At 73.3% G+C, this 57,671-nt stretch carries 43 protein-coding genes and 1 pseudogene; 30 read left to right on the top strand and 14 right to left on the bottom strand.

Annotated elements, in window-relative coordinates:
- The first annotated feature begins 157 nt into the window (after positions 1-157).
- The 4 genes from AC27LF_RS13950 (at position 158) to AC27LF_RS13935 (ending at position 3,198) form a co-directional block, all read left to right on the top strand.
- Positions 158-904: an SDR family oxidoreductase gene (locus AC27LF_RS13950; protein ID WP_479660800.1), complete on the top strand. Its 747-nt coding sequence runs from the start codon at positions 158-160 to the stop codon at positions 902-904.
- 248 nt (positions 905-1,152) lie between these two features.
- Positions 1,153-2,292: an inorganic phosphate transporter gene (locus AC27LF_RS13945; RefSeq protein WP_479660801.1), complete on the top strand. Its 1,140-nt coding sequence runs from the start codon at positions 1,153-1,155 to the stop codon at positions 2,290-2,292.
- 45 nt (positions 2,293-2,337) lie between these two features.
- The gene (locus AC27LF_RS13940; protein WP_479660802.1) at positions 2,338-2,571 is read left to right on the top strand and encodes a hypothetical protein; all 234 of its coding nucleotides are present in this window, start codon (positions 2,338-2,340) and stop codon (positions 2,569-2,571) included.
- Positions 2,572-2,580: 9 nt separating this feature from the next.
- On the top strand, positions 2,581-3,198 hold the full coding sequence (locus AC27LF_RS13935; protein ID WP_479660803.1) for an NAD(P)-dependent oxidoreductase: 618 nt from the start codon (positions 2,581-2,583) through the stop codon (positions 3,196-3,198).
- A gap of 101 nt (positions 3,199-3,299) precedes the next feature.
- Here the strand turns inward: AC27LF_RS13935 and AC27LF_RS13930 are convergent, their stop codons facing one another.
- A complete protein-coding gene (locus AC27LF_RS13930; protein WP_479660804.1) occupies positions 3,300-7,808 on the bottom strand; it encodes a caspase, EACC1-associated type in 4,509 nt (1,502 codons plus the stop codon).
- A complete protein-coding gene (locus AC27LF_RS13925; protein ID WP_479660805.1) occupies positions 7,805-8,215 on the bottom strand; it encodes an effector-associated constant component EACC1 in 411 nt (136 codons plus the stop codon). Before AC27LF_RS13925 ends, AC27LF_RS13930 begins: the two co-directional genes overlap by 4 nt.
- 620 nt (positions 8,216-8,835) lie before the next feature.
- Here AC27LF_RS13925 and AC27LF_RS13920 point away from each other — a divergent pair.
- From AC27LF_RS13920 to AC27LF_RS13910, 3 genes are all read left to right on the top strand, one after another.
- Positions 8,836-10,278 (top strand): family 43 glycosylhydrolase, encoded by a 1,443-nt coding sequence (locus AC27LF_RS13920; protein WP_479660806.1) that lies wholly within the window; start codon positions 8,836-8,838, stop codon positions 10,276-10,278.
- 136 nt (positions 10,279-10,414) lie between these two features.
- A complete protein-coding gene (locus AC27LF_RS13915) occupies positions 10,415-11,824 on the top strand; it encodes a M28 family metallopeptidase (RefSeq protein WP_479660807.1) in 1,410 nt (469 codons plus the stop codon).
- 163 nt (positions 11,825-11,987) lie between these two features.
- Positions 11,988-13,811, top strand: a complete 1,824-nt coding sequence (locus AC27LF_RS13910) for a helix-turn-helix domain-containing protein (RefSeq protein ID WP_479660808.1) — start codon at positions 11,988-11,990, stop codon at positions 13,809-13,811.
- Positions 13,812-13,961: 150 nt separating this feature from the next.
- Here the strand turns inward: AC27LF_RS13910 and AC27LF_RS13905 are convergent, their stop codons facing one another.
- Positions 13,962-17,447, bottom strand: a complete 3,486-nt coding sequence (locus AC27LF_RS13905; protein ID WP_479660809.1) for a phosphodiester glycosidase family protein — start codon at positions 17,445-17,447, stop codon at positions 13,962-13,964.
- 309 nt (positions 17,448-17,756) lie between these two features.
- Between AC27LF_RS13905 and AC27LF_RS13900 the strand changes: the two genes are divergently transcribed.
- Positions 17,757-18,695, top strand: a complete 939-nt coding sequence (locus AC27LF_RS13900; RefSeq protein WP_479660810.1) for an AEC family transporter — start codon at positions 17,757-17,759, stop codon at positions 18,693-18,695.
- 63 nt (positions 18,696-18,758) lie between these two features.
- Here AC27LF_RS13900 and AC27LF_RS13895 read toward each other — a convergent pair whose 3' ends face one another.
- Together AC27LF_RS13895 and AC27LF_RS13890 are read right to left on the bottom strand one after the other, a co-directional pair.
- Positions 18,759-19,178, bottom strand: a complete 420-nt coding sequence (locus AC27LF_RS13895) for a YunG family protein (RefSeq protein ID WP_479660811.1) — start codon at positions 19,176-19,178, stop codon at positions 18,759-18,761.
- A 235-nt stretch (positions 19,179-19,413) separates the two neighbouring features.
- Complete coding sequence (locus AC27LF_RS13890; protein WP_479660812.1) at positions 19,414-19,935, bottom strand: GNAT family N-acetyltransferase; 522 nt, start codon at positions 19,933-19,935, stop codon at positions 19,414-19,416.
- 91 nt (positions 19,936-20,026) lie between these two features.
- Here AC27LF_RS13890 and AC27LF_RS13885 point away from each other — a divergent pair, with 91 nt between their 5' ends.
- Entirely contained in the window at positions 20,027-20,659 is a 633-nt protein-coding gene (locus tag AC27LF_RS13885; protein ID WP_479660813.1) for a hypothetical protein, read from the top strand.
- Positions 20,660-20,785: 126 nt separating this feature from the next.
- Here the strand turns inward: AC27LF_RS13885 and AC27LF_RS13880 are convergent, their stop codons facing one another.
- Complete coding sequence (locus tag AC27LF_RS13880; protein WP_479660814.1) at positions 20,786-21,319, bottom strand: hypothetical protein; 534 nt, start codon at positions 21,317-21,319, stop codon at positions 20,786-20,788.
- Positions 21,320-21,733: 414 nt separating this feature from the next.
- Here AC27LF_RS13880 and AC27LF_RS13875 point away from each other — a divergent pair, with 414 nt between their 5' ends.
- Positions 21,734-22,642 carry a metallophosphoesterase family protein gene (locus tag AC27LF_RS13875; protein ID WP_479660815.1) on the top strand — a complete coding sequence of 303 codons (909 nt, stop codon included), beginning with the start codon at positions 21,734-21,736 and terminating at the stop codon, positions 22,640-22,642.
- The gene (locus AC27LF_RS13870) at positions 22,590-23,273 is read left to right on the top strand and encodes a 4'-phosphopantetheinyl transferase family protein (protein ID WP_479660816.1); all 684 of its coding nucleotides are present in this window, start codon (positions 22,590-22,592) and stop codon (positions 23,271-23,273) included. The genes AC27LF_RS13875 and AC27LF_RS13870 overlap by 53 nt, the downstream gene beginning before the upstream one ends.
- A 618-nt stretch (positions 23,274-23,891) precedes the next feature.
- On the opposite strand, the gene AC27LF_RS13865 is transcribed toward AC27LF_RS13870, so the two are convergent.
- A complete protein-coding gene (locus AC27LF_RS13865) occupies positions 23,892-25,127 on the bottom strand; it encodes an MFS transporter (protein ID WP_479660817.1) in 1,236 nt (411 codons plus the stop codon).
- 784 nt (positions 25,128-25,911) lie between these two features.
- Complete coding sequence (locus AC27LF_RS13860) at positions 25,912-27,729, bottom strand: coagulation factor 5/8 type domain-containing protein (protein ID WP_479660818.1); 1,818 nt, start codon at positions 27,727-27,729, stop codon at positions 25,912-25,914.
- Between the two features lie 351 nt (positions 27,730-28,080).
- On the opposite strand from AC27LF_RS13860, the gene AC27LF_RS13855 reads away from it, so the two are divergent.
- From AC27LF_RS13855 to AC27LF_RS13805, 11 genes are all read left to right on the top strand, one after another.
- Entirely contained in the window at positions 28,081-29,154 is a 1,074-nt protein-coding gene (locus AC27LF_RS13855) for a DUF1996 domain-containing protein (protein WP_479660819.1), read from the top strand.
- A gap of 59 nt (positions 29,155-29,213) precedes the next feature.
- Positions 29,214-30,968 carry a discoidin domain-containing protein gene (locus tag AC27LF_RS13850; RefSeq protein ID WP_479660820.1) on the top strand — a complete coding sequence of 585 codons (1,755 nt, stop codon included), beginning with the start codon at positions 29,214-29,216 and terminating at the stop codon, positions 30,966-30,968.
- Between the two features lie 72 nt (positions 30,969-31,040).
- Complete coding sequence (locus tag AC27LF_RS13845; protein WP_479660821.1) at positions 31,041-32,081, top strand: LacI family DNA-binding transcriptional regulator; 1,041 nt, start codon at positions 31,041-31,043, stop codon at positions 32,079-32,081.
- 871 nt (positions 32,082-32,952) lie between these two features.
- On the top strand, positions 32,953-34,266 hold the full coding sequence (locus tag AC27LF_RS13840) for an ABC transporter substrate-binding protein (protein WP_479660822.1): 1,314 nt from the start codon (positions 32,953-32,955) through the stop codon (positions 34,264-34,266).
- A gap of 5 nt (positions 34,267-34,271) precedes the next feature.
- A complete protein-coding gene (locus AC27LF_RS13835) occupies positions 34,272-35,267 on the top strand; it encodes a carbohydrate ABC transporter permease (protein WP_479660823.1) in 996 nt (331 codons plus the stop codon).
- Positions 35,260-36,120: a carbohydrate ABC transporter permease gene (locus AC27LF_RS13830; protein WP_479660824.1), complete on the top strand. Its 861-nt coding sequence runs from the start codon at positions 35,260-35,262 to the stop codon at positions 36,118-36,120. Before AC27LF_RS13835 ends, AC27LF_RS13830 begins: the two co-directional genes overlap by 8 nt.
- Positions 36,121-36,164: 44 nt before the next feature.
- Positions 36,165-37,529 (top strand): GH1 family beta-glucosidase, encoded by a 1,365-nt coding sequence (locus AC27LF_RS13825; protein WP_479664644.1) that lies wholly within the window; start codon positions 36,165-36,167, stop codon positions 37,527-37,529.
- 67 nt (positions 37,530-37,596) lie between these two features.
- A complete protein-coding gene (locus tag AC27LF_RS13820) occupies positions 37,597-38,133 on the top strand; it encodes a GNAT family N-acetyltransferase (protein ID WP_479660826.1) in 537 nt (178 codons plus the stop codon).
- Positions 38,134-38,136: 3 nt separating this feature from the next.
- Complete coding sequence (locus tag AC27LF_RS13815; RefSeq protein WP_479660827.1) at positions 38,137-39,648, top strand: ABC transporter substrate-binding protein; 1,512 nt, start codon at positions 38,137-38,139, stop codon at positions 39,646-39,648.
- A gap of 3 nt (positions 39,649-39,651) precedes the next feature.
- Complete coding sequence (locus AC27LF_RS13810) at positions 39,652-41,406, top strand: ABC transporter permease subunit (protein WP_479664645.1); 1,755 nt, start codon at positions 39,652-39,654, stop codon at positions 41,404-41,406.
- Positions 41,403-42,701, top strand: a complete 1,299-nt coding sequence (locus AC27LF_RS13805; protein WP_479662289.1) for an MFS transporter — start codon at positions 41,403-41,405, stop codon at positions 42,699-42,701. The genes AC27LF_RS13810 and AC27LF_RS13805 overlap by 4 nt, the downstream gene beginning before the upstream one ends.
- A gap of 476 nt (positions 42,702-43,177) precedes the next feature.
- Here AC27LF_RS13805 and AC27LF_RS13800 read toward each other — a convergent pair whose 3' ends face one another.
- Entirely contained in the window at positions 43,178-43,942 is a 765-nt protein-coding gene (locus AC27LF_RS13800; protein ID WP_479662290.1) for a CDP-alcohol phosphatidyltransferase family protein, read from the bottom strand.
- Positions 43,943-44,049: 107 nt separating this feature from the next.
- On the opposite strand from AC27LF_RS13800, the gene AC27LF_RS13795 reads away from it, so the two are divergent.
- The 5 genes and pseudogenes from AC27LF_RS13795 to AC27LF_RS13775 all read left to right on the top strand — a co-directional run.
- A complete protein-coding gene (locus tag AC27LF_RS13795; RefSeq protein ID WP_479662291.1) occupies positions 44,050-45,024 on the top strand; it encodes a zinc-dependent alcohol dehydrogenase in 975 nt (324 codons plus the stop codon).
- A 116-nt stretch (positions 45,025-45,140) separates the two neighbouring features.
- Positions 45,141-45,539, top strand: a complete 399-nt coding sequence (locus AC27LF_RS13790; protein WP_479662292.1) for a 6-pyruvoyl trahydropterin synthase family protein — start codon at positions 45,141-45,143, stop codon at positions 45,537-45,539.
- A complete protein-coding gene (locus AC27LF_RS13785; protein WP_479662293.1) occupies positions 45,536-46,720 on the top strand; it encodes a glycosyltransferase family 4 protein in 1,185 nt (394 codons plus the stop codon). The genes AC27LF_RS13790 and AC27LF_RS13785 overlap by 4 nt, the downstream gene beginning before the upstream one ends.
- Positions 46,717-47,766, top strand: coding sequence for a class I SAM-dependent methyltransferase (locus AC27LF_RS13780; RefSeq protein WP_479662294.1), 1,050 nt, complete (start codon positions 46,717-46,719; stop codon positions 47,764-47,766). The genes AC27LF_RS13785 and AC27LF_RS13780 overlap by 4 nt, the downstream gene beginning before the upstream one ends.
- Positions 47,763-48,854: pseudogene (locus AC27LF_RS13775) on the top strand (lysylphosphatidylglycerol synthase transmembrane domain-containing protein); the annotation flags it as partial. The gene AC27LF_RS13780 and the pseudogene AC27LF_RS13775, both read left to right, overlap by 4 nt.
- Positions 48,855-48,961: 107 nt before the next feature.
- Here AC27LF_RS13775 and AC27LF_RS13770 read toward each other — a convergent pair.
- The gene (locus AC27LF_RS13770) at positions 48,962-49,777 is read right to left on the bottom strand and encodes a creatininase family protein (RefSeq protein WP_479662295.1); all 816 of its coding nucleotides are present in this window, start codon (positions 49,775-49,777) and stop codon (positions 48,962-48,964) included.
- A 38-nt stretch (positions 49,778-49,815) separates the two neighbouring features.
- On the opposite strand from AC27LF_RS13770, the gene ribA reads away from it, so the two are divergent.
- Positions 49,816-50,475 (top strand): GTP cyclohydrolase II, encoded by a 660-nt coding sequence (gene ribA, locus AC27LF_RS13765; protein ID WP_479662297.1) that lies wholly within the window; start codon positions 49,816-49,818, stop codon positions 50,473-50,475.
- Positions 50,476-50,503: 28 nt separating this feature from the next.
- Here ribA and AC27LF_RS13760 read toward each other — a convergent pair whose 3' ends face one another.
- Together AC27LF_RS13760 and AC27LF_RS13755 are read right to left on the bottom strand one after the other, a co-directional pair.
- Positions 50,504-51,727 (bottom strand): serine hydrolase domain-containing protein, encoded by a 1,224-nt coding sequence (locus AC27LF_RS13760; RefSeq protein ID WP_479662298.1) that lies wholly within the window; start codon positions 51,725-51,727, stop codon positions 50,504-50,506.
- Between the two features lie 500 nt (positions 51,728-52,227).
- Positions 52,228-53,106 (bottom strand): NAD(P)-dependent oxidoreductase, encoded by an 879-nt coding sequence (locus AC27LF_RS13755; RefSeq protein WP_479662299.1) that lies wholly within the window; start codon positions 53,104-53,106, stop codon positions 52,228-52,230.
- Between the two features lie 114 nt (positions 53,107-53,220).
- On the opposite strand from AC27LF_RS13755, the gene AC27LF_RS13750 reads away from it, so the two are divergent.
- Both AC27LF_RS13750 and AC27LF_RS13745 read left to right on the top strand, forming a co-directional pair.
- On the top strand, positions 53,221-53,817 hold the full coding sequence (locus AC27LF_RS13750; protein ID WP_479662300.1) for a TetR/AcrR family transcriptional regulator: 597 nt from the start codon (positions 53,221-53,223) through the stop codon (positions 53,815-53,817).
- Between the two features lie 387 nt (positions 53,818-54,204).
- A complete protein-coding gene (locus AC27LF_RS13745; RefSeq protein ID WP_479662301.1) occupies positions 54,205-56,130 on the top strand; it encodes an ArnT family glycosyltransferase in 1,926 nt (641 codons plus the stop codon).
- Positions 56,131-56,143: 13 nt separating this feature from the next.
- Here AC27LF_RS13745 and AC27LF_RS13740 read toward each other — a convergent pair whose 3' ends face one another.
- Both AC27LF_RS13740 and gnd read right to left on the bottom strand, forming a co-directional pair.
- A complete protein-coding gene (locus tag AC27LF_RS13740) occupies positions 56,144-56,737 on the bottom strand; it encodes a histidine phosphatase family protein (protein ID WP_479662302.1) in 594 nt (197 codons plus the stop codon).
- A gap of 6 nt (positions 56,738-56,743) precedes the next feature.
- Complete coding sequence (gnd, locus tag AC27LF_RS13735; protein WP_479662303.1) at positions 56,744-57,625, bottom strand: phosphogluconate dehydrogenase (NAD(+)-dependent, decarboxylating); 882 nt, start codon at positions 57,623-57,625, stop codon at positions 56,744-56,746.
- Between the last annotated feature and the right edge of the window lie 46 nt (positions 57,626-57,671).

Genomic DNA, 57,671 nt, shown 5'->3' with positions numbered 1-57,671 from the left:
CGCCGCCCGCTGCCCGCCGCCCGCCGTGCCGAGCGCCGGCAGAACGGCCTCGCGGTGACCTGGGGCACCGGGTGGGATGTCACAGAACGCGGGGTGTCGTTGTCGTTCTCTCGTACGGCAGGGCGGCAAGGCGGCAGGGAGAGGGACGGGAGTGCTCATGAAGATCGCGGTTGCCGGTGGGACCGGTGTGGCCGGGCGGCGTGTGGTGGAGGCGCTGCGGGCCCGTGGGCACACGCCGGAGGCGCTGTCGCGCGGGCAGGGCGTCGACCTGCTCACCGGGTCCGGGCTGGACGCGGCGCTGGCCGGGGCCGAGGCGGTCATCGACGTCAGCAATGTGATCACGACCCGCGCGTCGGTGTCGGTGGACTTCTTCGACCGGGCGGGACGCCACCTCGTCGCGGCGGCCGAGCGGGCCGGGGTACGGCACCTGGTGACCCTGTCCATCGTGGGGATCGACCGGGTGCGCAACCCCTACTACACCGGCAAGCTGCGGCAGGAGGAGATCGTCCGCGGCGGGGCGGTGCCGTGGACGATCCTGCGGGCGACGCAGTTCCACGAGTTCCCGGGGCAGCTGCTGAACGGCGTGCCCGGGCCGGTCGCGGTGGTACCGACGGCGCGGGTCCAGCCCATCGCCGTACGCGAGGTGGCCGAAGCCCTCGCCGACCTCGCCCCCGAGCCGCCGCTGGCGATGGCACCCGAGCTGGCCGGGCCGCGGGTCGAGTCGCTGGTCGACATGGCGCGGCGCCTCACCGCCGCGGGCGGCGCCCGCAGGCGCCCGGTCCTGCCGCTGCGCGTACCCGGCGGGATGAGCAGCGGCGGGCTGCTTCCGACCGGCGCCGGCCCCCGCGGCACCCAGACGTTCGCCGACTGGCTCAGCGAGAAGACCTCCGCCACGCCGGCCTGACGGTGCGCGGGGCCCGCACGGGCACGCCGGTCAGCAGCCGACCCGGCGCTCGGGTTGCGCGTCCGGGCGGCCTCGTCAGGATGGATAGCGAGACGGACACGGTCACATGCCGGCGCGCGGGCCCCTCCCGTGCGGACTCCTCCGGGGCCGACACGTCGTGTCACGGGCGGCCTCGGCCGGACGCCGGCGTGGGACGGGGAAGGACGTCCGGCTACTCGTACGACGCACCGAGTGAGAGGCCGTCGGCGGTGGAAAGCTTTTCCTTCCTGCTCATCGCGGTCATTGTCACCGCGTTGGCCTTCGATTTCACCAACGGCTTCCACGACACCGCCAACTCCATGGCGACCTCCATCGCGACGGGGGCCCTGCAACCCCGGGTGGCGGTCGCGGTGGCGGGCGTGCTGAACCTCGCCGGTGCGTTCCTGTCCACCGAGGTGGCTTCGACGATCTCGAACGGGCTCGTCAACGACTCCAGGGTCTCGCTGGTCATGATCTTCGCCGGGCTGGTCGGCGCGATCCTGTGGAACCTGACGACCTGGCTGTTCGGACTGCCGTCCAGTTCGTCGCACGCGTTGTTCGGCGGACTGATCGGTGCGGTGTGGGTCGGAGCGGGCGGATCGGCCATCCACTTCACCCAGGTGGTGGAGAAGATCGTGATTCCGGCGATCGCCTCGCCGATCCTCGCGTGTGCGGTGGCCCTCGTCGCGACCTATCTGGCCTACAAGATCACCCAGCGCACCGCGGAACACAAGGTCAACAAGGGTTTCCGGGCGGGCCAGGTCGGATCGGCCTCCCTGGTGGCCCTGGCCCACGGCACCAACGACGCACAGAAGACCATGGGCGTCATCACCCTCGCGCTGATCGCCACCGGTTTCCTCCCGCACGGCTCGCAGCCGCCGTGGTGGGTGGTGCTCACCGCCGGCCTCGCCATCTCCCTGGGCACCTACGTCGGCGGCTGGCGGATCATCCGGACCATGGGCAGGGGCCTGACCGACATCCAGGCCCCGCAGGGCTTCGCCGCCGAGACGACGGCGACGGCGGTCATCCTGTCCTCCTCCCACCTCGGGTTCGCGCTGTCCACCACACAGGTCTGCACCGGCGGCATCCTCGGCTCGGGGCTCGGCCGCAGGCTGGCCAGGGTGCGGTGGGGCATCGCCGGGCGGATCGCGGTGTCCTGGGTGCTGACGCTGCCGGCCGCGGCGGCGGTCGGCGGGGTCTCGGCCTGGGTGGCCGACCAGGGCGACCTGGGGGTGGCCGTCGTGGCGGGCGTGACCGTGGCCGCGGCCACCGGCTTCTACGTGCTGTCCCGGCGCCGGCCGGTCAACCCGGACAACGTCAACGACGTACCGCCGAGGGAACGCGAACTCACCGGCTCGTCCGCCGTGTGAGCGGCACCGCCCCCATGGTTTTCGCGGTCGCGGAAGGAGCGCGCGATGGACATCAAGTGGGACAACCTCGGAGAGGTGTCCCTGGCCAGCTTCGGCGTCACGATCGCGGTGGTCGTGCTGTTCTCACTCGCCATCGCGGCCTGGAACCGGGCCGGCGGCCTGCGCGCCGGCACGGCGGACGGCGGACCCGCGCGGGCCGCGGCGGGCGCCGCGGTGCTGTGCTTCGCCGCGTGCCTGGCGGTGGCCGCGTACGGCATCGACCTCATCGTGCCCGGCTGAGCCGCCCCCGTGCCGCACCAAGCCGTCGCCGCGCCGATCCGCCGTCTGCCCCAGGGGCAGTCGGCCGTCCGGGACGGGCGGTGGGCGGGGGAGATCGCCTACGACGCGCCGAAGCCGACCGAACTCCGGGCGGGCATCGTCGGCATGGGACGCATCGGCCGGATCGTCGCCGCCTCGTGGGCCGCGCTCGGTGCCCGGGTCCACGCGTACGACCCCTTCGCACGGTTCTCCGAGGTCCCCGCCGCACCGCTGGCACAGGTCCTCGAAGAGTCCGACGTCGTCTCCCTCCATCTCCCGCTCACCGAGCGGACGCGCCATCTGGTGTCCGCCGCGGTGCTGCGACGCATGCGCCGCGGAGCCGTCGTCGTCAACGTCTCGCGCGGCGGACTCGTCGACGAGCGGGCACTCGCCGAGGCGCTGCGCTCGGGACACATCGCGGGCGCCGCGCTCGACGTCTTCGCGCAGGAGCCGCTGCCCGCGGACCACGCCCTGCGGGACGCGCCCAACGCGATCCTCACGCCGCACATCGCCTGGCGGTCGACCCGGTCGCTCGGGGCGCTGCAGGACGGCGCCGTCGCCAGGGCACGCCGGGCCCTCACGGGCGAACCGCTCATCGACCTCGTCTGACACCGAGCCGGCCGCAGCCGCGGACCCGAGCAGGAGGACATGGGGGCGCGCGGTCGGGGGTCGGGCCTGTCGGCCCGGGCGGTGGGCGGTGGGCGGTGGCGTCAAGGGCAGGTCTGGTGGAAGGCGATGCCCGGTGCGTAGTCGTTCCACTGTTCGTGGGTCAGTCCGCCGCTCGCCACGTCACAGGCCGTCCGGATCGGGTCGGCGCTGATCGCGGGCAGGTCGCCGAGGTCCCACACCAGCGCGGTGCGGTCGGCGCTCACGGTGACCAGGCGCCGGCCGTCGGGGCTGAAGGCCAGGTCGCCGATGGCGTCGTGGTGCCCGGTGAGGACGGCGGCGAGGTGCGGCCGGGTGCGGTCGCCGACGTCCCAGAGGACGGTGCGTCCCTCGTCGCCGACCCCGGCGAGCAGGTTCCCGCCGGGGTGGAACGCCAGTCGGCTGACATCGATCCGGCCGTCGTCGGCGGGCACCGTCCCGACCCGGCGGGGGTGCGCGGCGTCGGAGACGTCCCACAACAGGACGGGCTCGTCGTCACCGCCGCCGGTGGCGAGGGTCTTTCCGTCCGGGGCGAACGCCGACGTGGAGTCCCCGTCCGGCAGTGCGACCGGCTTGGCGGACCCGTGCCGGTCCCACAGCCCCGTCCCGGTCCCGCCCGGCAGGGCCAGCAGCCGTCCGTCCGGGCTGAAGTGGGCCTTGTCATGCGTGCCCAGACCCGAGAAGCCGCCGAGGTCGCGGGGACGGCCGGGCCGGGTGAAGTCCCACAGCCGTGCCTGGGCCGGTGAGAAGAAGGTGTCCGCGCCGGTGGCCACCAGCGTGGCCCCGTCGGGGGAGAAACCGACCGAGGAGATCATCTTGCCGGGGCCGGGGAGATCGGCCACGCGGCGCGGGCTGGACCGGTCCGTGATGTCCCACACCAGGACGCGGCCGTCGTCGCCTCCGCCGGCCAGGAGTTTTCCGTCCCGGCTGATCGCGAGGGCGCTGACGGCCTTGGTGTGTCCGGTGAGCGTCGCCGTCCGCCGGCGGCGCGTGGGATCGGTGAGGTCCCACAGGTCTATGGTCTCCTGGACCCCGCCGGTCGCCAGGGTGCGGCTGTCCGGGGTGACGGCGGTCGCGTCGAGCGCGCCGCCGGGTGCGAGTGTCGCGGTGACGGTCGGCCGGCCCCGGGCGGTGACATACCAGTGCAGCACCGACTTGTCGGTCGCCGACACCACGGCACGGCCGTCCGGGGTGAAGGCCAGGGCCGCCACCGAACCGGTGTTGCCGGAGAACGTCCGGATCCGCTGCGGGCGGCTGGGGCGGTCGAGGTTCCACAGATGCGCGTCGCCGTCGAGGCCGCCGGTGACCAGCCGGCGGCCGTCGGGACTGAACGCGAGCGCGGCGACCATGTCCGTGTGGGCGGCCCAGGAGGCCAGCAGGTCGGGCCGGGCCGGAACGGAGAGATCCCACAGCAGGACGGTGCGGTCGCTCTGGGCGGCGAACAGCCGGCCGTCCGGGCTGAAGGCCATCGCTTCGTTCAGCAGGTCCTTGCGGGTCAGCCGCCGCGGCCGGGCCGGATCGGCGACGTCCCAGAACGTGGCGCCGGAGCGGTGCACGATCGAGTCCTTGTCGACCGGCTCCTGACGGGCCGTGATCCGGCTCGTGGAGCTGACCAGGGTGCGGCCGTCCGGGCTGAACGCCAGCGCGCTGTCGTCGTACACGCCGTCGCGGAGCGCGAGCCGCCGCGGCCGGGCCGGATCGCGCAGGCTCCACAGCGCGAGCGATCCGCCGAGGGCCTTGTCGTTCCACCACCCCGCCGCCGCGAGGGTGCGGCCGTCCGGGCTGAAGGCCACGGTGCCCGGAGAGCCGGGCAGCGACGGCAGACGCAGCGTGGCGAGTCGGCGCGGGTGGTCCCGGTCGGCCAGGCTCCACAGGTTCACCGAGCCGTCCCGGCACGCCGCGGCGAGCAGCCGGGCGTCCCGGCTGAAGGCGAGCCCGTCGACATAGTCGCGGCAGCGGGCAAGGGCCGTCCGGGCCGGACGCGCGGTGTTCCGGACGTCCCACACGGTGATCCCGTGCTGGTAGTCGGTGGTGGCCACCAGCCGGCCGTCCGGGCTGATCCCGGCCACCTCCTGCCGTCCTCCCTTCGCCCGCCAGTCGGGCAGCGGCGCGCTGCCGCCGAACGGCGTCTGCGCCAGCGTGTCGAACACCGCCCTGCGTGCCTCGGCCGTCGGACGGAGCCGGTAGGCGGCGAGCCCCAGCCGCAGCGATGTCTGCGGGTCGGCCTGCCGCAGGTTGCCGGCCTCCGCGGTCAGCGCCCGATACGTCGCGAGCCGCCGCTGGTCCTGCGCCGTACGCTGCTGCTGGAACGCCACTCCCGCGGCGATCAGCGCCAGGCACAGGGCCACCGCCACCCCGCCCAGGGCCTGCTTCAGCCGCCGGGTGCGGCGCGCGTCGCGCTGCCGTTCCGCGCGTGCCGCCGCGCCGCTCGCCACCAGGAACACCAGGTCCTGCCGGCGCAGCGGCTGCCGTCTCAGCCGCGCCCGGCGATCCAGGTCCTGCGCGGCGTCGAGCCGGGTGCCGCGCAGCAGGAACGACGGGTCGCGGCCGGCCGTCTGCCAGGCGTCGGCGGCCTCCGCCAGTTGCTGGCGCAGCAGCAGGTCGGTCCGGTCCTCGTCGATCCAGCGGCGCAACTGGGGCCAGGCGCGCAGCAGCGCCTCGTGGGAGATCTGGGCCGTCGACCGGTCCATGGTGATCAGCCGGGCGTTCGCCAGCCGGTCGCACACCTCGGTGACCAGCCGTCGCTGCCGCGGTGACCGGCCGTCCAGCAGCTCCGCGGGCCGCACCCGGCGGCGCACCACCGTGTCGGCGCCGTCGGCGGTGATGTGGATCATGCGGAGCAGTACGTCGCGCAGGACCCGGCGTCCGGGCTCGTCGAGGGACTGGTACAGCTCCACGGTGGTCTTGGTGACGGACTGCCAGATGCCGCCGGTGCGCTGGTAGCCGGCCAGGGTGAGGACCGCGCCGCTGCGGGTGCGCCAGGTCTCGCGCAGCGCGTGCGCGAGGAACGGCAGGGCGGCGGTGTCGTCCGGCCCGGCCAAAGCGGCGGGCCCGAGGACGCCGCCCTGCCGCAGGTCGTGCAGCAGCCGGTCGCTCAGGCCGGGCTCCAGGCTCAGACCGGCCCCCTGCGCGGGCCCCTCGACGGCGGCGCGCAGGGCGTCCTCGTCCATCGGTGGCACGGTGAACTGCCCCTGGGAAAGGGCCCGGACCAGCGGCGGGTGGGCGAGACAGCTGCCGTAGTGGTCGGCGCGCAGGCCCAGTACGACGCGTGGGGCCCGGTCCCCTGCCCCGCCGGTGAGCAGGCCGATGAACCGGGCACGCTGCTCGGTGTCCCGGCAGCGGGTGAAGATCTCCTCGAACTGGTCGACCACCAGCAGCCGGCAGGGTCTGCGGCCGGGCAGCGGCTCGGGGAAGCCGTCGCCGTCGGTGAAGGCGGTCAGCACCTCGTCCGTGTCCCGTCCGGTGGCCCGCGCCCACAGCTCGGCCAGCGACCGCAGCGGCATCGGTCCCGGCGCGGGCAGCAGCAGCGCCGGCCAGGGCACGTCGTCGGGGCCGCCGCCGCCGGCCGCCTCGCGCAGCCGCTCAAGCCCGGCCAGCAGCCCGGCCCGCAGCAGCGAGGACTTGCCCACCCCGGACGCGCCGACCAGGATCACCGGGTGCCGGTCCGGCGGGCGGGTGACGCTGCCGCCGACGGCGTCCAGCAGCCGCGCGGTGATCTCCTCCCGCCCGAAGAAGTGCCGGCTGTCCTCCGCACGGAACGGCTCAAGACCCGGGTAGGGGCACGGTACGTCGGCGGGCGGCACGGCCGCGGGCCCCGGAGCCGGGCGGTAGCCGCGGTTGCGGGCGACGCGCAACTCGCCCAGCCGGCCCTCGCTCTGCCGGTGCGGACGCACGGGGGAGCCCTCGAACTCGCGCTCCAGCAGCGCGTGCATCCGATCGATGGTCAGCCAGGGCGGCCCGGCCGGGTCGCCCCGCTCCAGCAGCCGCAGCAGCCGGCCGCTGAACAGGGTGTGGCGCTCGCCCTCCGGCGCGAAGGACAACGCGAAGTGCGAGGCCGAGCTGAGCAGCACGCTTCCGCGGGGCCTGGCCGCGGCGAACGGCTCGCCGTGCCGCCCGCCCGCCGGCACGGCGGCACGCCCGGAGAAACAGCAGTCCAGGATGACGACGCCGTCTCCGGGCGCGTCGCTCAGCAGGTCCCTGACGGTGCGGTACGGCACCGCGTGTGAGACCCGGTCCGCGGCCTCGGTGGCCTGGGTGGCCAGGTACAACTCGTCGCCGGGGCCGAGCAGTCCGTGGCCGACGTAGTACAGCAGCAGCACGCCGGGTGCGTCGGCGACCGCCCGTTCCACCGCCGCGACCACGGCCGGCGGGTCGGCGTCCGCCGGCACCCGGTGGATCGCCTCGTCCGGCATGCCGCACACCTCGCGCAGCACACGGTGCAGGTCGTCCAGGGTGGTGTCGACCGACGGCAGGTCCGGCAGCCGCGACCCGGGAACATGCCGGCCGGTGCCGACCAGGATCGCCCGCGCCCCCGGGGCGGCCAGTCCCGCCTCGGCGGCGGTGCCGCCGTTCACGGTCCGGGCGGTGCGGCGCCGTCCGGTTCGCGGCGGTGCTCGGGCCGTGGCGGGTCGCCGACCGCGGCGGCCAGCCGCTCGACCAGGTCGGCGGCCTGCGCCGCGTCCGCCCTGACCTGGGTGGACTCGATGCTGATCTGGGTGCCGTCGGGCTTGGTCACGGTGATGGTCTGGCTGCTGCGGCGGCTGGCCGCCCAGGCGACCACGGCCCCGGCGAACACCGTCGCCACCCCGCCGGGCTCCAGGATCGCGATGAGCGCGTCCATCGCCCCGCCGCCCATCGCCCCGGGCGGCGGAGGCTGTGTGTCCAGCCGGATCCGGCCCCGCAACTGCGGTTCCGCGGTCAGCCAACGGCGCAACTCCGCGCCGCCGTCGCTGCCACCGTCGACGGTGATGACGATGCGCATGGTCCCCCAACACCCCGATGTGCCGCGGCTTCTCGCCTTTGACGGCAGGTAGCGTACCCGTCACCGCATGCCGTCAGACAGACCGGACGCCGACGACCGCGGACCGCCCCGACCGCTGGGCGCGCCGGGGACCACGGCCCGGTACGAAGAAAGGTCCCGAGGGCCCTCGGCTGCCCCAACCGACGGCGCAGCACGGCGTTTTCGCACGGCAGGGCGCGGCACGGCACGGCACGGCGCCGCACGGCACGGCTTCGGCCGGGGCGCACGCCTCCCGGGTGCTCCGCCGGGCCCCGCCCCGCACACCGAGCGCCACCTCGCCCCGCCCCGTACACCGAGCACCACGTCGCCCCGCCCCGCTCACCGAGCGCCACGTCGCCCCGCCCCATACCCGAGCACCCTGTCGGCCCGCCCCATACCCGAGCACCCTGTCGGCCCGTCCCCTGCCGGGGCGGGCGGGGCGTGTCCGTTCGGTCGTGAGCGGGGCGCAACGGCCGGGCGGCAGTGGCTCGGACGGTTTGCCGCGAGAGCTGTTTACATCGATGTAAGAGCTGTGGTGCCATAGGGTCCGCCATCTCAAATCGCCCGGGACTCCGGGCACTTGCGCAGGTGAGGAGCCGCTGATGCCGCGTCGGTCCACGAGTGCACGGTTGGCCGTTCTGCTGGCCCTGCTCATCGGCCTGGTCTGCGTGCCGCAGGCCCACGCCGGGCAGCCCGCGCCCGCGGTCAAGGCCGCGGGCACCTTCCGGAATCCGCTGAACACCGGACCGGACCCCTTCCTGACCTATGCGAACGGGGCCTACCGCCTCACCACCACGCAGGGCGGCAGCATCAAGATGTGGAGTTCGCCCTCGCTCGGCACGCTGCTCGACGCGGACCCGGTGACCGTGTGGACCGACACCAACCCCGAGCGCAACCAGCACATCTGGGCGGCCGAGTTCTACCGCTTCGGCAACCGCTGGTACATGTACTACACGGCCGATGACGGCGTGGACGACCATCACCGGCTGTACGTCCTGGAGTCGGAGGGCGGCGACCCGACCGGGCCCTACCACTTCAAGGCGAAGCTGGCCCCGCCCAACCACGCGAACGACTTCGCCATCGACCCCGGCGTCTTCCAGCACAACGGCAAGCTGTATCTGGCGTACGCGGGGATCAACGCCTACCAGCACAACGGTCTGAACATCGCCCCCATGGCGAACCCCTACACGGTCTCCGGGAACGCGGTGGCCCTCGATGCCGCCGGGGGCTGCCCGGAGGTGCGCGAGGGCCCCGAGTTCCTGAACCGCAACGGCCGTACATGGCTGACGTACTCGACGTGCGACACCGGCAAGCCCGACTACCAGCTGTGGATGCTGTCCCTGCCCGACAACGCCGATCCGCTGACGCCCGGCAACTGGCGCCAGCACTCCGGCCCGGTGTTCGCACGCGATGACGCCAAGGGGGTCTACGGCCCCGGCCACCACGCCTTCTTCCGGTCGCCCGACGGTACACAGGACTGGATCGTCTACCACGCCAAGACGACCGCGAGCTACACCTACGGCAACCGCACGACCCGCGCCCAGAAGATCGGCTGGCACGCGGACGGCAGCCCTGACCTCGGCAGCCCGCTCGCCCTCGGCGCGACACAGGACCTGCCGTCCGGCGACCCCGGCAACGGCAACTACTGGATCAACGACGACGGCCGTTCCAGCGGCGCGGGCCAGGTCGCCTACCAGGGCACATGGAACTCGGGAACGGGCTGCGCGGCGCAGTGCTTCTGGAGCGACGACCACTGGAGCGACCGGGCGGGCAACACCGCGACCTTCACCTTCACGGGCACCCGGATCGCGCTGCTGTCCGTACGGGACACCGGCAACGGCATCGCGGCCATCAGTGTGGACGGCGGCGCCGAACAGCGCGTCGACTTCTACGGATCCCCGCGGACCGGAGAGACGCTCCAGTACCTCAGCCCGCGTCTGCCCGCCGGCAAGCACACCCTGCGCATCCGGGTGACCGGGGAACACAACGCGTCGTCCAGCGCGTCCTTCGTGAGCGTGGACAGGGCAGAGGTCTACACCGACTGAGCCCGGTCACCCGGCTGGGGCCCGTCCGCCTGGTGACGGGCCCCGGTCGAGCGGCGGTCACACGGCTCTCTTGCTCAATCTTGGCGTGTCCACAACCATGACAGGGTCGGTCGGCACAGCCAGCCCGGGAGGACCCATGCGCCCCAGTCTCAGCAGGCGAACCATCCTGACCGCGACAGCGGCGAGCGGCGCCGCGGCCCTGGGCACGACGGGCACGGCCGAGGCCGCGCAGCCGCGGGGCGAAGCCCGCCGTCCGCCCGCGACGGCCCAGCCTCCGAGCCGTGAACTGCGCGCGCTGCTCCGGGAGATCGATCCGGCCCGCATCGAGGCGACGGTGCGCACACTCGTCTCCTTCGGCACCCGGCACACCCTGTCCGCTCAGGACGACCCGGCACGCGGCATCGGCGCCGCCCGCGACTGGCTGCTCGCCGAGTTCCGTTCGTACGCCGCCGCCTCCGGCGGCCGGATGACCGCCCGACTCCAGTCGTACGTCCAGGAACCGGCGTCCCGCATCCCGACCGCCACCCGCATCACGAACGTGCTCGCCACCCTGCGCGGCTCGGTGACCCCGGAGCGCGTGTACGTCGTCTCCGGCCACTACGACTCCCGCGCCACCGACGTCATGGACGCCGTCTCGGATGCGCCGGGCGCGGACGACGACGCGTCCGGCGTGGCCGTGGTCCTGGAACTGGCCCGGGTGATGGCCGGGCGGCGGCCGGCCTCGGCCATCGTGTTCGCGGCGGTGGCCGGCGAGGAGCAGGGCCTGTACGGGGCGGCGCACATGGCCGAGCAGTTCAAGGCGGCGGGCGCCGATCTGCGGGGCATGTTCACCAACGACATCGTCGGCAGCTCCACCGCGGACGACGGCACACAGGACCCGTACACCATCCGGCTCTTCGCGGAGGGCGTGCCGTCCTCCGAAACGCCCGAGCAGGCCGCGACCCGGCGCTCGGTGGGCGGCGAGAACGACTCCGCGACCCGCCAACTGGCCCGGTTCGTACGCGATGTGGCCGACAACGACGCCACCGGCATGCACGTCCGCGTGATCTACCGCAGGGACCGCTACCGCCGGGGCGGTGACCACATCCCGTTCCTCGAACGGGGCTACCCGGCCGCCCGGTTCACGGAACCGGCCGAGGACTTCGCCCACCAGCACCAGGACGTACGCGTCGACGAGAGCGGCCGGCAGTACGGGGATCTGCCCGAGTTCTGCGACTTTCCTTACATCGCCCGGGTGGCCCGGGTGAACGCGGCGGCCCTGTGGTCCCTGGCCCAGGCCCCCGGCACACCGCGCGACGCGCGGATCGTCACCTCGACGCTGACCAACTCCACGGAACTGGTGTGGACCCGGGGCGGCGAAGGGGACCTCGTCGGCTACGAGATCGTCTGGCGCGAGACGACGGACCCCGAGTGGACCCATGTCATCCCGGTCGGGGACGTGACGCGACGGGAAGTGGACCTGTCCAAGGACAATGTGTTCTTCGGGATACGCGCCGTGAACAAGGCGGGACTCAGGAGCCCGGTCGCCTTCCCGGAACCGGCCTGACCCTCTCACTCGTCACCGCTTGCGGGGCCTCACCAGGTGGGAGCGCCGTCCGTCGACCGCTGCCTGCGGGGACGGACGCCGGTCCGCCGGAACACGCTTTCAGCGAGGGAAATACAGTGCCCCATGGAAGACGCGATCGGGACGCGGTGAGAGGGAGGAACGGGTGTCAGGGGCGGCAGAGTCGGGGGAGACGGAGGAGTTCGCGACGCTGCTGCGGGGGCTCAAGGACCGTTCGGGACTGAGTTACGGGGCGCTGGCCAAGCGGCTGCACATGAGCACGTCGACGCTGCACCGCTACTGCAACGGCACCGCGGTCCCGAACGAGTACGCGCCGGTCGAACGCCTCGCACGGGTGTGCCGGGCGACGCCTCAGGAACTCGTGGAACTGCACCGGCACTGGATCCTGGCGGACGCGGCACGGGGGCGCAGGGCGGACCAGACCGGGGCGGCACGGGCGGGGGCCGGCGGCCCCACCGGCGCGGCCCCGGCGAAGAGTTCGCAGACCGGTTCGCCCCAGAGAACCGGTTCGCCTCAGGGCACCGGTTCGGTCCAGGGCACCGGTTCGGCCCAAGAGGCCGGTTCGGCCGAGACGGCTGGCGCGGCGGGCGTGCCGGGTACGGGGGACACCGGTTCGGCGGCGGATCCCACGGCGCGTGCCGGCGCGGCACTCCCGGCCCAGCCGGGCCCACCACCACCGCCCGCCTCCGCCACGCCCCCGTCCCTTGGTGCGGCTGCGGCTCCGGGGGTGGCTCCGGCTCCTGCGGTGGACTCGGGTCCCGGGGCGGGTCCGGTCTCTGGGGCGGAGTCGGGTCTCGGGATGGGTCCGGTCTCTGGGGCGGAGTCGGGTCTCGGGGCGGGTGCGGCTTCCGGGGCGGAGTCGGGTCTCGGGGCGGGTGCGGCTTCCGGGGCGGGCTCTGCTGCCGGGACGGGCTCGGCTCCCGGGACGGCTCTGGCTCCTGGGGCGGCACCGGCGTCCGGGGCGGGCTCGGTTCGTGCCGCGGTGCCGCGGGGAGGGCCACAGGACGCCGGGCACGGTGAGCCCGGTGAGCCGGTCGTCGTCGGCGTGGCGGGGGAACCCGCGCGGCCACGGCGCCGGCGCACCGCCCTGATCGCCTGCGCCGCGGCGGTCGCCGTACTGGGCGCCGTGGCGATCGTCGTGCAGCCGCTGTCGGGCAAAGACGGGGACGACCCGCGCGACGAGCGCGCCGCCGGTGCCACCGCGGTCAGCGGCACGGCCGACGCCGAGTCGCCGACCCCCGCCCCGTCCCCGAGCGGGCAGAGCCGCACACCGTCCGCATCGGCCACCGCCACCGCCACCGGGTCCGCCGCACCCTCGGGCGGCGGCAAGCAGGGCGCGGCGGCCGAACCCACCGGCGGCACCGGCACCGGCGCCGTCCCGCTGACCGTCGGCACCCGCCCCTACGTCTACGAATCCCCGTGCAGCCAGCACTTCCTCGTGGACAGCGAACCCGAGCAGGTCGGCCCGCCCGCCAACGAGCAGGACGCCCCGCGCTGGGCCGCCGCCTACGGTGCGGTCTCCTCCGACGAACAGCGGGTCGCCCTCACCGTCCAGGGCACCGGCGCGGACACCGTCGTCCTGGAGGCGCTGCACGTACGCGTCGTCGCCAAGGGCGCACCGCTCGCCTGGAACGACTACTCGATGGGCGTCGGCTGCGGCGGCGGCGTCGGCACCAAGTCGTTCGACATCGACCTCGACAACGGCAGCCCCACGGTCACCGTCAAGAACGGCCAGCGCGACTTCCCGTACAAGGTCAGCGAGTCCGACCCGGAGGTCTTCTACGTCACCGCCCGCACCAAGGCGCACGACGTCCGCTGGGACCTCACCCTGGACTGGTCCAGCGGCAGCCGCCGCGGGACCCTGCACATCGACAACGCCGGCGTCCCGTTCCGGACCAGCGCCGACGTCGGCCGTCCCGGCTACGACTACCCGCTGGGCAGCAGCGACTGGATCGAACGGGTCGGCTGACGGGCCCCCGGCGGTTGGGACACGGCCGCAGGGCCGCGGCGGCGCCGGGGGCGAGCACCAAAGTGCTCGCCCCCGGCCGGGCCCCTGCGTGAGCCGGGCCGCCCGGGAGGCGGTCGGCGGCGCCGCACGCCGAGTCGGCCCGGCACGTCCTCAGTGGTGCGAGCCCGGTACGACCCGGACGGTCTTCGATGCCGTGACCGGCGCGAGCGAACTCTCGTCGGTGTAGGGGCGCATCGAGTCGTTCGTCACCGTGATCGTCACAGAGCCACGGCGCAGCCCGGTGAGCGTCCGGGTCCGCGGGTCGAGGATCGCGACCTTGCCGCCGCGGCGGGCGTCCGCGACGGCCTTCTTCCCGCTGCCGACGGCCAGGCCGGCCGAGCCGCCCCAGCCGACCGACATCGGGAAGCGCAGCGGCACCACCCGCGAGCCCGTCGCCACGCCCTCCGGCTGCACGATGCTGCCCGAGAGCCGCACCGCCCCGTTCACCTCGACGGTGTCCGGGGCGTCGAGCGTCACGGACTGTGCGAAGGCGCGCACGTCGGCCTTGAGCCACTGCTGCTTCGCGTCGCGCCGCGCGTCGACGGACCAGTCGACCCACCCGGTGAACCCACCGCGGTCCGGCGTGCCGTACGGGTCCTTGCCTGAGGACGGCAGCACCGTGTATGGGACGCCCTCCAGGCGGTGGACGTCGGCGATCTGGGCGTGGGATCCGACCATCGCGGCGCCCTTGCCGGTGGAGTCACGGAAATCGGTGAGCATGCTCTCGATGAGCGCGGCCTCGTCGCGGTCGCCCAGCCGGCTGGACTTCGCCTCGCCGGGGTCGTCCACCGGGTGGTGCGCGAACACCATGACATTGCGCACCGACCGGTCCTTCTTCGCGTCGGCGAGGGCCTGCCGCATCATCGGGAGCTGGTCCCACGCCGTCCCGCGCAGCGACCCGAGGGAGCTGGCGAGCAGGATGAACCGGGTTCCCTTGTGGTCGAACGTCCGGTACGGCCGCCCGAACTCGGCCGTGAAGTTCGTCAGGTCCTGCTGGACGTTGTTCAGACCGTAGGACTCGTGGTTGCCCGGCACGTAATAGCACGGGACCGAGCCGGACTTCGGGTCCGGTGTGCTGTCCGCCGCCGGCTCCTGGCCGACCGGTACGAGGTCGCACCCGGCGTCGGTGAGTACCTTGCGGGCGAGGGAGAGGTCCTGCGGCAGACCGCGGTCGGTGATGTCGCCGTTGAGGACGATCAGGTCCGGATGCGTCCTGCGGATCCGCTGGACGGCGGCCGTGGCCACCTGGGACAGCGCCGGGCTGTCGGCCGTGAACTGCACGTCCGACAGCGTGCCGAACCGCCAGGTGCCACGGCCGGCCGGCAGCGAGCCGTCGTCGGAGACGAGCGGGTCGGGCCGCGGTTCCGGCCGGGCGGGCAGGTCGACCGGCGTCGGGACGTCGGCCTCGACGCGGTCCAGCACGAACGTGCCCGGCCTCTGCTCGGCGACGTTCGTGTTGATGCCCTGGAAGCTGGAGACCGCTATCGGGAACGCCGTGTTCGCCGGCACGGTGAACGTCGCGTACTGCCAGTCGGCGCCCGCCCTCAGACCGGTGCCGTAGACGCCGGCGCCCTTGCCGGCCGCGTCCACGTAGCCCAGGTAGGTCAGTCCGTTCGGCACGCTGATGCTGGACTTGAGCCGCACCCGCACCCGCAACGGCTGCCCGGGGATCTGCACGCGCTGGGCCGCCGACACCGCGGCGACGCCCACGTTGCGCATCGCGTCGAAGTCGATCCGCAGTCCGTCGGGGTCCGCCGAGAACGTCGTGGCCGCGGTGCTGTTGTTGCGCCAGCGGGCGAGTACGTCGTCGTCGAAGTCGTAGACCGTCCTGGTCTGCACGCCGACGGTGATCGGGAGCCGGACCGAGTGGCCGCCGGCCGAGACCGTGAGGACGGTGCTCGCGTTCGTGAGCGGGGTGACCTTCAGCTTGCCGTTCACCGGCTGGATGTCGACGACGCCGTGGTCGTAGTCGAGCGAGAGGTCCCGCGGGTCGACCGGGGCCGTGTAGCCCTCGGCGTCGCGGCCGGTCACGGAGACGGTGGCCGCGTCGTCGGGGGTCGCCTCGGCGATCGACAGGAGCTGGGAGGACAGCTCCAGGCTGTCGACCGGGCCGAGGACACCGACCTTGGTGTGCGCCTCCTCGCGACCCGCCCGCGCGTCGACCGTGACCGTGCCGTGCGCCTTGGCCGGCACCGAGAGGACGCCGTTCGTGACGGACGCTCCGCGGGCGGACCACCGCACGGACTTCGGGTCGACCCGCACCGGCGTCTGGTGGTTGTCGACGCCCTTCGCGACGAACGCGCGGCGCATCCCCGGGAAGACCTTGACATCGTTATCGGGCGAGACGGCGCCCGGCGCGGGTTTGACGAGGAGCTGGTGCAGCCTGCCGTCGCCCTTCGCGACGAACACCCCCACGCCGTTCGGGTCGTTGCGCTCGTGGCCGTCCGACGGCACATTGCGGACCGTCGCGGCGTCCTCGCCGAGCCCGCGGGCGACCATCGTGGTCGAGCCGCCGCCGTCGAGGTTGACGGCGGTCTCCACGCCCATCGCGGCGAGGTCACGCGCCTCCTTGTCGATCCCGACACCGCCCTTGCCGGTGCCGCCCGGGCCGTCCCAGGTGGCGAGCACCAGCGTCTTGCCGCCGTCCCTGAAACCGAGCGCGGTCCGCGGGGCGATCGAGGTGTCCAGGCCCTTGACGGCCTGACCGCCGGAGACGATGGTGCCGCCGTGGCCGATCGCGAACTTCATCGTCTTGGCCGCACCGTCGGCGAGCGCGTGGCCGAGCGTGGCCGGGTCGCCGGGCCGCAGCGCGCGGAGCGCCATCGCCGCGGCGCCGCGCCCGACGAGCGCGAAGCCGTCGTCCGGGATCGGCCCCGAGCCCGCCGGGCCGTTCGGCCTGACCGAGACGACCGAGCCGTTCTCGACCAGGACCTCGGCGATCTGGTCGTCGGCGACGCCCGTCAGGCCGCGGTTGCGGCTGTAGTCGCCCCAGGCCGAGGTGAAGGCGACCAGGCCGTCGGCCGGAATCCCGCCGCCGTTCGCGGCGTTGAGGGACAACACCTTGTGGTCCGCGCCGGCGAACGTCGCGGTCGTGTCGACCGTGAGGTCCACGAGTTGGGCGACGCCGTCCTTGCTGACGCCGACGTGCCGGCGACCGCCGGTGACGTCGGCCGTCTTGACGAGCCTGCCGTCCTGGATCTCGCCGCCGAGCGCCGCGTTGGAGCTGCCGATGTCGAAGAAGTCGCCGTTGACGCCCGCGACGGCGCCCGCCCTGTCGGCGGCCGCGCTGAGCGGTCCTCCGGACGCGACCGGCCCGGAGGTCAGCAGGTCCGTGCCGACTCCCCGGCCGGACAGGTCCACCGTCAGGAACCGCGCGTCGTACCAGCCCTTCTGGTCGAGCGCCTTCACATGCTGCAGATCGATCCCGGGACCGATCTCCTCCGTCGTGTCGATCAGGGGGATGCCGCCGGTGACCGGCGCGGACGGGCTGCTGCCTTCGGCGTGCGCGACGGCGGGTGCGGCCGCCAGCGCGGTCGCCGTGGCGAGGACCACCAGCAGGGGTCTTCTTCGCCGATGGCTCAGGGCCAACACGTTCATGGGAACCTCGGGTTGAGAGTGGACGGAGTCAACGCCTTCGTTCCGCCCCTTCCGGTCAGGGCGCGCACCCGATTACAAAGATCGACCAAAACGTGCCGATGACGACATCGCGAGCATGTGGTGAATCCTGGCCATGAGGTTGCGGCACGCCGTTCACGGGCGCGCGCCGCGTCCTCGCCGAGGTGCTGGACCAAGGCCGTCGACAACCACGGGAGATGATGTCGGCGAAGGCCCTGGCACCGGCCGACGTGAGCACCCATCACGAGCCGGACCCGGGCCACCTCGACCGGTACGTCACCGAGGAAGGGCATGCGAGGAGTTCTCACCGGCTTCATGGTGATCGCCGCCGTCGTCGGCGTCGGCTATGTGATCGGGCGCCGCAGATATCTGGGCGACGACGGCCGCCACGTCCTGACCAGGCTCGCCTTCCATGTCGCCACGCCCTGCCTGCTCTTCACCACGCTCGCGGGCGCCGACCTGTCCATCCTCCTGTCCGAGCGGCTGCTCATCACCGCGATCAGCACGGCTGCGGCCGCCGCCCTCTTCCTCGTCGTCGGCCTCCTGAAGGGCTGGAGCGCGGGCCAGTTGACCATCGGCGCCCTGTGCTCCAGCTACGTCAACGCCGGCAACCTCGGCATCCCCATCGCCGTCTACGTCCTCGGCGACGCCTCACTCGTCGCTCCCGTCCTCCTCTTCCAGCAGATCATCGTCACCCCGCTCGCCCTGACGGTCCTCGACCTGAGCCGTCCCGGCGAACCGGAACCCCTCCTGCGACGCCTGACCACGCCGCTGCGCAACCCGATGGCCATCGGCTCGCTGACGGGCGTCGCCGTCGCCGCCACCGGATGGACCGTCCCCGGGCCCGCCCTCGAACCCCTCACCCTCATAGGCAACATGTCCGTCCCGGCCGTACTGCTGGCCTTCGGCATCTCCCTGCGCGGCAGCGGGCTGCCTGCCCGCGGGGACAACCGGCCCGCCATAGTGCTGTCCGCCGCCCTCAAGACCACGGCCCAGCCCCTCATGGCCTGGAGCCTCGGCACGATGGTCTTCCACCTGCACGGCGCCGCGCTGCTCGACGTCGTCGTGATCGCGGCACTGCCCGCCGCCCAGAACCTCTACACCTATGCCTCCCAGTACCGGGTCGCCGAACAACTCGCCCGTGAGTCCATCCTGTTGTCCACCCTCTTCTCCGTCCCCGGTCTCATCGCCGTCGCCGCACTCCTCGGCCAGGCACCCGTGGCGGGGTGACACCGGCCGTGTCCGGTGCCTGGGCGGCATGCCGTGGGTGCGGGCCGACCGGGCCGTACCCCGTCAACCGGCGGCGGAAGCGGGGGCCGTCGCCCGCGCCCGGTCCAGCTTCTCCAGGACACGGTCGCGCAGGAGTTCGTACTCCTCGCGGAGCCTGCGCCACTCGGTGACCGGAGGGCGCGGTATGACGGTGCCCTCGGTGACGATCTCCTCCGGGCCGAACTGCTCCCGGGTGAGGTCGATCTCGACGCCCATGCCGAGGCGGTTCCACCAGTGGTAGTCGACGCGTTCGCCGTTCACGAGGACTTCCCCGCGGAGCAGTTCCCCTCCCAAGAGGTCGTTGAGCACCATGGCCGTCACACCGCACTGGTCCCGGGCCGGGTTGTCCGCGCTCCAACGCGACCGGAACTCGGGCGTGCACGTGTCGGCACTCCAACTGCTGCGAACGGCTCGCTCGATGTCAGCGAGAAGCAAAGGTGTCATACCGCTGATCCTCTCAGCCGCCACTGACAACGCCGCCGCTCCCCGCATTCCGCCGCCCGCGGCCCGGGCGCCGGGGGCACACTCCCGGCCGGCCAGATCGGCATCGACGACCCCGCACGACGCCCGGAATTCCCGGCGTCGCCAGGGAGCACGGCACCCCCACGAGGCAAAGCGCACCCCGCAGCCGCCCGACGCCGACCCCACCCGACGCCTGCGGAACCGCTCTGGGCATCGGTTAGTCCTGGGTGGGTTTCAGGGTCGTGTGGGGGGTGATGAGCCAGTGGTTGGTTCGTAGGACGCGGTCCGCGAAGGTGACGTCCTGTTCGGCGACGAAGCGGAAGCCGAGGGATCGGCAGATGCCGTTCGAGGCGCCGTTGCCCGTCGCCGGGAACGCGTGTACGTCGCCCCAACGTCCGTCGTCCCGGGCCTGTTCGAGAAGGGTCCGGGCCGCACGCTTGGCCAGGCCACGGCCCTGGAACGGGGGCAGGACCATCCAGCCGATCTCCGAAAAAGGCCCGTCGTCGGTGTCATGGGACCAGATGGTCACCGAGCCGGCCACCACATCGGGAGCAGCCGGGTCAGGGATGATCATTTTGATCCAGGCGATGTCGGCCGCCGCGTCCCTGGCGTCCCGCCGCACCTTGTCGGGCATGCGTTCACGCGGCAGCGGTCCCCCGAGCTCCGCCATCATGACCGGGTCGCACCGCATCCGGACGTAGGCGTCGACGTCGTCGGGTGTGACGTTGCGCAGCTGCACGGAATCCTCCTCGCCGTACGGGGCAGTTGTGCTTCCCGTTATCGTCCTCCCGTGGGGGAGGCGCCGTGGAAGGGACGGGGTGGGGAAACACGTGGACGTGACCACGCTCGCCGTCGCGCTCATCAGTGTCGGTGGGACGCTCGGCGGAACTCTGGGCGGGGCCGTGCTCAGCCGGCGCGCCAACCGGGAGGAGAACGAGCGTGCCGACCGGCACCGCGCGCAGGAGCGCCAGGACCGGGCGCAGGAAGCCCGGCGTGATCTCTACGCCCGCCTGAACACCACCGCCCGCGCCTACCGGATCGCGGCCCGGGACGCGGTCCGCGCCGCCGAGCGCGGTGAGACCGTCGACCCGGCGCTCCTGGACGCCGCCAAGGAAGCCTGGGCGGAGCAGTACTCCCAGGCGCAGATGGCTCTGGCGAAGGACGTCCTGGACGTGGCCTCGGTCCTCAACAGGGCGCTCGGGGTCGGATACGCGGTCGTGAAGCAGTTGCCGAGCGGTCCCGCCCCTGGCGGTTCGTACGACCGGGCGAAGGACTGGTTCAGCGGTCCGCTCTCGGACGGCGTGTACTTGCTGAGGGTTTCGCTGCGACACGACCTGGGCGTCGAGATCGAGCCCGACTTCGAGCACACACGTACACGCATGCTCGCCGCGCTCGAATACGCGTGGAGATCCCATGAGCGCGAACTCGCCGGGGAACAGGCGCGGACTCCCGAGCCCACGTGAGCGCCGCAAGCGCACGCCCGTTCCGCCTGGCCACCCGTCCCTTCACCCCGCCGAACAGGCCGGCGCGGCGAAGCGACACGGCGCGCGTCAGGTGGCGGCAATCGCCTTCCGGGGGCGCGCGGAGGGTCAGCCGGTCCAGCCCGTGGCGGTCAACACCTCATGGGCGATGTCCGGGACGGTCCGGCCGTCCGTCGCTATCCGTACCGTCCCCGCAGCGGCCCGCTCGTCCAGGATGCGCGCCTTACGGGCGCTGCGCTCCAGTTCCCGGTGCAGCTCGGAGCCCTGCTCCCGGCGTACCAGCCGCTCGCGGGCGGTGGCGTCTGATGCGGTCAGGAGCACCCGGACGAACCGCGCCCCGGGACCCAGGGCCCGCTCGAACATGCCCGCCGAATCGGGCAGCACGCTCAGCGTGTTGGTGTAGAGGAGCCTGCGGTAGCCGCGCCGGGCGAAGTTCGCCCACACCGCGGTCAGGTTGGCCTCGGTGATCTCCGCGCGGCCGGGGTCTCCCCGCGGGGCCGGATGCACCTGCCCCATGAAGTCGCCGTCGACGACCGCGTGCGCCACCGCGGCGGTCCGCAGCAGCGCCGACACCTCCCACGCCACCGTCGTCTTGCCGACTCCCGCCCGGCCGCCGATGAGCAGTGCCTCCGCATACGCCATGGCGGCAGCGTGCCACCCCGGCCGCGGCGCACGCGAATGGATAAGCGCTCCTGGCCAGGCCCGCAGGCGTGAGCGAGCGGGGCGCCGAGACCGCCGGCGCGGCGGTGTGACGAGCGCGCCGGTCATCGTGACGGTTGTGCCGACGGCCGTGCACGCCGCCGACGGAGGCACCCCGAACCGGCCGCGTGCGGTACACACACTCGGCGCACGGCGCGGGCGGCGGAGGCGAACGCCGTGGTCGGGCCCGCCGAGCCCGTACGGGAGCCGTACGTCCGTGTGGCTGCCGTATCCCCGCCGCCCCGGCCTGCCGGTGATGTCCCGGCGCGACGCGTACCGGGGTGAGCCCGGTGGGCCTTGCCCGGCGGGCGTCCGGCGTGGTCTCGTGGAGCCCTCGCGTGATCGGAGGGATGACGGGTGGAGTCGTCGGCCGGTAGGACCGGCGGGTTGCTGGCCATCAGCGACCTGCATGTGGGATATCCGGAGAACCGGGCCCTCGTGGCCGGGCTGCGCCCGGACTCGGACGCGGACTGGCTGATCGTCGCGGGCGACATCGCGGAGACGGTGGCCGACATCCGCTGGGTCCTCACGACGCTGGCGGACCGGTTCAGCCGGGTGCTGTGGGTCCCGGGCAACCACGAGCTGTGGACCCACCCCAAGGACGAGGTCACCCTGCGCGGAGTGGCGCGCTACGACCATCTGGTCGCGCTGTGCCGGGAGTTGGGCGTGACCTGCCCGGAGGACCCGTACCCGGTGTGGGAGGGCCCGGGCGGCCCGGTGGCCGTGGCACCGCTGTTCCTGCTGTACGACTACTCGTTCCTCCCCGTCGGATGCGCCACGAAGGAGGAAGGGCTCGCCTACGCGCACAAGACGGGCATCGTGTGCAACGACGAATACCTGCTGCACCCGGACCCCTACCCGAGCCGAGAGGCGTGGTGCCGGGCACGGGTGGCCGAGACGGAGCGCCGGCTCGCCGAACTGCCGGACGGGCTGCCGACGGTGCTCGTCAACCACTACCCGCTGGACCGGCACCCGACGGAGGTGCTGTGGTACCCGGAGTTCGCCATGTGGTGCGGCACGCGGCTGACCGCCGACTGGCACCGCAGGTTCCGGGTGCGGACCATGGTCTACGGCCATCTGCACATCCCGCGGACCACCTGGCTGGACGACACCCGTTTCGAAGAGGTGTCCGTGGGCTATCCCCGTGAGTGGCGCAAGCGTCCGGGCCCGCCCGGCAGACTGCGCCGAATTCTGCCGATGGAGGTCGGATCCGGTGATCGAGGAGCTGCTCCCGGAGTCGGTCGTGGCCGTGGACATGCACGGTGACGACGGGATCGAGGAAGCCCCGCTCTACCCCGAGGAAGAGGCGCTTGTGGCCCGGGCCGTGGCCAAGCGGCGCCGCGAGTTCTCCGCCGTGCGCGCCTGCGCCCGGCGGGCCATGGACAAGCTGGGTGTGCCCGCGCAGCCGATCGTGAGCGGCGAGCGCGGCGCCCCGCGGTGGCCGGCCGGCCTGGTCGGCAGCATGACCCACTGCGAGGGTTACTGCGGCGCCGCCCTGGCCCGCGCCACCGACCTGGCCTCCCTCGGCATCGACGCCGAGCCGCACGCCCCGCTTCCCGACGGCGTCCTGGACTCGGTGTCCCTGCCGCAGGAGCGGCGTCGGCTGGGCGAACTGGCCGCGGCCCGGCCCCGGGTGCACTGGGACCGGCTCCTGTTCAGCGCCAAGGAGTCCGTGTACAAGGCGTGGTTCCCGCTCACCGGGCAGTGGCTCGACTTCGGCGAGGCCGACATCGAGATCGTCCCCGAGTCCGGCGGTGGCCCGCGCGGCGGCTTCCGTGCGGCGCTCCTCGTCCCCGGGCCGGTCGTGAACGGCCGCCGGGTCGGCGTCTTCGACGGGCGCTGGGCGGTACGGCGCGGCCTGGTGGCCACGTCGGTGACGGTCCCACACCTCCCCTGAACCCTCGACCGCCGCGCCCCGCCCGACCACACGGCCTGCGCCCAGTCCGTCCGGGCGTACCTCCGCACGAGAGCCCCCGTCAACTCGCGGCCCAGCACACGCCGTGTCCGGGCCGTCGGGCACATGGGTCGCCCTCAAGGGCCGGCCGTCGGGAGTCGCTGCCGTGTTCCGCGCGCCAGGCATGGGCTCTCCCCAGGGGCCGGTCGCCGGGGCTCGGTCGTCCTCAGGCGGCTGTCGGTCGGTCGGGTGGGGCTGTGCGCGTCTGTGCTCGGGTGGGGGCTCGGTCGTCTTCGGGCGGCTGTCGGCCGACGGGTGCGGCTCTCCGCGCCCGCGCTCGGGTGGGGCTCTCCGCGCCCGTGCTCGGGTGGGGCTCTCCGCGCCCGTGCTCGGGTGGGGCTCTCCGCGCCCGTGCTCGGGTGGGGCTCTCCGCGCCCGTGCTCGGGTGGGGCTCTCCGCGCCCGTGCTCGGGTGGGGCTCGGTCGTCTTCGGGCGGCTGTCGGTCGGCCGGGCCGGGCCCTGCGCGTCCGCACCCCCGTCGGGGCTCGGTCGTCGGGGGCAAGTCGCCCTGTCGGGATGACCGTTGGGCATCGGCCGTTCCCAGGGCGGGGGCGTTGGCGGTCAGCCGGGCAGTTCGCCGAAGGCCGGGTGTTTGCGGCGTGTCCTGACCAGCATCGCCCAGAGCGAGAAGACCAGCGGTATAGCGCCGGAGACGATCACCTGGCCGCGGCTGGAGACCAGGCTGTTGGGCGTGCCCAGCAGATAGCCGAGGCCGATGCAGGACCGGGACAGCGCCTGGTAGCAGGCCCAGGCGCTGCCGTGCACCTCGGCGGGCACATGCGAGTGCACCGCGTTGCGCAGCCCGACGTTGCACGCGCCGTTGCCGAAGCCGCCGAGCAGGAACAGCGGGAAGATGATCGCGGCCACCGGGACGATCCCGGCGAACAGCAGCCCCAGCGAGATGGCGAGCACCCCGCCCAGGATCAGCGCGGTGTGCCGGTCGGCCCAGCCCGCGCGGCCCGCGAGCAGCGCCCCGGGGATGCTGCCCAGTGCCCAGGTCGCCAGGAACAGGCCGAAGACGGTGTCGTTGCCGTCGGCGACGTCGCGCAGGTAGTAGACCCCCGCGACCACCTCGATGCTGGTGGCCAGCATCGAGGCGGCCAGGGTGGGCAGCAGCGCACCCACGACCGGCGCGTGCCGCAACGCCCGGTACCCGTCGGAGAGTTTCGCCGAGGGGCGCCGCCCGAGCGTCACGTCGGCGGATCGGGGCACGGCCAGCGCGGTGCACCAGGCCAGGACGAGGAACGAGACGGCGTCGGCGCCGAGCAGCACGGAGGTGCCCCATACCGAGTGCAGGAAGCCCGCCAGCGCGGGACCGAGCAGCCCCGCGGCCGAAAGACCTGCCGTGAGCAGGCTGTTGGCCCGGCCCGTGGACTCCGTGCCGGCCACCACGGGCAGGATCTTGAAGCCGGCGGCCACCGACGCCACACCGGCCAGCCCGGCCACGGCGATCAGCGCCACCCGCAGATGGAAGGCATCGACGGCGGTGGCCGCGCCGAGCGCCAGCGCCTGGGCGACCAGCGCCCACAGACACACGGCCCGGGCGCTGAGCCGGTCCACCAGGGAGCCGATGAGGGGCGCGGCGACGACCGTGGGCACGAGGTCGGCGAGGAACACCTCCGTCACGCCTCCGGGGACGTCGTGGTGCGCCGCGTCCAGCACCATGCCGAGGGAGGCGAGGGAGTCTCCGACGCGGGAGAAGAGCGTCCCGGCGATGAGGATGAGTGCGGGGCCCGGGACGAACATCGTGCGGCGCAGCACGGCGAACGACGTCTTCCGCGTCTTCTGCGTGTCCAATCGATTCCAATCCGTCCGCTTCCGCGTCACCCAGAGGCTGCCTGCCGAACAGATTAGGCCGGTTCGCTCGGCGGGAGGGCGTCCACCGGCCATACGGACACACCACTGTCCGTGGCCTTCGCGGCAGGCGGCTTCCCTGCGCGAGTACCGGTTTCTCGGCCATGAGCGGCACTTCACCGGAAGTCCACATTCCTGCTCCGGGAATCCGCGGAACGCCGGGCAATGCGTGCGCGGCGCCGTGCCGCGCCCGGCCGGTACGGGTGTGGCGCACATCGCCTATTGTGCCCGGGCGTTGACCGCGCTTTTCGGTCAGATGCCGCGGCTGTGCCGGTTTCCCCCGGTCAGCGGCGGTGGCCTGGTGTACCGGCCGGGAATGGGCGCGGCGGTCACCGCGGGTTTGTCGATTCCCGTCGGATGAATGTCCGGAAAATGTCGGACCGCACCGCGGGTGACCCGCCCCGAGCCGTCCTGCGGGCCCGGCAACCGTGAATTCCCGGAAGACCGGGGCGTTTCGAGAGCATCGCGGGTGATCACGGAAGATGACGGAGAATGAAGGAGAATGAAGGAGGAAGTGCTCGAAACGGGACCGGGAGGCAAGTTCCGCTAATCCTCGCCGAATACGGCGGTCACGTCACGGCACTGCCTTCGTGAAGCGACCGCAAGTAAATCGATGACACCCGCTTCGCCGTCCCCATGCGCGCCACGCCCCGGCCGGGGCACCGTCTCAAGGCCCGCCCGGCGGCACGGCGTCGCTCACCGCCGTGCCGCCGACGCGTCGGCCCCGTCAGGGGTATGACACCACCGTGGACGGCGTGGTCGAGGTGCCCGAGGTGGGCGCCCCGGTCTCGTTGATCACGTGCTCGTACTGGCCGTTGCCGCCGAGCGAGACCACGAGCAGGTTGTGGAACCGGATGCCCGGGACGTTCGGGGCGGCGAAGCCGTGGTGCTGCACGATCGTCGGATCGACGTTGTAGTAGCAGTAGCTGCCCAGGCCCCAGCCCTCGTGCGCGGTGACGTTGTCGCCGACCCGGTAGGCGGCGAACCCCTTCACCGAGCCGTTCTGGACCGCCGCCTGGTTCGGTGCGTCGTACGCCTTCTCGTTCTGGAAGAAGACGGTGCGGCCCCGCTGACCGAACCACTGCACGTCGTACTTGTTGAAGTGCTCCACGAACAGGCCGGTGGCGAGCACGTCGTCGCCGTTGACGACGACGCCGTAGTCGGCCCGGTTGGTGTCCCAGCCGACACCGGTGCCGTGGTCGGCGCGCCACACCCAGGTGTGGTCCACGACGGTGTGCCGGCTGTTGATCACCATGCTGGTGGTGGCCCGGCCCGCGCCGGCACCGCCGATCCGGATGAACACGTCCTGCACGGTGATCGGGTCGGCCGAGTGGTCCCGGGACGCGCCGGTGGGCCCGACCTCCAGCAGGGTGGGGGAGTTGACCGGCCCGGCGTCGATCAGGAAGCCCGCGAGACGCACCCCGTCCACGTCCGCCACCTTCACCGCGGTGACGCCGTTGTCGGGCACGATCGTGGCGTATCCGAGGCCGAGCACCACGGTGTCGGCGTTGGCGACCTGGATCGGCCGGTCGACGTGGTAGATCCCCGGGGTGAGCAGCAGATGCAGGCCCTGGGCGAGCGCCTGGTTGAGGGTGGCCGCGCTGTCGCCGGGCTTGGCGACGTAGAACTGGGACAGCGCCAGGGACGTGCCGTGCGGGGTGCCGTTGCCCCAGGTGACCCCGCGGGCGCCGGTCCGCTTCTCCGGCAGGAAGACGCGGTACTCGCCACCGCTGAGGTACAGGAACGGCTTCTCCCGGGAGACGGGGGTGGTGTCCAGCGTGGTGTACGGCGGATTCGGGAAGGTCTGCGCGGGGGCGCCCTCGACTCCGGAGAACACCATGTTCCACACGCCGTTGAGCCAGCCGCCGATCGCGCTGTCGCGGGTGTACCACTGCTGCTGCGAGTACGGCCCGACCTGGCCGTCGATCCGGCTGTCCGCGATGTAGCCGCCACTCGCCCAACCGTAGCCGGAGGGAGCCAGGTTGAGTCCGCCGCGGACATGCATGCGGCGGAACGGCGCGGCCTGGGCGACCGCCCAGCGGTTGGTGCCGTTGACCGGCACCAGGGCCAGGTTCTCCGCCGAACGCCAGAAGTTCTGCGTGGCGTTGCCGTTGAACCAGCCCGCGTCGACCGTGACGTCACCGTTGATGGTCGTGTCGTCGGGGGACAGGCCGAGGCCCGCGATGGAGGTGTAGAAGCCGAGCTGCGCGTTGAGGCCGTGGTAGGTGCCGGGTTTGAACAGCAGCGCGTAGCGGCCGGTGCCGAACTGAGCCGACTCCTGCTGCCGGAACACCTCGTCCAGCCGGGCCTGGATGTTCGGTGTCGACGGGTCGAACACGATGACGTTGGGGCCGAGGTCACCGCCGCCGGGCAGCGCGGACGGGCGCCTGCGGGACGGAACGGCCGAAGGGGGAGCGGTCGATGGGGGAGCGGCCGATGCCGGAGTGGCCGACGCGGTGGTCGGCAGGCCCGCGACCGCGGTGGCCGCCGCTGCCGCGGCGCCGAGGACGGCTCTGCGGCCCGGGGGAGGGGAGGTTGGGGGCATGCGCGGCTCTCCTGGTTCAGGAAGTGAACGAAGTGGGGGTGGGGAGCGCTCTCTCGCGGTTGGATGCTTCATTGGTGTGAACGAGGCGTCAAGAGCCGCGACCGAGATTCCCCGCGATTTTGCTGATGAGCCGTCAATTCGGCTTCGCCGCCTTCGAGAAGTGAGAACGGCGGCCTTCTGATCCTTGTGTCCGATCCCTTGACACCCTCGCGGCCCGCCTCAACACTCCAGCGATGGGAGAGCGCTCTCCCGGACGCTCTCCGGGCACCGCCCCACGCTCTCCCCGTACACCCCCTGCACCCCGTACCTCGGGGACCCCCACGCACCCCCACTCCCGTACAGGAGCCCTCCATGGCACGGAGACCGAAGACCGTCTCGGGCGCGCTGATCGCGGGCGCGTTACTGTTCACCTCGCTCGGCCTCGGCGGCATCGCACGGTCGGCGGCGAACGCCCCCGCGGAGCACACCGGCCACGCGGGACACGTCATGGCGGCGTCGACCGCGTACTCGCCCGAGGACCCCGACGGCGACGGCTACATCCCGGCGCAACCGCCGGTCACCGGTGTCACCCCATCCACCCAGAACCCGCCGCACCGCTACTTCCACGAGTTCCAGGCCAACTGCTCGGTCAGCCACACCAGGCCCGACGACCCGATCGTCTACCCGCAGCAACCCGGCAAGTCCCATGACCACACGTTCCTGGGCAACACCACCACGAACGCCGGCAGCACGACCGCCTCGCTCGCCGCCGGCACCACCACCTGCAAGGCGCCGGGCGACCGCTCGGGCTACTGGGTGCCCACCCTGTACCAGGGCGACCGGCCGGTGCCGCCGGCCGGCCCGCAGGTCATCTACTACAAGGCCGGCGTCACCGACTACACCAGCGTCCGCCCCTTCCCGAAGGGCCTCAGGTTCGTCGTCGGCGATCCGCTGCAGACCGCGGACGAGTTCCGGGCCCACCGCGGCTTCGTGGAGGGCTGGGAGTGCGGCGACAGCTACTTCAACACCGACGTCCCCGCGAGCTGCCCCGACCGTGCCGACGTCCAGCTCAACATCCGCTTCCAGGCGCCGAGTTGCTGGGACGGACGGTACCTGGACACGCCCGACCACCGGAGCCACATGGCCTACCCGGTGGTCAAGCCCGGCACCAACGACAACGTCTGCCCCGCCGACCACCCGGTCGCCCTGCCGATGATCGAGTTCAAGATGGCGTTCCCGGTCAACGGCGACCTCTCCCGGGTGCGGCTGGCCAGCGGACGGGGCTACTCCTACCACTACGACTTCTTCAACGCCTGGGACGACGCCACCCTCAGGGCGCTCGTCGACCACTGCGTCGTCGGCGGACTGCAGTGCGACGCGCGAGGCTATGACGAGACACACCCGGAGGCGGGCGCGGCACTGGACGAGAACTACGAGCTTCCCTGAGCCCCCGCGGCACCCCTGCCGAGACACCCGCAGCATCCCCCGCACACCGGAGCGACCCCATGACCCCACCCCCGCTCACCCGCGCGCGCCGCCTCGCGGCGCCCCTCACCGCCGGCGTCCTGACCGCCTGCGCCCTCACCGCCCTGCCCGCCGCCCCGGCGCACGCCGCGGGCAGCGTCGTCCGGGTGACCGGCGGCCAGGGCGCCTGGCAGCTGACCGTGGACGGACAGCCGTACCAGATCAAGGGCCTCACCTGGGGCCCGGCCGTCGCCGATGCCGACCGCTATCTGCCGGACCTGCGGTCCATGGGCGTCAACACCATCCGCACCTGGGGCACCGACGCCACCAGCAAGCCGCTGTTCGACTCCGCCGCCGCCCACGGGATCAAGGTCATCGCGGGCTTCTGGCTCCAGCCCGGCGGCGGCCCGGGCAGCGGCGGCTGCGTCGACTACGTCACCGACACCGCCTACAAGGACCAGATGCTCGGCGAGTTCTCGAAGTGGGTGCGGACCTACAAGGACAACCCCGGCGTGCTCATGTGGAACGTGGGCAACGAGTCGGTGCTCGGACTCCAGAACTGCTACGGCGGCGACGCACTGGAGCGACAGCGCGACGCCTACACGGCCTTCGTCAACGACGTCGCGAAGGCGATCCACGCCGTCGATGCCGACCACCCGGTCACCTCCACCGACGCCTGGGTCGGCGCCTGGCCCTACTACCGGCGCAACGCGCCCGACCTCGATCTGTACGCCGTCAACGCCTACAACGCGGTCTGTGACATCAGATCCGCGTGGGAGCAGGGCGGGTACACCAAGCCGTACATCGTCACCGAGACCGGGCCCGCGGGCGAGTGGGAGGTGCCCGACGACACCAACGGCGTGCCGCTGGAGCCCACCGACCGGGCCAAGGCCGACGGGTACACCCGGGCCTGGAACTGCGTCACCGGACACCGGGGCGTCGCGCTCGGCGCCACCATGTTCCACTACGGCACCGAGCACGACTTCGGCGGCATCTGGTTCAACCTGCTGCCCGCCGGCCAGAAGCGGCTGTCCTACTACGCGGTGAAGAAGGCGTACGGCGCCGACACCTCGCGCGACAACACCCCGCCGGTCGTCTCCGACCTGGCCGTCGAGGGCGACCCGGGCGCGGTGCCGGCGGGCCGTGACGTGACCCTCGCCGTGCGCGCCACCGACCCGGACGGTGACGCGCTGTCCTACGAAGTCCTCGACAACAGCATGTACATCGACCAGAGCAAGAACCTCGCCTCGCTGCCCTTCGCCGACCTCGGGGGCGGCCGGCTGCGGTTCACCGCGCCGGACCGGCCCGGAGTCTGGAAGATCTATGTGAAGGTGACGGACGGCCACGGCAACGTCGGCGTCGAGACCCGCTCCGTCCGGGTCGTCGTGCCCCCGGTGGACGGTACCGACGTGGCCCTGCGCAGACCGGCCACCGCCTCCTCCTACCAGCCGAGTTACGGCGACTGCCCCTGCACGCCCGGCAACGCGGTCGACGGCGACCCGAACACCCGCTGGGCCAGCGACTGGAGCGACCCCCAGTGGATCCAGGTCGACCTCGGCGGCCGCACCTCGTTCCGGCACGTCCGACTGGTCTGGGAGACCTCCTACGCGAAGGCGTACACCGTCCGGACCTCCGACGACGGGCAGAACTGGCGGACCCTGCGCACGGTGACCGACGGCAACGGCGGCGTCGACGACCTCGACGTCACCGGCACCGGACGCTACGTCCGCGTCGACGGCACGCAACGCGGCACCGGTTGGGGCTATTCGCTGTACGAGTTCGGCGTCTACACCTGACGCGCACCGCGGACGCATGGCGCCGGCAGAGCGCTCTATGTCCTTGCGGCGCCGTGCGGCTAGGGTGCGGACATGAGCGCCAGGACCCCGACGCTGGAGGACGTCGCCCGGGAGGCCGGAGTCTCCCGGGCGACCGTGTCCCGGGTCGTCAACGGCGTGCGCAACGTGGACCCCGCGATCCAGGAGGTGGTCCGCCGGGCCATCGAGCGGACGGGGTACGCACCGAACAGGGCCGCCCGCGCACTGGTGACCCGGCGCGCCGAGACCGTCGCCCTGGTGGTGTCCGGCGCCGGGGACGCCTCGGACGCGACCCAGAACGCCTTCGCCGCACGGGTGTTCGCCGATCCGTTCTTCGGCCGGGTGGTCGGCGGGGTCGTCGGCTTCCTGCGTCCGCGCTCCATGCACCCGGTGCTGATGTTCGCCGAGTCGGCCCCGGCCCGGCAGGAGGTGCTGACGTATCTCCGGCAGGGCCGGGCCGACGGGGCGCTCGTGGTCTCCTCGCACGCCGACGACCCGCTCCCCGCGCTGCTCGCCGACGCGGGACTGCCCGCGGTGCTGTTCGCCCGGCCCTCGCGGCCCGTGCCGCTCAGCCATGTGGACCTCGCCCACCGGGACGGGGGCCGCCTCGCCGCCGAGCATCTGCTGGCCCGTGGCCGCCGTCAGCTCGCCACGATCACGGGGCCGTTGGCGGTGGCCGCGAGCCAGGAGCGGCTGGCCGGCTTCCGTGACACGCTGGCCCGGCACGGCCGTTTGTACGTGCCGGTCGCCGAGGGCGGCTTCACGCTGGACAGCGGCATCGCGGCCATGTCCGGCCTGCTGGCCGAACACCCCGACGTGGACGGTGTGTTCGTCGCCAACGACCTCATGGCGCAGGGCGCCTGCCAGCTGCTGCGCGAGCGGGGCCGGCGGGTCCCCGAGGACGTGGCGGTGGTCGGCTTCGACGACTCCGGTGTCGCCGTCACCTGCCGTCCCCGGCTCACCACCGTCCGCCAGCCCGTCGAGGACATGGCCGCGGCGATGGCCCGCCTGCTCGACGAACACGTACGCGGCATCCGGACCGAACCGACGTCACTCGTCTTCGACCCCACCCTGGTGATACGGCAGTCCACATGACCCTCCGGGGCGCAGCGGTTGTCTGCTCGGCGAGTCGACCGGTAGGGCAACGGTGCTCTTGGCCGTGCGCTTGCGAGCGGCGGCGTCGCGGGCGTGCTCGGCGTGCGCAGGGGGTGGGGTGTGGTGAAGTGCGGGTTTAACTCGGGGAGTTGACTGGTCGCGCGGATCAGCCGTTCCGGCGGCGCCGTCGCGGGCCTGGTCCGGGCGCCGCCACCAAAGTCTTCTCGGCGGAGGGGCGTTCGGCGAGCGTCGGCGGTGACCCGGGAGTGCGCGGCCTGCTCGGCGAGTTGACCTGTCGGGGCTGGCAGCCCTCCAGCGGTGTCGCGACCGGGCCGGTGCTCTGGCGGTGCGCCGGCGAGCGGTGGCGTCGTGGGTGTGCTCGGTGGTCCCGCCGACGCCCTGGCGGTACGGCGCCAACGGTTTCTTGGCGCAGGCGAGTCCGGTGTGCGCGGGGGTGGGCGTGGTGAAGTGCAGGCCCCATTCAGGGAGTTGATCCGCCGGGCCTGGCAGTGCTCCGGCGGTGCCGCGGGCGGGCCGGGGCATGTCGGCGTCGTACCGGTGTGGTGGCAACCGTCCCTCGGTGCGGGGGAGTTCGGCGGGCGGCCAAGGGGGCCGGTCGTCGAGACACAACCGTTGCAGAGGGGCCGTCCGTTCTTTCGTCGCAGCTCATCCGCCGTACGGCAGCCCCGTGCCCCCGGCCGGACGGCCGCCCGGTCAGATACCTGTGCCGGATGCCTTGACGGCCGTTTCCGGCGGGGTTTAACTCACGTCCTAAATTAAGCCATGAGGGGGTTCGTGAGGCGAAACGGGGTGTCGCCTCCCGCAGACCGTCCTTTCGGCCCTCGACTCCCGGAAAGGGACACCAGGAGCCATGCGCAGCATCCGAGCCGCGGCCGTAGGCGCCGTCACCATGTCCGTCGCCCTTGCCGCCACGGCCTGCGGAGGCGGATCGTCGAGCGGCGGGTCCGACGACTCGCCGAAGACCCTCACCTACTGGGCCTCCAACCAGGGCGCGAGCATCGCGGTCGACAAGAAGGTCCTCAAGCCCGAACTCGACAAGTTCGAGCAGCAGACCGGGATCAAGGTGAAGCTGGAGGTCGTTCCCTGGTCGGACCTGCTCAACCGGATCCTCACGGCGACCACCTCAGGGCAGGGCCCCGACGTGCTGAACATCGGCAACACCTGGAGCGCGTCGCTGCAGGCCACCGGCGCCCTGCTGCCCTGGGACGCGAAGAACCTCGACAAGATCGGCGGCAAGGACCGCTTCGTCGACTCGGCGCTCGGCTCCACCGGGGCCGACGGCCAGGACCCGGCCGCGGTGCCGCTGTACTCGATGGCCTACGCGCTCTACTACAACAAGGAGATCTTCGCCGCGGCCGGCATCGACAAGCCCCCGGCCACCTGGGACGAACTGGTCGCCGACGGCGAGAAGATCAAGGCGAAGGGCAAGTCGGTGCTCGGCGCCGAGGGCGCGAACGTCTCCGAGAACATCCACCACGTCTTCGTCTTCGCCAAGCAGCACGGCGCCGACTTCTTCACCGCCGACGGCAAGCCCGACTTCACCGCCGACAACGTGGTCGCCGCGGTCAAGCAGTACGTCGACCTGATGGCCAAGGACAAGGTCATCCCGACCGGCGACGCCGAGTACGCGCAGAACCAGTCGGTCAGCGACTTCGCCAAGGGCAAGCAGGCGATGCTGCTGTGGCAGTCGGCCGCCGCCAACCTCAAGTCCCAGGGCATGAGCGAGGACAGCTACGGCATCGCCCCGGTGCCCGTGCGGTCCGGCGCCCCCGGCACCGGCACCCAGATCAACTCGATGGTCGCCGGCATCAACATCGCCGTGTTCAAGAACACCCATAACCTCGACGGCGCCACCGAGTTCGTGAAGTTCATGACCAGCGACGAGGAACAGAAGATCCTCAACACGGCCTACTCCTCCATCCCGCCGGTCAAGGACGCGCAGGCGGACCCCGCCTTCAGCGCCCCGGCGAACGCCGTGCTGAAGGACACCCTCGCCAAGAGCGCCGCCGCGCTGCCCCAGGTCGCCTCCGAGTCGCAGTTCGAGACGGCGGTCGGCACGGCCGTCAAGGAACTGTTCGCCGACGCCGCGGCGGGCCGCGCGGTCACCACCGACTCGGTGCGGGCCAAGCTCGAAAAGGCCCAGCAGCAGATGCCGGCGAAGTGAGCACGATGACCGCCACCGTCCCGACGCAGACCGGCGCCCGGACCGTGCGCGCGGGCTCCCCCGGTGCGGCGCGCGGCCCGCGACGCACCGGGCGGATCCGCCGCACCGCACTGCCGTACCTGCTGCTTCTGCCCGCCCTGCTGCTCGAACTCCTCGTCCATCTGGTGCCGATGGCCATCGGCATCGTGATGAGCTTCAAGGAGCTGACCCAGTTCTTCATCCGCGACTGGGGCGCCGCCCCCTGGTCCGGACTCGACAACTACCGGATGTCGGTGGACTTCGACGCCCCGGTCGGCGAGGCCCTGCTGCACTCCTTCGCGGTCACCGTCGGTTTCACCCTGCTGTCGGTCGGCCTGTGCTGGCTGATCGGCACGGCCGCCGCGGTCTGTATGCAGGACACCTTCCGCGGCCGGGGCCTGCTGCGCGCCCTGTTCCTCGTGCCGTACGCGCTGCCCGTGTACGCCGCCGTCATCACCTGGGTGTTCATGTTCCAGCACGACAACGGGCTGGTGAACCACGTCCTGCACGACCAGTTGCACCTCACCGACAAGCCGTCCTTCTGGCTGATCGGCGACAACAGCTTCTGGGCCCTGCTGACGGTGTCCGTGTGGAAGGGCTGGCCGTTCGCCTTCCTCATCGTCATGGCCGGGCTCCAGAACATCCCCAGGGAGCTGTACGAGGCCGCCGCGCTGGACGGCGCCGGGATGCGGCAGCAGATCCGGCGCATCACCCTGCCGTCGCTGCGCCCGGTCAACCAGGTCTTGGTCCTGGTGCTGTTCCTGTGGACGTTCAACGACTTCAACACGCCCTATGTGCTGTTCGGCAAGGCCGCGCCCGAGGCCGCGGACCTCATCTCCGTGCACATCTACCAGGCGTCGTTCGTCACCTGGAACTTCGGCACCGGCTCGGCGATGTCGGTCCTGCTGCTCCTGTTCCTGCTCGTCGTGACGGGCGGGTATCTGCTGCTCACCTCGCGCGGACGGAGGGCCGCCGATGTCTGACCCCAGATCGCCGATGGCCCCGCCGCGTTCCTTCCTGTGGTCCCGGCGGATCTTCCTCACCCTGCTCACCGGTTTCGTCCTGGTGCCGGTGTACGTCATGCTCTCCAGCTCGCTGAAGCCGCTCGCCGATGTCACCGGCACGTTCCGCTGGCTGCCCAGCGGGCTGACGATCCGCCCGTACATCGACATCTGGTCGACGGTGCCGCTCGCCAAGTACTTCGTGAACTCGCTGATCGTGGCGGGCGCGGCCACCGTCTGCTCGGTGGTGGTCGCGGTGTTCGCCGCGTACGCGGCCAGCCGCTACTCCTTCCGCGGCAAGCGGGTGTTCACGGTGACCGTGCTGTCGACGCAGATGTTCCCCGGCATCCTGTTCCTGCTGCCGCTGTTCCTCATCTACGTCAACATCGGCAACGCCACCGGCATCGCCCTGTTCGGCTCGCGCGGCGGGCTGATCCTGACCTACCTCACCTTCTCGCTGCCGTTCTCCATCTGGATGCTCATCGGGTACTTCGACTCGGTGCCGCGCGATCTCGACGAGGCCGCGCTGGTGGACGGCTGCGGACCGCTCGGCGCGCTGTTCCGGGTCGTGGTTCCGGCCGCGATCCCCGGCATCGTCGCGGTCGCCGTCTACGCGTTCATGACCGCCTGGGGCGAGGTGCTGTTCGCCTCGGTGATGACCAACGAGACCACCCGCACCCTCGCCGTCGGCCTGCAGGGCTACTCCACGCTCAACGACGTCTACTGGAACCAGATCATGGCCGCCTCGCTCGTCGTCAGCGTGCCCGTCGTGGCCGGTTTCCTCCTGCTGCAGCGCTATCTCGTCGCCGGGCTGACCGCGGGAGCCGTCAAGTGACGCACCGTCAGGCCGCCGCCCCGGCCCCTCGTGAAGGGACTTCCGTGTCCGACCGCATCGACCTCGCCGCGCTTCCGCACGACTTCCTGTGGGGCACGGCCACATCGGCGTACCAGATCGAGGGAGCCGTCGCCGAGGACGGCCGCTCCCCGTCGATCTGGGACACCTTCGCGCACACCCCCGGCAGGACCCACGGCGGCGACCACGGCGACATCGCCTGCGACCACTACCACCGCTGGCGCGAGGACATCGACCTGATGCGCCGGCTCGGCACCAACGCCTACCGGCTGTCCGTGGCCTGGCCGCGAGTGCTGCCCGGCGGCGACGGCCCGGTCAACCCGCGGGGCCTCGACTTCTACGACCACCTGGTCGACGCCCTGCTGGCGGCCGGCATCACCCCCTGCGTCACCCTCTACCACTGGGACCTGCCGCAGGTCCTCCAGGACCGCGGCGGCTGGCCCGAACGGGACACCGCCGAGCACTTCGCGGTGTACGCCGAGGCCGTGGCCGCCCGGCTCGGCGACCGTGTGCGGCACTGGGCCACCCTCAACGAGCCCTCCTGCTCGGCCTGGATCGGCCATCTGGAGGGCACGATGGCCCCCGGCCTGACCGACCTGACCGCAGCGGTCCGCGCCTCCTACCACCTGCTCCTCGGCCACGGGCTCGCCACACAGGCACTGAGGGCCGCCGCGCCCGGCGCCGAGGTCGGCATCGTCAACAACCTCTCCACCGTGCACCCGGCCAGTGACCGCCCCGAGGACGAGGCCGCCGCCCGACGGCACGACGGGCACGTCAACCGCTGGTGGCTCGACCCGGTCCACGGCCGCGGCTTCCCGGCCGACATGCGCGAGGTGTACGGCGTGGCACTGCCCGAGCGCCCGGGAGACCCGGAGACGATCGCCGCGCCGCTGGACTGGCTCGGCCTCAACTACTACTTCCCGGCGCACGTGGCCGACGACCCGGCCGGTCCCGCGCCCCGCGCCCGCGAGGTGCGCCGCCCCGGCGTCCCGCGCACCGGCATGGACTGGGAGATCGACGCGAGCGGCATCGAGACGCTGCTGCTGCGGCTCACCCATGAGTACGGGGCCCGCAGGATCTACGTCACCGAGAACGGCTGCGCCTACCCGGACGTGGTACGCGCCGACGGCGGCGTCGACGACCCCGAGCGCCAGGACTATCTGCTCGGACACCTCGCGGCCTGCGCCTCAGCGGCCGGCAGGGGCGCCCCGCTGGCCGGCTACTTCGCCTGGTCGCTGCTCGACAACTTCGAGTGGGCCTACGGCTACGACAAGCGTTTCGGCCTGGTCCACGTGGACTACCGCACCCAGGCGCGCACCATCAAGGGCACCGGACACCGCTACGCGGACATCATCTGCCGCCACCGGAGCCAGACCCCCCACGCCGCCTGAGCCGGAGCCGGGGAGCGAGGCGAGGGCGAGGTGATCACCACCGCAACTTAATGCATATGATGTGCAAGTGCGTGAGATCATCATCAGGAGTGCGGGGCCCGAGGACATCGGTGGTGTGCGCGGTGTCATGCTCGACACCGTCTACCGGGACTTCGGCACCGGGTACGTGCCACGGTGGCACGAGGACATCGTCGATCCGCTGAGCGCCTACGTCCTGCCCGAGCGGCACGCGCTGCTCGTCGCCGTGGATGCGGCCCGCGGGGAGGTCGTGGCGACCGCCGCGCTCGACTCCCGCGGGCCCGCGCATCCGCCCAATCCGCTGCGGCTGGCCCGGCGTTACCCGTCCGGGCGGACCGCCCAGCTGCGCCGGGTGTATGTGCGGCCCGAGTACCGCAGGCGCGGCCTCGCCCGACGGCTGGTGACCGAGCTGCTGGCGTTCGCCGCGGCGGACGGCGGCTACCGGTCCGTGTATCTGCACACCGACCCGGCCGTGCCCGGCGCCGAGGCGTTCTGGCGGTCCCTCGGCACGGTCGTGCACGACGAGCGCGCCGACGCCGGCGGCGGACAGGGCATCGTGCACTTCGAGATACCGATGGGGCGGTGAACCGTGCGGCCCCGACTGCCCCGCCTCCCGCGCCGTACCCGGACGGTCTGCGCCCTGCTCCTCGCCCCGCTGCTGGCCGGCTGCTTCGCCTCCGACGGTGACACGCCGGGCGGCGACGCCCAGGACGGCCGGCGGCTCCGGGTCGCCCTCGCCTTCCCGCCCGCCGAACGGCTCTCCCCGTACGGCGCCGACGCCACCATCCTCAGCCGGCTCGGCGTCACCGAGGGACTGACCGCGCTGGACGGCAACGGCGCCGCGGCGCCCGCGCTCGCCCGGTCCTGGCGGCGCGACGGCGACCGCGCCTGGGTGTTCACCCTGCGCGAGGCCGCCTTCCACGACGGCGGCGACGTCACCCCGGCCGCCGTCGTCACCGCCCTCACCCACGCCGCCAAGGCCAGGCCCGCGCCCGCCGCCCTGTCCGGCGTCACGCTGACCGCGACGGCCGAGGGCGACCGGAACGTGCGCATCACCACCGGCCGGCCCGACCCGATCCTGCCGCTGCGGCTGTCCAGCCCGAGCCTCGCCGTCCTGTCCCAGCGGGCGTACGGGCCGAGCGGCGACGCCGACCCCGTCGGCACCGGCACCGGCCCCTTCACGCTCACCGAGGTCAGCGGCGCCACCGCCGCCACCCTCGGCCGGTTCGACGACTACTGGGGCGGCCGGGCCCAGGCGGCCGGCGTCGACGTCCGGTTCATCGCCGACGGCACCGCACGGGCCAACGCCCTGCGCACCGGCGAGGTCGACGTCGCCGAGGCGATCCCCGTCGCCCAGGCCGCCACCCTCGATGCGGGGGCCCGGCGCGAGACCGCCACCACCCGGACCACCAGCCTGCTCCTCAACAGCTCGTCCGGCCCGTTCGAGGACCCCGCGCTGCGTGCCGCCGCCCGCGCGGCCGTCGACACCCAGGGCCTGGCCGAAGACGTCTACGAGTCCCACGCCGACCCCGGCGCCGGCCTGTACGGGCCCGCCGTGACCTGGGCCGACGGCAGACACCTCGAACCCGTCGGCCGCTCCCGCCCGAAGGCGCCGCACGGCGCCGCCGTGACCCTCGCCACCTACGACAACCGGCCCGAACTCCCCGAGGTCGCCCAAGTGCTCAAGCAGCAACTGGAGCGGGCCGGGTTCCGGGTCCGCCTGGTGGTGCGGGAGTACGCGCGCCTGGAGGGCGACGCGCTCGCCGGGAAGTTCGACGCGCTCGTCCTCGCCCGTAACAGCCTCGTCGACACCGGCGACCCCGTCGCCGTCCTCGCCAGTGACTACGGCTGCGACGGCGGCTACAACCTGGCGCGGCTGTGCGACAAAAACGTCGACCGGGCGGTCGCCGCGGCCGAGGCCACGGCCGACGCCGCGCAGCGGCAGGCCGCCGCCCTCGCCGCCGAGGCCCGCATCCTCGGCACCGACGCCGTCGTACCCCTCGTCCACCAGCGCGTCATCACCGGCGTCGGCACCTCGGTCAAGGGCGTGCTCCTCGACCCGTACGAGCGCACCCTCGTCGGCACCGGCACCCGGCGCTGACCCATGAGGACCATGCTGTGGCGGGCCGGCCTCGCCCTCGCCCTGGTGTGCGGGATCGGCCTGCTGCCCTGGCTGTCGCACACCGACCCGGCGCGCACCGTCCTCAAGGCCCGCGCCCAGGACCGGGAACCGACACCCGAGGTGCTGGCCGACATCCGGGCCGGACTCGGCCTCGACGACGGGCCGCTGCCGCTGCTCGGACGGTGGCTGGCCGGTCTTGCCCGCGGCGACGCCGGGCGGTCCTGGATCTCCGGCGCCGACGTCGCCCCGGACGTCCTGCGGGCGCTCGGCGCCTCCCTGCTGCTGATGGCGGTCGCCGGCCTGGTCGCCGTCTGCACCGCCGCCGCGGTGTGCGCCCGCACGCTGTGGACGGCGGCCCGGGGCGGGCGGCGGCGGCCCGCCGGCACCGGCTCCGCCGTGCTCGCCGCGCTCCCCGAATTCCTCACCGCCTCCGTGCTCGCCACCGTCGTCGGCGTCCACCTCGGCTGGCTGCCCGCCCTCGGCTGGTACGGGCCCCGCTGGACGGTGCTGCCCGCGCTCGCCCTGGGACTGCCCGCCGGGGCCGTGCTCGGCCGGCTCCTGGACGACCTGCTGCCCGGCGCCTTCGGCGAACCCTGGGCGCGGGCCGCCGCCGCCCGCGGACTGCCCGGCCGGCGCATCGCCCGTCACGCGCTGCGCCGCTGCGTGCCCCAACTGCTGCCGAACGCCGCGCTGTTCGTCGTCGGTCTCACCGGAGGCGCCGTCGCCGTCGAGCAGGTCTTCGACATACCCGGCCTCGGCCGCACCACCCTCCAGGCGGCCCTCGCCCAGGACCTGCCGGTCCTCCAGGCCGGCGCCCTCGCCCTGCTGCTGCTCGGCGCCGCCGCCTCGGGCGGCGCCCGCCTCGCGGCCCGGCTGCTGACCGGCCCCGCCCTGCGCGACGGCGCCCTGCTCAGCCTGCACCGGCCCGCCCCGCCCACCCACCGCACCCTGCCCCTCGTGCTCGGCGCGGCGCTCCTCGGCACCGTCGCCCTCGGCCTGCCCCGCGACCCGCTCGCCGTCGACACCGGCGCACGGCTCGAACCCCCGTCCGCACGGCATCCGTTGGGCACCGACGCGCTCGGCCGCGACCTGCTCGCGCGGGTCGCCCACGGCGCCCTCGACACCCTGCTGCCGGCCCTCGCCGTCAGCGCCGCCGCACTCCTCGCCGGGGTGCTGCTCGGACTGCTGCCCCGGCTGTCCACGCCGCTCGTCGACACCGTCAACGCCGTACCGGCCGTCCTCGCCGCGCTCCTGGTCACCGCGGTGGCGGGCGGCGGCCCCGGCACACCCGCACTCGCCGTGACGGCGGTCGCCTGGGCCCCGCTCGCCGCGCACACCGCCGCGCTGCTGCGGCAGGAACGCGCCACCCTGCACATCACGGCCACCCGCGCCCTCGGCGCGAGTGGCGGCCACCTGCTGCGCCATGAACTGCTGCCCGCGGTGCTCCCGCCCGTCGTCCGGCACGCCCTGCTCCGGCTGCCCGGCGTCGCCCTCGCCCTGGCCTCCCTCGGCTTCCTCGGCCTCGGCGCCCAGCCGCCCTCCCCGGAATGGGGACGGCTCCTCGCCGAGAACCAGCCGTACGCGGAACGCGCGCCCTGGGCCGTCCTCGCACCCGCCGCGCTCCTCGCCCTGCTCGGCGCGCTGGCGGTGACCGCCGCGGGCGGGCTGCGCCGGCCGCGCCCGAGGTCCCGCGGCGCACAACCGTCCCTGCCCGCGGCCGAGGCGACCGCCCGATGACCGCACACGCCGCCGGCCCGCGGACCGGGGGCGCGCCCCTCACTCCGCTGCTGCGCCTGCTGATCCTCACCCAACTCGCCTTCAACATCGGCTTCTTCGCCGTCCTGCCGTTCCTCGCCGAACACCTCGGGCAGGCGATGGGCATGGCCGGCTGGCTGGTCGGTCTCGTCCTCGGCCTGCGCACCTTCAGCCAGCAGGGGCTCTTCGTGGTGGGCGGGGCGCTCGCCGACCGGTACGGCATCCGGCCCGTCGTCCTCACCGGCTGCGCCCTGCGGATCGCCGGATTCGTCTGGCTCGGCCACGCCGAACGGACCTGGGCGGTGATCTGCGCCGTGCTGCTCATCGGGTTCGCCGCGGCCCTGTTCTCACCCGCCGTGGAGTCCGAGGTGGCCCGGCAGGCGGTGGTGCGGGAGGAGTCGGGCGGCGGGCCGCGCACCCGCGTCCTCGCCCTGTTCACGGTCGCCGGGCAGGCGGGGGCGTTCCTCGGGCCGCTGCTCGGCGCGCTGCTGCTGACCGCCGACTTCCGCACGGTGTGCCTGACCGGCGCCGGAATCTTCGTCCTCGTCCTCGCCGGGCACGCCCGGCTGCTGCCGCAGCACATCCCCGGCCGGGACCGTCGGCCGGTGGCCGGCGGCGCGCGGGGCCTGCTGCGCAACCGCCGTTTCCTCGCGCTGTGCTGCGCCTACGGCGCCTATCTGCTCGCCTACAACCAGCTCTATCTCGCGCTGCCCGCCGAGGTGGCCCGTGCCACCGGCTCGCAGGCCCCGCTGGCCTGGCTGTTCGCGCTGTCCTCGCTGCTGGTCGTGGCCGTCCAACTGCCCGTGACCCGCTGGGCGGGCCGGCGGCTCACCCCCCGCCGGTCCATGGCGGCCGGGCTGCTGCTGGTCGCCGCCGGTTTCGCGGCCGTCGCGGCGGTGCGCCCCGCGGCCCCGACCGGCACCGCGGGACTGCTGCCCGCCGTGGTCCTCGTCGTGCTGCTCACCCTCGGTCAGATGCTCATCGCGCCCGTCGCCCGCGCCTGGGTGCCCGACCTCGCCGAGGACGGCAGGCTCGGCCTCTACACGGGGGCGCTGTCCTCGCTGTCGGGGCTGATCGTGCTGGCCGGCAGCGCGGCCACCGGCACCCTCCTCGACAGTCCGCTCCCGCCGGCCGTGCCCTGGCTGGCGCTGGCCGCCGTACCGGCCGTGGCCATCGCCCTGCTGCCCCGCCCGGCACACCCCTCCCGGGGGCCCGAACGCGCCGCCGGTCCCGCCGCCGCGCGGTCCCGCCGTCCGCGCAAGAACCCCGCGCCCTGAGAGCGCCCCCGGCGATGCGCAGCCCGTGTGGTCCGGCCTTCGTCGCAAGGGCCCCTCGCTTTGAGGGCGCCCCCCCGGTGGTGTGCAGCCCGCGTGGTTTCGCCGTTCGTGCAAGGCCGCCTCGCTTTGAGGGTGTCTCCGATGGTGCGCAGACCGCGCGTGCCCGGCGTTCGCGGGTGGATCCGGGGTGGCCGCCGCCGGGCGTGGGTGCGTCGGGAGCACGGCCGCCGACCGGCGACCCGGCCGCGAACGCGCAGCCCCGGCCGCCTCGCCCCCCGCGGCCTCCAACACCCGCACGGCGCCCGGCCGTGTGCAGGACCGACACCCCCGGCTGTGTGCTGGACGGTCATCGCCCGGCCGTCCGCCGGACCGTCACCGCCTGGCCACGCGCCGGATGGTCAGCGCCCGGCCGCTTGCCGTACGGTCATCGCCCGGCCGTCCGCCGGACCGTCACCGCCTGGCCGTCCGTCGGACCGTCAGCGCCCGGCCGGTTCCAGGATCTTCGTGGGTGGGGCGGCGGGGACGGTGAGTCGTGCGGTTCGGCGCAGCCACAGCACGTCCCGGCCGAACGACCACACCAGCGAGCCCAGCGCCCCCAGCACCACCACGAAGTCGGCGGGGAGCGGCATCAGTTGCGAACCCGCCAGCAGCAGACAGACACCCTGCAACGCGGCGACCGTCTTACGGGCGATCGACGGCGGCAGCGGGGCGTTCAGCCACGGTGCGACGCGGGCCGCCGCGACGAACACGTAGCGCATACAGCCGATCAGCAGCACCCACGGGCCCAGCCGCGCCGACACGAACACGCTCAGCACCAGGATCAGGAAGGCGTCGACCTCCATGTCGAAGCGGGCGCCCAGCGCCGTCGACGTACCGGTGCGGCGGGCCACCTGGCCGTCGACGCCGTCCAGGAGCAGCGCGACCGCCGTCAGAGCGACCAGCAGGGTGAGCGGCGGCGCGCTGTCGAAGGAGTCCGCGACCAGCGCCGTCACCCCGCCGACCAGGGTGGCCCGGCCGAGGGTGACCCGGTTGGCCGGGCCGAAGGAACGCAGCCGGGAGCGGTGCAGCGCCCGGGAGAGCACCGCCCAGGTCGCGAACGCGAACGCCAGCCCCGTCAGCCAGCCCGCGGGCCCCATGCCGAACGCCGAACCCAGCAGGACCAGCAGCAGGATCTGCACGCCCGCACCCACGGCCGTCTCCTGCTGGACCAGCCTCGCGTCGTCAATGTTGTTCAGGGCCACGGCTCACCCTCCGGCCGAGTGACAGAGTCGATCAGTGCCGCGTACTGTGCGCGGCCTGTGCACATCTCGGTACGTGAACAACTTGCCGATCGTTCAGGAGGATGCCGATGAACCGGTTCGCGCGTGCGTTCTGGCTCAGCTCGCCGGGCCACGGCGAGTTGCGTGAGGTCACCGTCCCCGAACCCGCCGCGGGCGAGGTCCTGGTGCGCACGCTCTACTCCGGAGTCAGCCGCGGCACGGAGACGCTGGTCTTCCGCGGCGGCGTCCCGGAGAGCCAACGCGCCGTGATGCGGGCGCCGTTCCAGGACGGCGACTTCCCCGGCCCGGTCAAGTACGGCTACCTCAACGTCGGCGTCGTGGAACAGGGTCCTGACACCCTGACCGGACGCACCGTCTTCTGCCTGTATCCGCACCAGAGCCACTACGTCGTCCCGGTGGACGCCGTCGTCCCCGTGCCGGATCAGGTGCCCGCCGGGCGGGCCGTACTCGCCGGCACCGTGGAGACCGCCGTCAACGCCCTGTGGGACGCCGCGCCGCTCATCGGCGACCGGATCGCGGTGGTCGGCGGCGGCATGGTGGGCTGCTCGGTCGCCGCCCTGCTGGCCCGCTTCCCGGGCGTACGGCTCCAACTCGTCGACACCGACCCGGCGCGCGCCGCGACCGCCGAGGCCCTGGGCGTCGACTTCGCCGCACCCGAGGACGCCCTCGGCGACTGCGACCTGGTCGTCCACGCCAGCGCCGACGAGCGGGGCCTGACCCGTGCCCTCGGCCTGCTCGCCGCCGAGGGCACGGTCATCGAACTGAGCTGGTACGGCGACCGGCCGGTCACCCTGCCGCTCGGCGAGGCGTTCCACTCCCGGCGGCTCACCGTGCGCGCCAGCCAGGTCGGCACCCTCTCCCCGGCCCGCCGCGCGGGCCGCGGCCACGCCGACCGGCTGGCCCTCGCCCTCGACCTGCTCGCCGATCCGTCGCTGGACGCGCTCATCACCGGAGAAAGCGCGTTCGAGGAGCTGCCCGAGGTGATGCCGAGGCTCGCCACGGGGGAGATCCCGGCACTGTGCCACCGGGTCCGGTACGCCTGACCTGAGACGAAACGTGTCCGCACTGAACGCGGTCAAGCCATCAGCCGTACTACACGGCATCCCCCGGCCGCAGCCGGCCGGGGGAACCTGACGCGCCGCACCTGGAGGGTCGTCCGTTGTTCAGCATCACCGTCCGCGATCACATCATGATCGCCCACAGCTTCCGCGGCGAGGTGTTCGGGCCCGCGCAACGCCTGCACGGCGCCACGTTCCTCGTGGACGCGACGTTTAGCCGCGAGCAGCTGGACGACGACAACATCGTCGTCGACATCGGCCTGGCCACACAGGAACTCGGCGCGGTCGTCAGCGAGCTGAACTACAGAAACCTCGACAACGAGCCCGACTTCGCCGGCGTCAACACCTCGACGGAGTTCCTTGCCAAGGTGATCGCCGACCGGCTCGTCGAACGCATCCACAAGGGCGCGCTCGGCGAGGGCGCCAAGGGCCTCGCGGGCGTCACGGTCACCCTGCACGAGTCGCACGTCGCCTGGGCGAGTTACGAGCGTGGCCTGTGACCGACACGACCATCGGCCGGGCCCCGGCCCTGACCTACGTGCCCGCGCAGCGCGCGGCCCTGAAGAACGTCGGGATCATCCCCATGTCCCTGCGCACCCTGCACTTCGTCATGCCGGGCGGTGTCGACGACGCGACCGCGCCCAGCGGCGGCAACGCCTACGACCGGCGCCTGTGCCTGGACCTGCCCGGATTCGGCTGGCGGGTCACCCGGCACACCGTGGACGGCACCTGGCCGCGCCCCGGCGCCACCGGCCGCGACCGACTCGCCCGCACCCTGCGGGAGCTGCCGGACGGCTCCGTGGTGCTGCTCGACGGCATCGTCGCCTGCGGGGTCCCCGAGATCGTGGTCCCCGAGGCGGAGCGGCTGCGGCTCGCGGTCCTCGTCCATCTGCCGCTCGGCGACGAGACGGGCCTCGACGCGTCCGTGGCCGCGGACCTGGACGCCCGGGAACGCGCGGTGCTCCGGGCGGTACCCGCGGTGATCGCCACCAGCGACTGGGCGGTCCGCCGCCTCGTCGCCCACCACGGCCTCGCCCCGCAGCGGGTGCACGTCGCCGCGCCCGGCGCCGACATCGCGCCCCTCGCCGCCGGCACCGACGGCGTCTCGCATCTGCTGTGCGTGGCCGCGGTGACACCCCGCAAGGGGCAGCACCGGCTGGTGGAGGCGCTGGCCGCGGTACGGGACCTGCCGTGGAGCTGTGTGTGCGTCGGCGGCCTCGGCCACGATCCCGAATACGTCGCCGGACTGCGGTCCCTGATCGAGCGGCACGGACTGACCGGCCGGCTGCACCTGGCGGGCCCCCGGTCCGGCGCCGACCTCGACGCCAGCTACGCCGCCGCCGACCTGATGGTCCTCACCTCCTACGCCGAGACGTACGGGATGGCCGTGACCGAGGCGCTGGCCCGGGGCATCCCGGTCCTCGCGACGGACGTCGGCGGACTGCCCGAGGCACTGGGCCGCGCGCCGGACGGCGGGATGCCCGGCATCCTCGTGCCGCCGGAGGACCCCGCCGCGCTCGCCGCCGAACTGCGCGGCTGGTTCGGCGAGGCCGATGTGCGCCGGCGCCTCAAGGCCGCAGCGCGGGGCCGCCGGGCGGCGCTCGACGGCTGGGCGACCACCGCCCGCAGCCTGGCCGGGGTCCTGCAACGGCTCCCGGACGAACCGCGGAGGGCGGCATGAGCGGAACCACCCCACAGGCCGGGCGGACACCGCTGCGGCCCGGGACGCGGGCCGTAGCGGGTGCGGAAGCGACGAAGGGGGCAGCGACCATGACGGAACCCGGCGCACCGCGCCGCGTCGCGCACGAAGGGGCCGGGCCGGTCGTGGCCCCCGGTACCGTGCCGCGGCCGGGGGAGCGGCCCACCGTGCGGCTGCGCGAGTCCGGACCGCAGGAGCCGCCGCGCTACGCGCCTGAATGGCTCGAACTGCGCGAAGGGGCCGACGCCGCCGCCCGCGCGCTCGACCTGCTCGACCCGCTGCGGATCCGGCTCGCCAATCTGCCCGGCCGGGCCGACGGACTCGTGGTGCACGACCTGGGCTGCGGCACCGGCTCGATGGGCCGCTGGCTCGCGCCCCGCCTGGACGGCGCCCAGCACTGGATCCTGCACGACCGCGACCCCTACCTGCTGCACTTCGCCGCCGTGGGCTCCCCGCGCGCCGCCGCCGACGGCAGCCGGGTCACCGTGGAGACGCGGCGCGGCGACGTGGCCCGGCTGACCCCGGACGCCCTGAGCGGCGCCGCACTGGTGACGGCGTCCGCGCTGCTCGACGTCCTCACCCGCGAGGAGGTCGGCACGCTCGCCGCGGCCTGCGTCGGGGCCGGCAGCCCGGCGCTGCTGACCCTCTCGGTCGCCGGACGTGTCCGTCTCACCCCGGCCGACCCGCTGGACGCGGAGATCACCGAGGCGTTCAACGCGCACCAGCGGCGCGCGGGGCTGCTCGGTCCCGACGCCGTCACCGTGACCCATGAGGCGTTCGCCGAACGCGGGGCGACGGTGCGGCTGCATCCGAGCCCCTGGCGCCTGGGACCCGAGGACGCCGCGCTGACGGCCCAGTGGCTGCGCGGCTGGGTCGCCGCGGCGGTCGAGCAGCGCCCCGACCTGGCGCGGCGCGCCGAGCGCTATCTCCAGGACCGCCTGGCGGCCTGCGCGGCGGGCGAGTTGAGCGTCGTCGTCGACCACACCGACCTGCTCGCCCTGGTCCGCCCGACGGGACACACCTCATGACCCCGCGTCCGGCGGGCCCCACGACCAGTCCGCAGCCCCCGCCCACCCGCCCGGCCCAGCGGCACCACCCACACCCACAGCATCCGCACCCCACGGCCGCGCCCGGCACGCTGCCCGCGTCCGATGTCACACCGCCCCTCCCGGACCCGTCCGGCGCCGCGCGCACGCCCGGTGGTGGGCCCGTGTCCGATGGCGCACCTCCGTACGCCGGTCCGCCCGTGCAGCCCCGTCCGGGAGGCCGCGCCCGCGTTGCTGCCCGGGGTGGGCAGGGGTGGTTGCCGGTGGTGGGCCGGGCCGTGCGCGGGCGGCTGGGGGCCCTGGCCGGGGCCGGGATCCTCGGGGTGCTGCTGTGGCGGCTGGGCATCGGTGTGTTCCTGGACGGGCTGCGCCGCATCGACCTGGGGACGCTGCTGATCGCCGTGGGCATCGGCGTCGTCACCACCGTGTTCAGCGCCTGGCGTTGGCACCTGGTGGCCCGCGGCCTGCGGATCCGGCTGCCGCTTGGTTCCGCCGTCGCCGACTACTACCGGGCGCTGTTCCTGAACGCGGCCCTGCCCGGCGGCGTGCTCGGCGATGTGCACCGGGCCGTCCGGCACGGGCAGGAGGCCGGAGACGTCGGCCGCGGTGTCCGCTCCGTCGTGCTGGAGCGGGCCGCCGGACAGGTCGCGCTCGCCGTGGCCGGCGCCGCGCTGCTGCTCACGCTGCCGTCCCCGCTCCGCGACGAGGCCCGGGACTTCGCCCCGCTGGTCGCCCTCGGCGCGGCGGGCGCCTGCGCCGTCGTCCTCGCGGTCCGGATGAACCGTGCCCCCTCCCGCCGCCCCGGCACCCTGCGCACCGCACTCGCCGAGGCCCGCGAGGGGCTGCTCTCCCGGGCCAACTGGCCCGGCGTCGCCCTGTCCTCGGTGGTCGTACTGGCCGGACACCTCGCGATGTTCGTGGTGGCTGCCCGGGCCGCGGGCTCGACGGCGGCCGTCCCGGCCCTGCTGCCCCTCGCGGTCCTCGCCCTGGTCGCCATGGGCCTGCCGCTGAACATCGGCGGCTTCGGCCCCCGGGAGGGCGTCACCGCCTGGGCGTTCGGCGCCGCCGGCCTGGGCGCGGACAGCGGACTGGCCACGGCCGTCGTGTACGGGGTGCTCGGCTTCGCGGCCAGCCTGCCCGGCCTCGCCGTCCTGATCGCCCGCTGGTGCACGGCACTTCACCCGCGTACGGCCGAACCGCCCTCGCCCGGCGCCCCGTTCGCGGCTCCACCGGCCGCCTCCACCGCGGAGGTGAGCAGGGTGAAATATCCCGCGAAGGATTCGGCGAGGCTCGTCAGCAGCTTCCTCCCCTTCTCCGCCGACCCCAGGGAAGGACGCCCGATGACCCCCGATTCGGTATAGGCGGACATTCCCGCGGTGAGCAGATGACGACGGTCGTCCGCGATGAAATCGGCGGACTCGTAACCAGGGCGGACCACTTCGGGATAGGCGTGCAGCAGAATGGACGTCTCGATCTCCCCGGCATGCATGTCGGTCAGCAGCGAGGTGCGCACCCCGGCCCGCTCCCGGGCCGTCTCCCAGTCCTCGGCGGCCGGGAACAGCGCCATCCGCTCCCCACGCGCGGAGGACTCCTGAACCACGTTGCCCAGTACGTAGTTGCCGCCGTGGCCGTTGACCACGGCGAGCGCGCCGACGCCGGACCGGCGCAGCGACGCCGCGATGTCCCGCACCACCGCGTGCAGGGTCACGGCGGAGATGCTGACGGTTCCGGGCCAGGCCGCGTGCTCGTGCGAGCAGGACACCGTCAGCGGAGGAAGGAGGTGCACCGGGTACGCCGCGGCGATCTCCCGTGCGACGGCGCAGGCGATGAGCGTGTCGGTCGCCAGGGGAAGGAACGGACCGTGCTGCTCGAAGCTCCCCACGGGAAGGACGGCGACCTGTGACGACACGCCCGCCCCACGCGTCCGCACGTCCTCGGTGGTGTCCGCGGGCAGCACACCGTGTGCCGCCGCGGGCACGCCCGAACCACTCATCTCTCCATGGCCTTTCGTCTCCGTTGAGGAATCAGATCATGACAGAAAACATCGGCGTACTCGGCACGAAGTCCGCACGGCGTTCGGGCGTGGAACGCGTCGTGACCGCGCCCCTGCCCACCGTGTACGGCACCTTCCAGGCCATCGGCTATCTGGACCACGACGGCGGTGACGAGCAGGTCGCGCTCGTGCACGGCGACCTCGGCACCGAGAACGTGCTGACCCGGCTCCACTCGGAGTGCCTGACCGGTGACGCGTTCGGCTCCCAGCACTGCGAGTGCGGCGACCAACTCGCCTCCGCGCTGCGCGCGGTGGTCGCCGCGGGCAGCGGTGTCGTCGTCTATCTCCGCGGGCACGAGGGCCGCGGCATCGGGCTGCTCGCGAAGCTCCGCGCGATGGCCCTGCAGGCGGAGGGACTTGACACCGTCGAGGCGAACCTCGCCCAGGGACTGCCGGTCGACGCCCGCGACTACGGTGTGGCCGCCGCCATCCTGCGCGACCTGGGCGTCGCCTCGGTACGGCTGATGTCCAACAACCCGCGCAAACGCGAGTCGTTGCTGCAGCACGGAATCCAGGTCGCCGAGGAGGTACCGCTGTTGATACCGCCGTGCGAGAACAACATCACCTATCTGCGGACCAAACGGGAACGCCTCGACCACCACCTGCCCCATCTGGACGCGGTGGCGCACTGGTCCTGAGGCCCCGCGGTGGTCGCCCCGGCCCGGCTCAGTCCACCACCGCCTCGTGCACCAGCCGCTTCAGCTCCGGGAACACCTTCAGCGTCCTGGGCCGCACCTGGGTCATGAACTGCACGGTGAGATCACGGCCCGGGTCCACCCAGAAAGTGGTGGTCGCCACCCCGCTCCAGCCATAGGTGCCGGACCCGGCCGGGGCCGCCGTGCGGTCCGGGTCGATCACCACGGAGACGCCGAGGCCGAAGCCGACGCCGTCGTTGCCCGGCTCCCGGTGCGGGGGTGCGCCGAAGGAGCGCAGGTCGGCGCCGCCGGGCAGCTGGTTGCGGGTCATCAGGGCCACCGTCTCGGGCCGCAGCAGCCGTACGCCGTCCAGTTCGCCGCCCCGGCGCAGCATCTCCGCGAACCGGTGGTAGTCGTAGGCCGTGGCCACCATGCCGCCGCTGCCGGACAGGAACCGGGGACGGCCGCGCAGCGGCAGGCCCGGGATCGGCTCGATGCCGCCGCCCTCGGTCTCCCCGTACAACTCGGAGAGCCGGTCCGCCTGTTCGGGCACGATGTGGAAACCGGCGTCCGGCATACCCAGCGGACGGAAGATCCGTTTTGCGAAGAACACGTCGAGCGGCTGCCCGGTGACCACCTCGATCACCCGGCCCAGCACATTGGAGGCCACCGAGTAGTTCCACTGCGTGCCGGGCTCGAACTGCAGCGGCAGCCCGGCGTACACGTCGATCGTCTCGGCGAGGTTCGCGCCGGGCGGCACGGACGACTCAAGGCCGGCGGCCCGGTAGAGGGCGTCGACCGGGTGGGAGTGGTAGAAGGCGAAGGTCAGGCCCGCCGTGTGGGTGAGCAGATGCCGGATCAGAACCGGGCCGTCCGCGGGGCGGGTGGTGACCTCGCTGCCGGAGCCGGCCTCGTACACCCGCGGGTTGGCGAAGGCCGGCAGGTGCCGGTCGAGCGGGTCGTCCAGGGACAGCCGCCCCTCCTCCACCAGGAGCAGTACCGCGACCGCGGTGACCGGCTTGGTCATCGAGTAGATCCGCCACAGGGTGTCCGGCCGGACCGGCAGCCCGGCCGCCCGGTCACGGTGGCCGTGCGCGGTGAGGTGGGCGACGCGGCCGCCGCGGGCCAGCGAGATCAGGTAGCCGGGCAGTCGGCCCTCGTCCACGTAGTGGGCGAAGTGCTGGTCGAGGCGGTCCAGGGCCTTCGGGTCAAGTCCCGCCTCGTCCGGGGCGACTTGCTGTCGCAGCTGTGCCATCGCGCTCCTCCGCGTTGTGCCGTCCGGCGGTTGATCCTTGCATGACTCTGCCGTTGGGTGTGGGCGGGTTGCGCAGTTCCCCGCGCCCCTGTCGGGGGTGGTCTGTTGTTGGTTGGGTGCGGGTGGGTGGGGGCTTGGCGCGCCGTTCCCCGCGCCCCTGTGGGGGTGGTCTGTTGTTGGTTGGGTGCGGGTTTGTTGTGGTTTGTTGCGCAGTTCCCCGCGCCCCTGTCGGGGGTGGTCTGTTGTTGGTTGGGTGCGGGTGGGTGGGGGCTTGGCGCGCCGTTCCCCGCGCCCCTGTGGGGGTGGTCCGTTGTTGGTTGGGTGCGGGTTTGTTGTGGTTTGTTGCGCAGTTCCCCGCGCCCCTGTCGGGGGTGGTCTGTTGTTCGTCGAGTGCGGGTGGGTGGGGGCTTGGCGCGCCGTTCCCCGCGCCCCTGTCGGGGGCGTCCGTTGTGGGGTGGGTGCGGGTTTCCCGCGTTCCTGTCGGGGGGCGGGCGCGGTTTTCAGGGGGTTGGTTCGGTGCGGGATTCGATTGCTTGGAGTACTGCGATCATGTCCTCGTCGCCGTGGCCGGCGGAGACGGTTTCCTCGAACAGGGTGTGGCAGACGTCCAGGAGCGGTGAGGCGAGGCCCGCCGTGCGGGCCGCCGCAGCGATCAGCCGGTTGTTCTTCAGCACGTCGAGCGCCGCGGCCTGCACCGCGAAGTCCCGGTCGTGCAGCTTGGGCGCCTTCATCCGGGAGACCGCGCTGGCCATCGGGCCCGCGTCCAGCACGTCCAGGAACAGCCGCCGGTCCAGGCCCTGCCGCTCGGCGAAGTGGAACGCCTCGGTCAGCCCGGTCACCAGCGTGATCAGGAAGAGGTTCACCGAGAGCTTCATCAGCAGCGCGTGCGGCGCCGGACCGCACACGAACACCTCCCGGCACATCGGCGCCAGCAGCGGCCCGACCCGCGCCACCGCCTGCTCGTCCCCGGCCAGCATCGCCACCAGCTGCCCCTGCTCGGCGGGCACCCGGGAACCGGAGACCGGGGCCTCGGCATAACGGCCGCCCGCGGCGCGCACGTCGGCCTCCAAGGCGTGCGAGTACTCGGGCGAGGTCGTCCCCATGTGCACCACGACCCGTCCGGCGACCCGGGCCGCGAATCCGGGGCCGCCGCGGTCCAGCACGGCGTCGATCGCCGCGTCGTCGGCGAGCATCAGGATCACCACGTCCGCCCGCGCGAACACTCCGTCGGGGTCCGCGGCCACCTCCGCGCCGGCCGCGCGCAGCGGTTCGGCGCGCCCGGGGGTGCGGTTCCAGACCACGAGCGGGGTGCCCGCGGCCGCCAGGCGCAGCGCCATCGGCTGCCCCATCACTCCGAGACCGATGAATCCGACACGCACGTGGGGCCGCCCTCCGCACCCGACCGACTATGACAGCGGTCATAGTAGCGGGCGCTATGACGCCGGTCATAGGCTGGGCCGCACAGCGAGGCACGGCACACCGGGAGGGCGACGATGGCGGGGTCCCGGCGCGGACCGAGGGAGCGCATGGTCTTCAGCGCCGCCCAGCTGATCCGGCGCGACGGGGTCGCCGCGACGGGCATGCGCGAGGTGGCCGCCCATGCCGAGGCGCCGCGCGGATCGCTCCAGCACTACTTCCCGGGCGGCAAGGAACAGCTCGTCAACGAGGCCGTGGCCTGGGCCGGGCGGTACGCGGGCAACCGGATCGCACGTTTCCTCGCGGAGCAGGACCGGCCGACGCCGAGCGGCCTGTTCGCGGCGATGGTGCGGCAGTGGACCGACGAGTACGGCACGAGCGGCTTCGACCGCGGCTGCCCGGTCGCCGCGGCCACCGTGGACTGCGCCGCGGCGGGCACCTCCACCCGGGAGGCGGCGGCCGCCGCGTTCACGGCCTGGCGGACCCCGCTCGCCGCGGCCCTGACGGACCTGGGGGTGCCCGCCGAGCGGGCCGCCTCCCTGGCCACCGTGATGATCAGCGCCCTGGAGGGGGCGATCCTGCTGGCCCGCGCCGAGCGGGACGTGGCCCCCCTGAAGACCGTCACCCGAGAACTGGGCCCCCTCCTCGACGCGGCGGTCCTTCCCCCGGCCTGATCGAAGGGCCTGGCCGGTCCCGGTGACAGCCGCCGGCCGCCCGCGTTTCCGGCCGGGCCGCCGCCGTCCGCCCGCTCGCCCGGCAGATCCACCGGATACGGCGCCCGCCGGCCCGTGCACCAGGGGCGAGGCCCGCGTCCCCCGCCGACGCGGAACCGGCCGCGCGCCGCGACGGCACCTGGCCGGCCGTCATGGGCAACCCGGACATCCTCTGCGTCCGGGAGGCGGTCGGGCGGGTCGCCGGTTCGGTGTGGAGGGGGTGAGAGGGGGGTGAGATCTCCCTCTGTTTCCGGGTCCGTAGGGGTTCGGCGGTCGATACTCGCGAAAGTCCGGAATGCGTCCCGCGTGCCGGATCAGAGTCAACCCGGCTGCCCTGGAAGGCCGTTCATGCCGAGCACCGTCAGCGAACCGCGCACGGGGGTCCGCGCGGGCCCGCCACCGCCCCTGGCCCCGCCGCGCACCCGTGCCGACCGCTACGAGCGTCCGGCGCTCGTGTGCATCGCGGCACTCGCCGCCCTGCTCTTCTGCTGGGGCATCGACCACAGCGCCTACCACGCCTTCTACGCGAGCGCGGTGCGCAGCATGACCGACGGCCCGGTCGCCTTCCTGTACGGCTCCTTCGACCCCGCCGGTTCGATCACCCTCGACAAGCTGCCCGGCTTCCTGTGGCCCCAGGCCCTGTCGGCGCTGGTCTTCGGCTTCCACCCGTGGGCGCTGGTGCTTCCGCAGGCCGTCGAGGGCGTGGCCTGCGTCCTCCTGCTCCATCTGCTGGTGCGCCGCTGGGCCGGGGTGCCCGCCGGTCTCGCGGCGGCCGGTTTCCTCACGCTCACCCCGGTGACCGTGGGCGTGGGCCGGTCGGTGGTCGAGGACGCGCCGTTCGTGCTGCTGCTGCTCCTGGCCGCCGAGGCCACCCAGCGCGCCACCGAACGGGCCCGGCCGCGCACCCTGCTGCTCGCGGCCTTCTGGGTGGGCCTGGCGTTCCAGTGCAAGATGCTGGAGTCCTGGGCGGTACTGCCCGCGCTTGCCGTGACCTACCTGGTCGCCGCGCCCGCCCCGGCGCGCCGCCGCGCCGGTCATCTCGCGCTGGCCGGCGCGGTCGCGGCGGCGGTGTCGCTGTCGTGGATGCTGGTGGCCACCCTCACCCCGGCCGCCTCCCGCCCCTACCTCGACGGCACCACCGACAACTCGGCGTTCGGCATGGTCGTCGGCTACAACTTCCTGACCCGTTTCCACGCGGTCGGCATCGACGCGGCCGGCACCGGCAGCATCGTCACCGGCCGGCCCGCGCACCCGGGCGGCGCCCACGCGTCCGGCATGGGCGACAGCGTGTGGAAGATGTTCAGCCCCGGCATCGCCACCCAGACGGGGTGGCTGTATCCGCTCGCGGCCCTCGGGCTCGTCGGCGGTCTGGTGGCGCTGCGGCGGCGGCGCGTGCCGCGCACCGACCGTCTGCTCGCCGGGCATCTGCTGTGGGGGGTGTGGCTGGTCACCTTCTTCGTGGTGTTCAGCTTCGGCAGTGTGACCGGCCACACCTACTACATGGGTGTCGTCGCGGTGGCCCTGTCGGCGCTGGCCGGCGCCGGGGTGGTCCAGGGGTGGCGGGCGCTTCGGGTCGGTGGCCGTACGGCCTGGCTGCTGCCGGCGGTGCTCGCCGTCAACGTCGCCTGGTGTGCGGCCCTGACGCTGTGCTATCCGCGGTTCTTCGGCTGGGCGGCGCCCGCCGCCGGCGCCCTGTGTCTGGCCGGGCTCGCCCTGACCGGTGTGCGGCGCGGGCGTGCCGTCATGGCCGGGACGGCCGTCGCCGTCGCCGCGGTCCTGCTGGTCCCCGCCGTGTGGTCGGCCTCGGCGCTGTCCCCGCGCTACAACCAGCCCGGCGGCTTCGGCCGGGTCGGCCCGAACAGCATCCGCACCGGTAACGGTCTGTCGACCCTGACCCCCGCGAGGCACCGCCTGCTGGCCTACCTCACCGCGCACCGCGACGGCGCCCGCTATCTGGCGGCGGTGCCCAGCTGGACCTCCGCGGCGCCGTACGTGATCGCCGCCGACGCGCCCGTGCTGCCCGTCGGCGGGTTCACCGGACGCGTCCCGTTCCCCGGCCCGCGGCAACTGGGCCGGCTGGTCGACTCCGGCCGGCTGCGTTTCGTGCTGCTGCGCCCCTCCGATGTGGCGGCGCACCCCCGCGCCGGAGGGACCCCGGCCGGAGCGGTGGCCCGCTGGACCGTCGACCACTGCACCCGGGTGCCGCCGGCCGCGTACGGCGAGCACGGCCGCCGGCATCTGCTGTACCGCTGCGGCCCGGAGCACACCGGGTGATCCGGGCCGGGCGTCACACGGTCCTGTTCCACTCCGCGATCACGGGTCTTCCGTGTTCCGTGGACAGCCGGCTGACCGTGCCGGTCGCCAGCTGGAACAGGCGGCCCTCGGCGGGCGGCAGCCCCAGCCGGCGGGCGGTGAGCACCCGCAGGAAGTGGGCGTGGGCGACGAGCACCACGTCTCCGGAGTCCCGGGCGAAGGCGGCGTCGACCCGGGACAGCACCCGGTCGGCCCGCCGTCCCGCCTGCGCGGGTGACTCGCCGGGATGCCCCTCGGGGCCGGGCGGTACGCCGTCCGTCCACAGGTCCCAGTCGGGGCGGGTCAGGTGGATCTCGCGGGTGGTGATGCCCTCGTAGCCGCCGTAGTCCCACTCGTGCAGCTCGGGATCGATCACCGCCCCGCTCAGGCCCGCGAGTTCGGCGGTGCGGATCGCGCGGGTGAGCGGGCTGGTGAGCACGAGCGCGTAGGTCCGGCCCGACAGGAGCGGGGCGAGGGACTTGGCCTGTTCCTCGCCGTTGCGGGTCAGCGGCAGATCGGTCCAGCTGGTGTGCCGGCCCGTGACGCTCCACTCCGTCTCGCCGTGGCGCACCAGGATGAGGTCCCCCACGGCCGGTTACTCCTTCGCCGACTCGACGGCATGGCCGCCGAACTGGTTGCGCAGCGCCGCGATCATCTTCATCTGCGGGGAGTCGTCCTGGCGGGAGGCGAAGCGCGCGAACAGGGAGGCGGTGATCGCCGGCAGCGGCACCGCGTGGTCGATGGCGGCCTCGACGGTCCAGCGTCCCTCGCCGGAGTCCTGTGCGAAACCCTTCAGCTTCTCCAGGTGTTCGTCCTCGTCCAGGGCGTCGACCGCGAGGTCCAGCAGCCAGGAACGGATGACGGTGCCCTGCTGCCAGGAGCGGAACACCTCGCGTACGTTGTCCACCGAGTTGACCTTCTCCAGCAGTTCCCAGCCCTCGGCGTACGCCTGCATCATCGCGTACTCGATGCCGTTGTGGACCATCTTGGAGAAGTGCCCGGCGCCGACCCGGCCCGCGTGGACATAGCCGTACGGGCCCTCGGGTTTGAGCGCTTCGAAGATCGGCTGGAGCCGGTCGACGTGCTCCTTGTCGCCGCCGACCATCAGGGCATAGCCGTTCTCCAGGCCCCACACACCGCCGGAGACGCCGGCGTCGACGAAGCCGATGCCCTTGATGCCGAGTTCCGCGGCGTGCTTCTCGTCGTCGGTCCAGCGGGAGTTGCCGCCGTCGACGACGGTGTCGCCCGGCGACAGCAGGTCGCCGAGTTCGTCGATGACCGACTGGGTGGGGTGGCCGGCCGGGACCATGACCCACACCACGCGCGGTGCGTCGAGCCGTTCGACCAGGTCGGCGAGGCTCTTGGCGTCGGACAGGTCGGGGTTGCGGTCGTAGCCGATGACGGTGTGGCCCGCGCGGCGGATCCGCTCGCGCATGTTGCCGCCCATCTTGCCGAGGCCGATGAGTCCGAGCTGCATGTCAGTTCACTCTTTCCTGTTACGCGTTCTTGAGCGTGCGGTAGGC

This window comes from Streptomyces diversicolor, from assembly GCF_057537855.1.
The sequence above is the reverse complement of the archived record's forward strand: the minus strand, read 5'-3'. Positions and strand labels throughout refer to the sequence as shown.

Bases quoted from the DNA above. Each gene is read 5' to 3' on its own strand.
- AC27LF_RS13950 (WP_479660800.1), top strand. From the start codon at position 158: ATGAAGATCGCGGTTGCCGGTGGGACCGGTGTGGCCGGGCGGCGTGTG.
- AC27LF_RS13940 (WP_479660802.1), top strand. From the start codon at position 2,338: ATGGACATCAAGTGGGACAACCTCGGAGAGGTGTCCCTGGCCAGCTTC.
- AC27LF_RS13925 (WP_479660805.1), bottom strand. From the start codon at position 8,215: ATGCGCATCGTCATCACCGTCGACGGTGGCAGCGACGGCGGCGCGGAG.
- AC27LF_RS13920 (WP_479660806.1), top strand. From the start codon at position 8,836: ATGCCGCGTCGGTCCACGAGTGCACGGTTGGCCGTTCTGCTGGCCCTG.
- AC27LF_RS13915 (WP_479660807.1), top strand. From the start codon at position 10,415: ATGCGCCCCAGTCTCAGCAGGCGAACCATCCTGACCGCGACAGCGGCG.
- AC27LF_RS13905 (WP_479660809.1), bottom strand. From the start codon at position 17,447: ATGAACGTGTTGGCCCTGAGCCATCGGCGAAGAAGACCCCTGCTGGTG.
- AC27LF_RS13900 (WP_479660810.1), top strand. From the start codon at position 17,757: ATGCGAGGAGTTCTCACCGGCTTCATGGTGATCGCCGCCGTCGTCGGC.
- AC27LF_RS13895 (WP_479660811.1), bottom strand. From the start codon at position 19,178: ATGACACCTTTGCTTCTCGCTGACATCGAGCGAGCCGTTCGCAGCAGT.
- AC27LF_RS13880 (WP_479660814.1), bottom strand. From the start codon at position 21,319: ATGGCGTATGCGGAGGCACTGCTCATCGGCGGCCGGGCGGGAGTCGGC.
- AC27LF_RS13860 (WP_479660818.1), bottom strand. From the start codon at position 27,729: ATGCCCCCAACCTCCCCTCCCCCGGGCCGCAGAGCCGTCCTCGGCGCC.
- AC27LF_RS13855 (WP_479660819.1), top strand. From the start codon at position 28,081: ATGGCACGGAGACCGAAGACCGTCTCGGGCGCGCTGATCGCGGGCGCG.
- AC27LF_RS13850 (WP_479660820.1), top strand. From the start codon at position 29,214: ATGACCCCACCCCCGCTCACCCGCGCGCGCCGCCTCGCGGCGCCCCTC.
- AC27LF_RS13845 (WP_479660821.1), top strand. From the start codon at position 31,041: ATGAGCGCCAGGACCCCGACGCTGGAGGACGTCGCCCGGGAGGCCGGA.
- AC27LF_RS13840 (WP_479660822.1), top strand. From the start codon at position 32,953: ATGCGCAGCATCCGAGCCGCGGCCGTAGGCGCCGTCACCATGTCCGTC.
- AC27LF_RS13835 (WP_479660823.1), top strand. From the start codon at position 34,272: ATGACCGCCACCGTCCCGACGCAGACCGGCGCCCGGACCGTGCGCGCG.
- AC27LF_RS13830 (WP_479660824.1), top strand. From the start codon at position 35,260: ATGTCTGACCCCAGATCGCCGATGGCCCCGCCGCGTTCCTTCCTGTGG.
- AC27LF_RS13810 (WP_479664645.1), top strand. From the start codon at position 39,652: ATGAGGACCATGCTGTGGCGGGCCGGCCTCGCCCTCGCCCTGGTGTGC.
- AC27LF_RS13805 (WP_479662289.1), top strand. From the start codon at position 41,403: ATGACCGCACACGCCGCCGGCCCGCGGACCGGGGGCGCGCCCCTCACT.
- AC27LF_RS13795 (WP_479662291.1), top strand. From the start codon at position 44,050: ATGAACCGGTTCGCGCGTGCGTTCTGGCTCAGCTCGCCGGGCCACGGC.
- AC27LF_RS13780 (WP_479662294.1), top strand. From the start codon at position 46,717: ATGAGCGGAACCACCCCACAGGCCGGGCGGACACCGCTGCGGCCCGGG.
- AC27LF_RS13770 (WP_479662295.1), bottom strand. From the start codon at position 49,777: ATGAGTGGTTCGGGCGTGCCCGCGGCGGCACACGGTGTGCTGCCCGCG.
- ribA (WP_479662297.1), top strand. From the start codon at position 49,816: ATGACAGAAAACATCGGCGTACTCGGCACGAAGTCCGCACGGCGTTCG.
- AC27LF_RS13760 (WP_479662298.1), bottom strand. From the start codon at position 51,727: ATGGCACAGCTGCGACAGCAAGTCGCCCCGGACGAGGCGGGACTTGAC.
- AC27LF_RS13750 (WP_479662300.1), top strand. From the start codon at position 53,221: ATGGCGGGGTCCCGGCGCGGACCGAGGGAGCGCATGGTCTTCAGCGCC.
- AC27LF_RS13745 (WP_479662301.1), top strand. From the start codon at position 54,205: ATGCCGAGCACCGTCAGCGAACCGCGCACGGGGGTCCGCGCGGGCCCG.
- gnd (WP_479662303.1), bottom strand. From the start codon at position 57,625: ATGCAGCTCGGACTCATCGGCCTCGGCAAGATGGGCGGCAACATGCGC.